Source organism: Blastococcus litoris, assembly GCF_003075095.1.
GTDB lineage: Bacteria > Actinomycetota > Actinomycetes > Mycobacteriales > Geodermatophilaceae > Blastococcus_B > Blastococcus_B litoris.
In genome coordinates this window covers 1-55,714 of the sequence record NZ_QCZF01000013.1, presented here as the reverse complement: position 1 = coordinate 55,714, position 55,714 = coordinate 1, and the positions used below count along the sequence as shown (strand labels likewise).

The window sequence follows — 55,714 nt, the reverse complement described above, 5'->3', positions numbered from 1 at the left end:
GCAGGCGAGCGCCGCGAGGGAAAGCCAGGTGGGCACCATCAGGGCGAGACCGATCTGGACGGCCACCATGGCCGTGAAGATCGGATTGCGGACGACAGCGAACCAGCCATCGGTCACCAGGTCGGTGCGCTCGGTCTCCTTCACGCCGATCCGCCACGACGCCCCCATGCCGGTCTGCGCTGCCAGCACACCGAGGGAGCCCGTCACCGCGACGACCAGTCCGGCGATGGCCCAGTCGTCGAGTTCAGCCGACGCGGGAACCAGGTCCATGACCGCCAGAACAAGTGCCGACGCCCCCAGGATGAGCGAAACGACGAAGAGGACGCCTGCCCACCAACGCAGAGAGCCGGGCGTGCCGGAGATGCCGTGGAAGCCCGAACTGCCCGTGCGGCGGATCTGCAGCCAGGTGCGCACCCCGAACGCCAGTGCGAGCCCGGCCAGATAGACGATGAGGGCGATGACGGTCATCGCGCGGCCTTCCCGTGCGTGAAGCGGTCGCACGCCGGTGAGCAGTCGGCATCGCCGCTCCGGGTGGAGCGGGGAAGCACCGAGGCGGGGGAGCAGGACGTGTCTCCCCGCCGCCGCGGGAGCTGGCGCTCATCAGCAGCCCTCCGCCGTCTCAGGGGTGTTGCAGGCGTCCGGGTCGACGGCGAGTACGACGCCCAGCAGGTCGCCGAGCGCGTGGGCGAGCCGCGGGTCCGCCAGTTCGTAGCGGGAGCGCCTGCCCTCCGGGATCGTGACGACGAGTCCGCAGCCGCGAAGGCACGCCAAGTGGTTCGAGAGGTTCTGCCGCGTGACACCCAGCAGTTCCGCGAGTTCCGAGGGATAGCCGGGCCCTTCGCGCAGGGCTAGCAGCAGCCGGGTGCGTGTCGGGTCGGAGAGAGCGTGACCGAAGCGGGCGAGCACTTCGGCATGCAGGACTGGCATCACGTTGCCGACAATACAGCCGAGGCTGAATACAGCAAGACCTGTCTCATCCCATCAGGCGGCGGCCACCGTCTCGAGGTCCTGTGCGATCTCGTCCTGGGTATCCCCGGCCGAGAACATGACGCGGGCCAGGTCGTCGGCGCCGTACAGGTAGAGGCTCGTCGCGTGCATCGTTCCGTCGCCCTCGGCGAGCGGCACGTCGGCCACGGTCTGGGCGTTCTCCACCTCGGCCTGTGTGCCGGTGAGGCCGATGAAGCGGTTGGGCAGCCCCTGGTCGAACCGGGCGAGGTATTCACCGAGGAACTCGGCCGTGTCCCGGGCCGGGTCGGTGGTCACGAAGACCACCTGCGTGCGCTGGGCGACCTCGATGGGGACCGACTGGAGGGCGAGGGCGACATCCGCCATCGTCGTCGGGCACACGTCCGGGCAGTTCGCATACCCGAAGAAGAGCAACGTGGGCCGACCCGCGGTCTGAGCGGCGAAGTCGAACGACGTGCCGTCTTGGGCCGTCAGCGTGAACTCCGGCCGGGGCTTCGGGTCGCTGATCTCGCGGCCGGCGTACGGCCCGGCGTCGCCTCCGCCGGACACCGTCGCGACGTGCCCCTCGCCGTGGTCGGCGGCGTCCGTACTGCTGCAGCCGAGCAGTACGGCGGCCATCGCCGCCGTGGCGAGGCCGGTGAGCACTGCGCGGAGAGGGCGTCGCCTAAGCACGTTAGTAGTCTAGGTGCTGACCGGTTCGGCGAGGGCGAGGGGCCGACGGCGGTGAGCGGCTGACGGAGATGATCATCATGGGCGAGTCGGAGATGCGGGACGACGGGTCGGAGACTGCGACCGGCTCGCCGCTCTACTGGCCGCGCCTGCTGCGCCCTTGGTACCTGCTCATGCACGCCGTCGTCCTGCTGTTGTTCGTGGCCACCCTGCAACTGGGGTGGTGGCAGTGGGAGCGGTCGGCGGCCCGCGGGTGGAACGCGCAGAACACGTCGTACGCCTTTCAGTGGCCGGTCTACGGCCTGATGGGGCTGTGGTTCTACACGAAGATGATGCGGATGGAGCTCGAGCGCGACCCGGACGCTGAGGAGCCAGGATCGTCGCTGGTCCTCTATCGGCCGGCTCGCATCGACACGACCGGGGATCCGGACCTCGCTGCTTACAACGCCTACCTCGCCGGGCTCAACGAGCAGGTGCTGCGCCAGCGCCGCAACTGACGGGCTGGGTGGTGGACGAGCCGTCGGCTAGATGTCCACACCGCGTTCGCCAAGCCAGGCCGCAGGATCGGCGCGACGCCCGTCCAGGCCCCCCTCGAACACCTCGAAATGCAGGTGCGGCCCTGTCGACTGGCCCCGGTTGCCCAGGAGGGCGATCGTGTCGCCGGCCCGGACGGTCTGGCCGGCCTCGACCAGGATCCGCTCCATGTGGCCGTAGACGGTGACGTCTCCGTTGTCGTGGAGAATGTAGACGGCCAGGCCGAACCCCGAAGCCGAACCGGCCCGCAGAACCACGCCGTCGGCGGCCGCGTACTCCGGCGTCAGCATCGGTGCCGCGATGTCGAGTCCGTAGTGCATCCCGCCCCATCGACGCCCGTAGGCACTGGTGAGACGCCCCTCGACGGGCATGACGGCCTTCGGTCGGGCAGCTTCCTCGCGGGCCGCCCGGGACGCCGCCAGTTCTTGACTGCGTGCCGCGACCTCCGCGGCAGCGATCTGGGGCCGGGCATCGAACTCGGCGAGAACGTCCGCGGTGCCGTCACTGCCGAGGATCGTGTTGGCGGGCGCGTCGTGCGCGTGGGCGACGGGCGTGTCGAGCCACCAGTTGCCCTCGACGAGGCTCGCGGCGATACCGCCGACGACGACCGTGCTCAGGAGCAAGCGGGGTCGCTGCCGGAGCCCCGGTGCGGGGCGTCGCCCCAGTCGTGCAGGCCGCGGCATGCGCACTCGGCTGACTCCCGTGACTCGCGTCGTCCTCGTTGTGTATCGAGCCAATGACAGCAGATGGTCACCGCTCGGTCCCCGAAGCTGCTTAGTAGTGCGCGTGTCCTGTCACAGAAGTCCCACGAGGCTCAGAAGGACGAGGTCCCGAAGCCCGTGGCAGCCAGCCAGGAGCGGAGCCACATCATGATCGAGTCCCAGGCACCGGTGACCAGTAGGACGCCGAGAACGATGAGCAGGATGCCACCGATCCGCATGACGGTTGGAGCATGGCGCCGGGCCCAGGCGGACAGCGTGAGCGCGCGCCGGGCGCCCAGGGCTACGAGCACGAATGGAACGCCGAGACCGAGGCAGTACGCGAGGCCCAGGATTGCGCCTCGACCGGCTGAAGCCTCCGCGTAGGCCAGCGAATTGACCGCCGACAACGTCGGGCCGAGGCACGGAGTCCAGCCGAGGCCGAAGACGACACCGAGGACGGGTGCGCCGACGAGGCCGGCCGGTGGTCGGCGGGTGATGCGCCGCTCGCGCTGCAGCCAGTGAAGGCCGCCGAGGAAGGCCAGCCCCATGAGGATGGTGACAACGCCCATCAGTCGCGTCAGCAGCGGCGCCCATTCGTACAGAAGTCGCCCGAGGCCGCCGAAGAGTGCGCCGAACGACACGAACACGACGGTGAACCCCAGCACGAAGAGCAAGGCGCCAAGGGTTACTCGCCGCCGTTGATCACGAGGCGTCGTGAGGGTGGTCCCGGGTTCGGCAACGCCCGACGCCTCCTGTCGGGCTCCCGAACCGGGTATGCCGGCCTGAGCGCCGGTGAGCCCTGCGACGTAAGCCAGGTAGCCGGGCACCAGCGGGAGCACGCACGGCGACGCGAAGCTGATCAGGCCCACCAGCGCGGCCACGGCCGCGGCCAGCAGCAGGGAGCCGTCGGTGACGATGCCGGCGAACGCGTCGCCCAGTTCGCTCACCGTGGCGTCTCCTCGGCTGCCAGCTGGTCAAGGGCCCCGCGCAGGTCCTCCTCAGGGACGACGGCGACGTACACCGCGGCCACTCGGCCGGCGCGGTCGATGAGGATGGTGCTGGGGACGACGTTGGCGGGGAAGCCGCGGAACGCCATGGCTACTTCCCCGCGGGGGTCGAAGAGCGAGGGGTAGGTGACCCCGACGGAGTCGACGAACGCCTGTGCCATCTGTCGGTCGTCCTTGACGTCGACACCGAGAAACCGCACGCCGGAGTCCAAGACGTCGGCGTAGACGGCCTGGAACTCCGGGGTTTCGATCCGGCAGGGCGCACACCAGGAGCCCCAAAAGTTCAGGACCGTGACATCCCCTGCCAGGTTCGAAGAAGTGAACTCGGTCCCGTCGAGCAGTTCGCCCTCGAAGGCGGGCGCCGATTCCCGGGCGTCGATCGGGATCACCTTCCCGAGCGGGGTGCTGCCCTCGAAGTCGAAGTCGCCGGAGCTCTCGGTCGCCGTGCTGGCGTTGCTCCCGGGTTCCCCGCCGCATGCCGCCAGAGACACAGCTGTGGCGGCGGCGCAGAGGACGAGGGCCAGGCGGCGTGAGGCGATGTCAGCCAAGAGAGGTGCTCCAGAACAGCCAGAACCGCTGCAGGATCGCGGCCGCGATCAGCAGGAACCAGAGGGTGAGCACGACGCCGTGCAGGCTCCGAGCGCCGTGCACCGTGCGCGCGGCTGCAGGACGCCACCGACCGCTTGCTGCCGTTGCGTTGCGTAGGGAGACGTACCAGAACACGGGGATCGTCACGGCCCACACGACCATGCAGTACGGGCAGAGCGCACCGATGCGATAGAGGCTGCTGAAGATCAGCCAGTGCACGAAGATCACGCCGGCGGTGACGCCGAGCTGAAGACCCGCCCAGTACCACCCGGCGAGTCGGGCACCTGCCAACAGAGCGGCACCCGTGGCGGCCACGACCGCAAATCCGGCTATCCCGAGGAGGGGGTTGGGGAACCCGAAGGCCTCGGCCTGCGGGCTCGCCATGATCGGGCCGCAGCTCAGCACCGGGTTCAGGCTGCACGTCGGCACGTACTCCGGATCGGCCAGGAGTGCGTACTTCTCGACGGCAAGGACGAACGACGCCACGAGTCCTAGAAGACCGGCCACGAGGAGGAGCCAGGCCAGGCCGCGAGAATCCGGTGGTCGCGCGTCCGCTTCGGCTGCCGGCAGCTTCGCTGCAGGCGCCGCTACGAACCGCTCAGCCGGCGAGCGCAGCATCGATCAGCTCGATGAACTGGTCGGTGGTCTCGACCTCCACCTTCTCCCCGTTGAGGAAGAACGTCGGCGTGCCCTCGACCCCCAGCGCGAGACCGTCCTCGCGGTCCTGCAGCACTCGCTCGAGCGTCGCGGGATCCTCGACCGCGGAGTCGTACTCGTCCATGTCGAGCCCCATCTCCTCGGCGAACGTGCGGAAGAGGGTGGCCTTGGACTCTTGCTGCTCGCCCCACTCGGCCTGGGTCTCGTACATCCGCTGGTACATGTCCTCGAACCGGCCCTGCTGCGCAGCGGCCTCGACGGCGACGGCCGCGTTCTCGGCGTTGGCGTGCCCTGGCATCGGGAAGTACCGCGCGACGAAGGTCACCCGGCCGTCGTAGTCCTCGCGCAGTTGCTCGACGAACGGGTAAGCGGCCAGGCAGCTCTCGCACTCGAAGTCGAGGAACTCGACCAACGTCACCTTCCCGTCGGCCGCGGTCGACAGGCGGTGGCTGTTCTCACGGACGACGACCGAGTCTCCGTCTGATGTGGTCCCAGGAGCGTCGCCACGGTTGGCCACTCCGAGGAACACCGCGACGGCCACGACGAACGCGGCTACCAGTGCGGCGGAAACCTTCAGGTTGGTGCTCAACCGCTCTCCTCGATCATCCGTCCGGCGGGTCGACGCGCGACCGCTTCCAAGGGGCAGCTCCCGCCCCCTAGCCTGGACGGCCTACTCTACGAAGCTGCATAGGAGAAGATACAGGAGGCTCGCCAGCGGGTGTTCGGCTCGGAAGTGTCGGCTCCCTCTGCGTCGCCTGTCCACAGAGGTGTGGCGTCGTCGTCGCGGCCGGCCAGTTGCCGAGCCGTCTGCCGCGCACCGTTGTGAGGCGTAGCGCGTAGGAGAGGGCGGAACCGTGGGAGGTCATCCCCACTCGGGCGGATTGATGCGGATGCCCACCGAGCCGCCCACCCTGCTGCGGCTACTCACTCCGCAGTTCGACGCAACGTCGATCGTGCCCGGGCTGGCGGTGCTCGCGCTCATCGCGTACCTGCTGGGTGTCCGGGCACTGCGGCGCCGGGGACTCCCTTGGCCGTGGCATCGCACCGCGGCATTCGTCGCCGGGGTCATGACCGTGCTCCTCGTCACCGCCACCCAGGTCATGGGCTACGCGATGATGTTGTTCTCGATCCACATGCTCCAGAAGATGGCGCTGACTGTCCTCGCGGCGATGCTCCTGATGCTGGGCGCCCCGTTGAGCCTGGCGATCCGGGCTCTGCCGCGCCGCGGCTGGGGCGGTTTCGTTCGGGGAATCCTGTACCGGGCGCTGCGCAGCAGGACGGCGCACGTGCTGGCCCATCCCGTCGTGACGACCGTCATCTTCGTGGGCAGCCTCTACGGCTTCTACTTCACGCCCACATTCGACTACCTGATGCGCAGCTGGTGGGGGAACGTCCTCATGCTGCTCTTCTTCCTCGGCACCGGACTGCTGGCCTTCGGCGGAGCCTTCGCGCTCGGTCCGTGGCCGCACCGCGCCTCGCCTCCCATCCGCATCGTCGAGCTGGTGCTGCCCGGTCCGCTGCACGCCTTTTTCGCGGTGGCGCTCATGATGGCCAGCAGTCCAGTCGTCCGGACCTTTGCGAATCCGCCTCAGGGCTGGGGGGTCGACGTCATGACCGACCAGCTGGCGGCCGGCAACATCATCTGGGGCTTCGGCGAGGTGCCCAGCATCATCGCCTTCGCCATCGTCTACCTGCAGTGGACCCGCTCGGAGGAGACGCGGACAAAGGTGAGTGATCGTCGAGTCGACGCCGACCTCGAGGCCTACAACGCTCATCTGCGGCGGCTGGCCGAGGGCTCTCGCCGCAGGTAGCAGGCAGCCGGCCCGACCCTCCTCAGCCTCACTCCGAGCCCGTCGAACCATCTCGCCTGGATCTGTCTCGCTGGTACGGGTGCGAACCGGTTCCTCTGGCACCGTTATCGGGCCGTGACAACTAAGCTGCTTCGTACTACGGTTTCGTCCGGTCCTACCGAGCCGCGCGACTCAACCGGAGAGCCTCGGTCGGACACCGCCGAACTGCCCGCGCCACGCGGCCGTGCAGACCGGGGACCCATGGTTCCTGGGGTGAATCTCGTGTGACCCGGAGACGGCGCACACGAGTAGGGCGCCTTCCCGCCCGAACCCGTCAGCTAACTCGGTAGGCGGCGAGGAAGAATGGAGATTCGCCGCCTTGGCGACCCTGCTCAACCCATCCGTCGGCGCGCCCGAAGCCCCGTCCGCCTACGCCTCCGACCCGCGGCGAAGGAGGCGTAGGCGCCGCCTCGAGTTCGGAACCGTCCGCACTCATCAGCGGCGTACCTGCCTGGTCGTCGCCACGACACTGCTGGTCGTCGGTCTGTCGGATGCGACGGCGATGTCTGCTCCGGCCACTCGGCAATCCGAGCAGGACGTCCTGGCTGTTGAGATCGAACGGATCTCAGGGTTGGTGGCGGCGGCGGAGAGGGACCTGGAGCGATTCACCGTCGAGGCGGAGGCCGCGGCCGACGCATCCCGCCTCGCGCAGGCCGCTCTCTCGGAGGCGGAGACGCAGGCGGCTACCGCGGCAGTCGAGCTTGATGCGGCGCGAGCGGCCGTCGACGCGGCTCAGGAGGACGTCGCCTCTCTGGGTCGGGAAGCCTTCATGGGCGCCGACCCCCTTGGGGAGGCAGCTGCGCTCTTGGCGGCCGGCGGTCCCGAAGAGTTGATGGATCGCGCCGCGACGCTGGACATCCTTGGCGAGAGTCGAGCTCAGCGGCTCGAGGAGTTCGAGGTCATCGAGGGTCGACAGCAGCGGGCCGAGCAGGTGGCGCGGACTGCGGTCACCGAACGCGATGCGGCCGCGCGGGCGACAGCTGAGGCTGAGGCTGCGGCGCAGGCGCAGCTCGTCGCATCGCAGCAGGCCTACGACGCCGTCGCCGGCCAGAAGGCGGCCCTCGACCAGCAACTCCGTGACGCGGAGATCAGTCTGCTGGCCGCGCAGGGAGTAGCGGATCCGTCGGCTGTGCGGGACGCGCAGCAGCGCGCGGAACTCGCCGCGGCCCGCGCGGGTAGCGCCGCCCTCGTCGCCGGTCGGGTCACCTCCTGCTACGGCAGCCGATCGGGCGCCATGCACAACGGTGTGGACATCGCCGCCCCCATCGGAACCCCGATCTACGCCCCTGCCTCCGGGGTGGTTCTGGACGCGGGGCCGGCCAACGGGTTCGGCCTCGCCGTGTACATCCAGCATGCCGACGGGACCATCACCCTGTACGGCCACATCAACCAGTACTTCGTGAGTGCAGGCCAACAGGTGGCCGCAGGCCAGCAGGTCGCCGAGGTCGGCAACCGAGGGCAGTCGACGGGCTCCCACCTGCACTTCGAGACCCACCAGGGCGGGCTGTACCAGAACCGCGTCAACCCTGCGCCCTGGCTGAGTGCTCGCGGAATCACGCTCGGTGGCGGCTGCTGAACGTCGGCTGAGGCGCGTGGGGAACAGGAAGCGACCCGTGCGCGACGGAGCTGAAAGGTGACGCTCCGGAGACGGGCCTGCATCAGAACGTGACCAACCCGGTGTGGCGGTTGTGCAGCGTGTTGCCTTTGCTACTACCGGTGATAGTGGGACTCTGCACGGGCTCTTCTGCCCGCCCTCTTCCCCAGGGAGCCCCATGTCCCACCGCCGTGCGTTCCGGTCTGCTGCCTCCGGCAGCCCAGGCCGGCCCCGCCGACACTTGCCGACGGTGGGTCGGCCTGCCCGTCGCCTGCGAATGCGGACCGCGCTGGTCGGTGCGCTGACCAGCGCAGTGCTGATCGGCGCTGTCCAGGTCGGGTCCGCGGCGCCCACGCTCGCCGCGCCTCCACCTCCGAACCCCACAGATGGGCAGATCAGCGCCGCACAAACGGAGCAGCAGTCCGCAGCCGCCGAAGTCGGCCGCATCGCCGGCCTGGTCGCGGTCGCGGAGGCTGAGCTCGAGAGGGTCGGTATCGAGGCCGAGGCTGCCGGAACCGCCTACCTGCTGGCCGAGGAGGCCCTTCTGCAGGCGCAGTCGGCGGCTGAGCGAACCGCGTCGGAACTGCAGGAGGCCGCGAATGCGGTCTCGGCTGCGAAGGTTCGCATCGAACAGTTCTCCCGCGACAGCTACATGAACGGGTCGATGCTCTCCACGACGGCCGCGCTGCTGGACGCCGACGGCCCGGGGGAGCTGATCCAGCGGGCCGCGCTGCTGGACTACGTCGCGGCCAACGAGGTGGACGTGCTCGGTCAGCTCCAGGTCGCCAAGGTGGCTCAGGCCAACGCCGACTCCGCCGCGCGCGCGGCTCGCGACGAGACGGTGGCAGCCGAGGAGGTGGCGCGGGTCGCCAAGGCGCAGGCCGACGCTCAGCTGGCCGCCCAGGAGACGGCCTACGCCGCAGTGGCCGAGCAGAAGGCTGCGCACGAAGCGGAGCTGCAGGCCGCGCAGATCAAGTTGCTCGAGCTGCAGGGCGCCCGCAACGCCTACGAGCAGTACATGGCGCAGAAGCAGGCCGAAGAGGCAGCTGCACTGGCGGCAGCGCAGAGGTCCGCCGCCGCGGCGGCCGAGGCGGCTGCGGCGGCGCGGAACAACAGCAACGGTGGTGCAGTCGGCCGGTCGACCGCCTACGTCGCGCCCTTCTCCGGACGCATCACGAGTTGCTTCGGTGCCCGCTGGGGCACCTCGCACAACGGCCTGGACGTGGCGTCTCCGATCGGCACGCCGCTGTACGCGCCCATCTCCGGGACCGTCCAGCGCGCAGGATCAGCGACCGGCTTCGGGCTGGCCGTCTACCTGCTGGGCGATGACGGCGCCGTGTACGTGTACGGGCACATCAACGACTACTTCGTCCGCGCCGGCGAGCGTGTCGTAGCAGGTCAGCAGATCGCGGAGGTGGGAAACCGGGGCAATTCGACGGGTCCGCACGTGCACTTCGAGGTCCATCCGAGCGGAGCGATGTACAGCGGAGCGGCGAATCCGGTGCCGTGGCTGAACGCCCGGGGTATCCAGTTGGGTGCCTGCGGGGGCTGACGTCTCCATCGACTGCGGGGCGGCACAGCCTCGTGCTGGCATGCCGATTCGGTCGGCACCCGGTCCTACTAGTCTCACTAGTAAGCCGTCGGGACGTCGGACGATCGTTGGAGTTGAGCGCACGGGATGACGACCGCCTCAGGTGCACGCGAGGTTCCATTCGCTCGGCAGGCGGTGTGGGAGGCCCTGACCGCTCGCTCCCCGTACTGCCCCGTCTGCGACGTCTCCTATGTCTTCGCGGAGGACCGGGATGCCCCGGCCGGCGCCGTTCTGTCCAAGGGGACCGTGTTCGTGTGTGTCCGGGGACAGTTGAACGGCGGGCCGCCGCCGGACGATGCGGTCCGTGGGGAGATCGTCGAGTTGGTCGAACAGCGATGCGTCGCGACTCGGCTCGAATGGCGGCCGGAGACGTGGGAGACCCGCATCGAACTCGCCGACGCGGAGACAGGTCGCACAAACGTCACGGTGACCGTGACGCACGAGCCGAAGAGCGGCAACCGGCTGCTGCACGCGATTCGACGGAAGGCGATGCAGCGCGTGGTGCAAGGAGTCGTGGACGTTGAGTTGGCCCAGCTGCCGGCCCATGTCGGGCGGACCGAAGAAGCCGCCGCCACCAGCCCCGCGGCGCAAGGCTCCATCTCCGCCGTGGAGGAAGAGGGCGGTTGGGTCCTCCATCTTCGCGGTGAGGTGGACGCGTCAGTCGTCGATCGGATGGGGCTCCAGCGACGCCTGCGGGAGCTGGCGGTCCTGGCGATCGACGTCCGGGGCCTGACCTACATCGACTCCCAGGCCTTCCCACCGTTACAGCGATGGGCGAAGCGCAGCCTCGCAGCCGGAGGCCGCCCGGTCATCCGTGGCGAGAGCGCCTATTTCGACCAGATGCTGGCGGTCATGGGGATGACGTCGGTGTTTCACCGGGAGGGCTGATCCGACACGCGTCCACCACCCGCACGCCGTGCCATCGACGTCAGCGCGCCTCAGGCGATCCCGCTGATAGCGCGCTGCGGGAGCGTCCGGTAGGAGCCACCGCCTTCGTGCTCGGCATCGCCGGCTGGGTAGGCGAGGCTCCCCATCAGCTCCCGCTCCACGTCGGCACGCAAGGAGGAACGACTGGGTCCGCCTCTCAGGCGACCTGCGGCGGACCCGGCACTCGCCGTCCGCAGTCCAAGGGGCCGGAGCTTCGTGCAGGTGCATGGTACGCGCCGGGAGTCAGAAGCCGAAGAGAAGCCCGAGGCCGCCGAAAGTGAACATCACCATCACGACCACCAATGGCAGTTGGTCGGAGGCCGGCGCTCGCGGTGCCACGCGTAGAGCCTGCTCATGTGCCAGTGTCACGCCCAGGACGTGTCCGGTGACCACGCCGCCGACCTGGACGTAGGCGATCGTGTCCGCGGACACGGCGGTGAGGTCAACTCGGTTGTCGTAGGTCCCGAACAGATCGACCCCGTCGAGGCCGAGCGGGTTGCTTGCGAGGATCCACGTCGTCTGACCGTCGAGAAGCAGGAGGCTGAAGTAGTGCGCGATCGTGTAGCCGAGAGCAATCGGGATCACCGTCGCGGCGAAGAGGCGTGGTTGCGGTCCTAGGGGCAGGTGACTGAGGCGACCGGACAGGCGGGTACCCACCAGGTAGAGCAGGGCGACGAGCGCGATCATCGCGACCAGCCCCAGGGTGCCGGACAGGGCGTCGTTCGCTTCGCCCGGGCCGGTCTGCCAGTAGACCGTTCGGGACAGGCCGTCGAAGGCGGTGGAGCCGAGCAGCACGACGACGACCGCGGCGAGGCCCGGCTCGGCGGGCGTGGTGAGGACGTTGGTCAGCGGGTTGCGGAACACCAGGCGCCCGTCTTCCCGTCGTGCGAACGGCGAGAGGCGGCCCAGCAGCGTCGAGTACACCTCGAACCCGTCACCACGGGCGAACCAGCCCTCGCCGAACCAGAGCGCGGCTGCCGTTTGGACCGCGGCATACATCACCAGGAACCAGGCGACCGTTGATGGCTCGGCCCGCTGCGGCGGGACCAGTTCGAGCCACACGAAGATTGCCAGGAACGCGGCAGCGGGCCAGAGGCCCAGCCGGGGCAGGGCCCGCGCTCCGCGGGGAGGACCTGCGATGCCCCGAAGCACCCGGTGGACGAGTCGCAGCGGGTTGACGATCCGCCACACAGGTCCGAGCAAGAGGCTGGCGGGCACGAGACCCACCCAGAAGGTGACGTAGACGGCCCACGGCGCGATGTTGCGGGAAGTCTCGTCCGGGCCGGCGAAGGCGACGACCGTGACAAAGGTGGCGACGGTCAGCGCGATGGTCTGGAGCACCGGGCGCAGGGCCGGGCTTTCCGCGGCGCGCTGCACTGCGGCCGCCAGTGGTCGGCCGGAGGACGAGTCGCCCAACGTGGGCTTGCGCCAGAAGAGCAGGAGCGCCGCGAAGCTGATCAGGACGGCGGCCCCGCCGCCGTACAGCGCGAGCCCTAGTGGGATCGGCAGGTCGGTTCTCGAGCCGACCCCGTGGGCGAGGAGTGTCATCCGACCTGGACGGTGAACAGGAGCGTGCCGAGCTGCTCCAGCTCCACCTCGAAGACCCCGGGGATCGTGGCCTGGAACGTCAACGTGCCGGGAGCCTCTGGGCCGACGGGGGCGGAGAGGTCGTAGCCGTGCAGGTGGAGCGCGTCAGCCACATCGCTGATGACGGTGATGTTCACCTGCTCGCCGGCGGTGACCGGAATCCGGCCGGTGTTCCCGGTGGCCTGGCCGCCTGTGTACGTGACCGCGATGTTCGTACCCGCGGGCGCCGCGCTGCTGGGGTTGGCCGACGTCGCCGAGGGGGGCGCACTCGTCGGTGCGCTGGTCGAGGAACGGGCGCTGCTTTCGGCGCCCGCGTCCGGCTCGTCCGTCCCGGCGCAGCCAGTGAGCACGACGGTGGTCGCAATGAGAAGGGCGGCATGCAGACGGCCGGACCGCGTGGTCAAGGCAAGCATGAACTGACTCCAAGAATCGACGACGGTGGCTCGCGGCAGATCTTCAGTCGAGGGGGTTCTCGCGCTGCTCGGCTTCCTCGTTGTCGCGGGCAACCAGGCGGCGATCGCGGATGACCGCGACGGTCACGATGGCGAGGAGGGCGGCGGCAGGTCCGAAGAAGCCGATGGTCCCGATGACGGCGAGGCCGTCTACAGCGAGCACCGAATCGGAGGCTGGGATCCAGGGGTCGACGTCCTCTACTACTCGCACTAGGACATGCGACATCGAACGGTGTCAGATGTCAAACGAGGCGAGACCTGCGCGGATGGCATCACGATGGGCGCGGCACGCATCCCAGAAGTCTCGGCGACCGCCAGACATCACTGCCTCGACACCCGTTGCTCGTGGAAATGTGACCGAAGCGTCCCTCTCTGGCGGGCGTGTCGTGATAATTTCGTGACCTGTCTGCCGGGCCCCGCTCCTCGAACATGAGGACCCCGCTGGACACCGCCGAACTGCGTGCGGCCGATGCCGCTGCAGACCGGGGACCCATGGTTCCTCTGGGGTGAATCCTGCGCGCCGGACGGCGCGCGGGTAGGGCAACTTCCGGCCCGAACCCGTCAGCTAACTCGGTAGGCGGCGAGGAAGAAACGGAGAGCCGCCCACTGTGGCGCCCCTGAACACGCACACTGCACAGCCCCTCGACGAGTCCGTCGACACTGAGGTCCTCCTCGTTTCCCCGCGCACGCGTCACGGCAGGCGCCGCAGGATCGGGCTTCGGTCCGCCCCGAGCTCTCGGGTCGCGTACGCCCTCGGCGTGGCGACCGTCTGCTCGCTGGCTCTGGTGAACCTCCTGTCAGGCGAACCCGCCGCCAACGCCACCGACTCGCCGTCGGTGGCGGTCGCAGCCGCCCTTGGTATCGACGGATCGGGCGTCGACACGCCGGCCATGGAGGAGCCCCACCTGCTCGAGCAGCTGGCCGCCAGCCGGTCCGAGCGCGATGCCGAGCAGGCCGCTGCCGTGGCCGCTCAGGCCCAGGCCGAGGAGGCCGCAGCCGCCGCCAAAGCTCAGGCGGAGGCCGAGGCGAAGGCCGCCGCCGAGGCGGCTGCGGCTGCGGAGGCCGCGGCTGCGGAGGCCGCGGCACAGGCTGCGTCGGCCGCTGCTGCGCCCGCTGCGCCGGCCGCGTCCGTGGCTGCCAGCGTCCTCGCCAAGATCAGCAATAGTGCCGGCGCCGTCAAGGCTGTGGCCCAGAACGCCGCGAACGCGGTGGTCTCGAACGTTCCGGGGACGGCCGGCATCACCATCGGCGGCACCCGAGCCAGCGCGACGGACCCGGGTGGTCACCCCTCGGGTCTCGCCCTGGACTACATAGTGGGAACCAGCAACGTCCCGCTGGGCAATGCGATCGTCGAGTACCACATCGCCAACTGGGACGCGCTGGGCGTGGAGTACATCATCTATCGCCAGCGGATCCTCAACTCGCCGGGTGGCGCGTGGAAGTCCATGGAGGACCGAGGGGACGCCACGGCCAATCACATGGACCACCCGCACGTGAACTACCGGGGCTGAGCCGCGCCATTTGGCTATGGGCAGCGCCTGTCGCCAATGACGTGCCACCGGCCTGGAACTTGCAGTGCATCCCGGCCCAGATGTCGTCGCCATCGACCCGCCCCGTTGGCAGAGTGCGAACACCATGCTCACCTCGTGTCGGCTGGCTCAGGCGATCAGGGTGCACAACGGAGTCGCAGTCGGGGCCTGGCGACCCGAGCCGCCTGTAGGGAGCCCCGGGCGCGATGTGATCGCAGGGTCCTCATCCATCTGTGCCACCGGAGAGTCGGCGACCCCACGAGTCAGCACTGCCTGTCTGCACGACCTTGGGCGAGTCAGGGCATGGAGCTCTACGCCGGCACGGCATCAATTGGGTCACGCCGATTGCGCCTCTGGTCTTGCTGCTTGCGCCAGCCGTACCGGGTCAGCCCTCTCGGCTTGTAGAGGGAGAGGATCGTGACGACGACGAGGAGCACCGAACCGCCGATGGAGTGGGGGAGGGAGCCCGGCAGTCCGCGAGGATCGGCAACCGTCCCCGCGGCTTCGGCCAACGAGCGGATGGTTCGGGTCTCGAGCAACAGGACGGTTGTCGCCACGAGGGTGAGCAGGAGCTTCACAACCACCCAGTAGTGACGGAACAAGCCCCAGGACGTGCCCAGTGCGTTGACTATTCCGATGATCACTGATGCGAGGGCCAGCGGAACGATGGCGTAGATGACGGTCAACTCCATTGCGAGATAGGCCGAGCGAACTCGTTCGATGTCACGGCTGAGGACAGCTGTGACATCGAGGGCTATGTAGGCGAAGACGGCGCCCAGCCAGCCCACCGACGACGCGACATGGGCCGTCAACACCGCCTTGCGGGGGCGAGGGGCCAGAGTCATACCGCGGTGCCGATGGCCGAGGAGCTGGCGGCCAACAGCGGGACCGCGGGTGCCGTGGACCCCGACATGTGCCGGCCGGGACCGTGCTCCCCGCCGATGCCAGTGAGCTGCAGGACGACGAACAGCAGGATCAAGAGGCCAACGACGATGGCGGCGACCCTCACCCAGCGGGGCATGCGTGTCGGCGTCCCGCGGTCGGCGTCGGAAAGAGGGGTCGGCTCGGTCATCTGCGTTTCCTTCGCTGTCATGTCCGCTCGGTAGCGGACGGAGCGACCTTATCGAGACAATCTGTCTATTTCGATACATCGTGTCACTGGCGTGCCGACCCGTATGCTTTCCCGGTGCCTAAGCTGTGGACAGACACGATCGAGGCGCACCGCCACGTGGTGCGGGAGACGATCCTCGACACCACGTGGGGATTGGTCACCGAGCGTGGGCTCCTGGCGGTGACCATGTCCCAGATCGCCGAGAGGTCCGGCATCGGCCGGGCGACGCTGTACAAGTACTTCCCTGACGTCGAGTCGATCCTGTTCGCCCGCCACGAGCGCCACGTCTCCGAGCACCTTCGTCATCTCGCCGAGTTGGGGAATCAACCAGGGGAGGCGGAGAGCCGACTGAGGGCCGTACTGGCGGCGTACGCCCTCATCTGTCACCACCGGGGACAACACGGCACCGAGGAGCTCGGCGCCCTTCTGCATCGGCATGAAATCGTCGACCGAGCGGAACAGCAGATCGGCGGCCTGTTCCAAGGCCTGCTCGTCGAGGTCGCTGAGGCCGGGCGACTCAGGAGAGACGTATCCCCTGAGGAACTCGCCAGCTTCTGCGTTCACGCCCTCACGGCCGCAGGCGGTCTCCCATCGGAGGACGCCGTCCACCGACTGGTGGAAGTTACGCTCTCGGGACTCCGCCCACAGTCCTGAGCTTTCTGTCGCCAGCTCCTGTCGGCCTGCCGCGACGTTTCAGGGCTGCGCACCCGAGAGCTATGACGACAACGGCGACGAGGAAGCCTGCGACTCCTTCGCGACCAACCCGCGAAACGAACAGTGGCATCGAGGCTCCCAATGCCACGTACATGACGGAGCCGGGCACGATGCCAAGCGCCGTGCCGAGCAAGTAGGGGAGCAGTCGGATTCGACTCAGCCCAGCGGCATAGCTCACCAGCATAAAGGCGATCATCGGCATGAGGCGAGCGAGGAGCACTGCGGTGAAGCCGCGCTCATCGAGGGCCTCATCGAATCTGCGCAGACGCTCGCTGCCCGCACGTGAAACGGCCTCACGCCCGAGCCCGCGGCTGAGAACGAAGCCGCCAAACCCACCGAGCAAGCCACCGGCGACCACCAGGGCAAGGCCGGCCCAGAATCCGGCCGCGGCGCCCACCAGAACGGACATCGCCGAGCGCGGCATCGGGGTCATCAGCGCAAGGGCCTGCCCCAGAGCCAGAAGGAGCCACGTCCCTGGTCCGGCGTCCTCCAGCCACGTCCGCATCACCGGGACGCTGGGAAGATCCGCGACTGTCGACGCGACCACCGCGCCGAGCAGCAAGACGGTCAGCCCCCCGAGGCGAATCCACGCCCAACCCGAACGCGCCTTCCGAGTGGCCGGTGCGCTCGGGTCTGCCTGCTCAATGTCAGGGGCGCGCTCAGGCCACCGGATGCGCACGGTGGGGCCGGGACGGGTCAACCGAAGGCGCACAGCACGATGCGGGCGGCCAGACCGGCAGTGGCGGCGGGCAACACGAGCGCGCCGGCCGCAATCGCCGAGCAGCCCGCTAGCCGGCTCAGCCCGCTGGCGCCCAGGCTCCCCGAAGAGAGTCGTTGGAGACGCGCCTCCGTCAGGCGTCCGGCCATCGCAAGCGCTGCGGCGGGCATCGGATGGCCTGTCAGCCGGGACAGCGCTTCCCGCACGGCAGGCTTTCCGCAGCGGCGCGCCGCCTGACTATCCGCTGCCAGTTCCACGAGGTCGCGCGCGGCTTCCGGCGCCGCTCGCAGGAGCGGGCACCAGGGCAGCGCCGTCGCCAAGGTGTCGACGACCGCCAGAATGAGGTGGTGGCGCCCCCGAAGGTGCGCCCGTTCGTGCTCGAGAGTCGCGCGTACGGCGGCCGGCGTCAGATGGGTCTGCAGCGCGCGGCTCAAGATGATCAGACCGGCCCGCCCCCCGATGGACAGCGCGATCGGGCGCTCGTCCTCGATCCACAGAGGCTCCTGCCCGCGGCAATCCGCGGCCAGTGCTCGTAGTTGTCGCAGGTGTGGGGCGTTGCGACGCCGACGACGGAACCTGCCGTGGACGACGTAGGCGATCCTGACGACGACGACAGCGGCGGTCATCACGCCGATGCCACCCATCGTCGCGGCTGCGCCCGGCGCAACGCCAGAAGAGATGGCTGTCCAGCACTCCCCGGCCAGTCGTAGAGCGCCCGAATGGTGGTCGCCGACCGGGAGAGCCACCAGGCTGAGCGTGGCGAGCAGCGATGCGACGAGGCCGACAGTCGACGCTGTCCAGCCAGTGAGGAGGATCGTCGGGTCCACGCGACGTCCCGCGAGCCACGACAGGAGCCGGTGGCCGCGCCAGGCGAGCAGAATGCCGCCGACACTGAGCGCCACGAGAGGCGTCATGGCGCGGGATCCCGCTTGCTGAGTCCGGTCCGGAGCACCTCGGATTCCTCGTCCGAAGCATTCTCGGCGAAGTGCAGCAGCACGGACCGCGGATCTTCCGACGCGTCGAGGATCTCGCGCAGGGACGCCGCAGCGGCCGCTTCTCGACTTAGCGCGGGGGAGTAGCTGTACGCGCGGCCGACCGGCTGTCGCTCCACCATGCCCTTGCGATGCAGATTGCTCAGCACCGTCATGATCGTCGTGTAGGCGAGGTTGCGCTGCGCGGGGAGCTGCTCCAGGACCTCGCGAACGGTCAGTGCGCGGCCCGCCGACCACAGAAGGCCCATGACGGCCGCTTCGAGCTTGCCCAGCGGTGGCACGGGCTCTCCTTCTATGACTGCAGTCGCGCCCAATGGCAGCGCCACCGGTGCGCCGGTTCCCAAGCTAGGGCGGGCACTTCCCAGGTGCTCGGTCGCTGCACACTAACGGGCGCCTCCGCGCCGGCTCGCCTCCTGTGGCCTGTGGGGCGGCTGGGGATGGGGCGCGAACGCGTGACAACTATCCGTCCCACATAGTTGTCACGAGAGAGTCACGGTCCTAGTTTGGCGTGGTCCGGTTCGGCAGTCGTCCCTCCCGCCAGAGGAGGGCCCGTCCGGGCGCCGCCGAACCCGCGACGGGTAACCGTCCGGGGCCGGGGACCCACCGGAGTACTGGGGTGAATCCTGCGCGCCAACGGCCGCAGGTAGGGCGTCTTCCAGCCCGAACCCGTCAGCTAACTCGGTAGGCGGCTACTGGAAGACAGGAGAGCCGCCCGCCGTGGCGACTACCGATCGCATCCGCATGTCCGTGTCGCCCCGTCACTTCAGGAAGCGGACGCTGCTGCTGGCGGTCGTTGCCGTGGTCGGAGTCGATCTCGCGTCCGCCCCCGCAGCGGCCGACCCCGTCACCGCAGAGGACGCCGCGTCGCTCGTTGCCGAGCGCGGACACCAGCTCGAGGTCCTGACGGAGGCGTTCAACGAAGCGCGCGAGAACCTGGAGATCCAGCAGGCCGCCGCTGCCGCGGCAACGGCCGACATCGCCAACGCCGAGGCCGATCTGGCCGCGCTCAGTGACCAGCTGGCAACTGTCGCTCAAACCGCTTACGCCGGCGATGGACTCAGCGCCCTCCAAGCGTTCATGACCAGTGGATCGCCGGAGGAGTTTGTCGACCGAGTCGCTCTGCTCGAATCGGTTGCCGGTCACCACAGCGACGTGGTCGACCGGGTGTCCGCCCTTCAGGCTGCGGCTGAAGAAGCGCGGGCGACGGCCGCGCGAGCTGCCGCAGACGCCCAACAGCAGGTCGACGAGGTGGCGGCCCAGCAGTCGGAGCTACAGGCCGAAATTGCCGACTACCGGGCCCAGTACGCCGCACTGAACGCTGACCAGCAGGAGGCGGCGGACGCCGCGCATGGCGGTCAGACCCTAGCGGCCCCGTCGCCCGGCGTCGTCGTAGCCAACAGTGCCGCGGCACAGACCGCCGTCGACACCGCCATGGCACAGCTCGGGGATCCCTATGTGTGGGCCGCGGCGGGACCGGACTCTTTCGACTGCTCGGGGCTGACCCAGTACGCCTTCGCGGCCGCAGGCATCTCGCTCCCGCACTCCAGCAGGTTGCAGGCCGCCATGGGGCAGGCCGTGTCGAGGGCGGATCTGCAGCCCGGTGACCTCGTCTACTTCTACAGCCCGGTGAGCCACATCGGCATCTACATCGGTGGCGGGCAGATGGTGCACGCGTCGACGTTCGGCGAACCAGTGAAGGTCGGGTCGGTCGACATGTCCGGATACGCCGGGGCCCGGCGGATCGTCTGACCGAAGGTCGCGTCGACGAACGGGAGCGGAGGGGCGCCCGCCCCGGCCCGGCGGCTTCCGACGATGCAGTACTACGGGGCGTAGTAATCTGGGTGCAGCCGTGAAGGGGGTGGCACGTTGGCGCGACGCATGTGGGCGTTGCTGCTGCTCGCAGCCGTGTTCTCCATGCACGGCGTCCAGTGCGTAGCAGCCGACGCCGACTCCGGCCACGGGATGTCGGCGGCAGCGCACGCGCGGGTTGCCGCCCCTGCCGAGACCGCCACTCTGGACGTGGGCCTCGGTGTTGCCGGCAACGTTCTTCATGGGATGGCGCTGGCAGATGTTGTCGCCACCGATGCGGACGGTGGCGCGCTGCCGGGGGCTGGCGTCGCCTTCTGGGCCGTCTGCCTCGCGGTCCTGCTGACCGGTGTGGTCCTGCTGGGGCTCGTCGCCATGATCAACACGTCCTGGGCGCGCACAGTTCAGGCCCGAGCGCCCGCATCACGGTGGAGCGCAGCGTGGTCGACACTTCCGCGACCACCGGATCTCTCTGCTCTCTGTCTCCTGCGGATCTAGGCCGAACGCCTTCACCCCGCCCGCCCAAGGGCCTGGTCGGGGTCGTAAGCGCACGCCTCAGACCGCAACCACAGGAGACTTTGATGACCCGCACAACCGCACGACTCGTCCGCCTCGTCGGTGGACTCCTGGCAGGCGCCGTTGTTCTGGCCGGCTGTTCCGACGGCGGCGAGACCTCCAGCGCAGACGCCAGCAGTTCGGCCAGTGACTCGGCCGAGCACAACGACGCTGATGTCACGTTCGTCCAAGGGATGCTCCCGCACCACGAGGGCGCTGTCGCCATGGCTCAGCTCGCGGACGGCCGGGCCTCTGACCAGAGGGTCGTGGACCTGGCCGACCGCATCGAGGCGGCGCAGGGACCGGAGATCGCAACCATGACCGGCTGGCTCGAGGAGTGGGGTGAGCCCATGCCCGAGGACGACATGGGAGGCATGGACCACGGCTCCGGCGGCATGGACATGGAGGGCATGTCCGAAGAGGACATGACCGCCCTGGACTCCGCCTCTGGTGCCGAGTTCGACCGCATGTTCCTCAAGATGATGATCGAGCACCACCGGGGCGCGGTCGAGATGGCGCAGACCGAGGTCGAGGACGGCAGCTACCCCGATGCGGTCCAGATGGCCGAGGACATCGTCGCCTCCCAGACTGCCGAGATCGAGGACATGGAGACGCTGCTGAGCGAGCTCGGCGGCTGATCTCCGTCAGCGGGTGGCGCAGTCGCCGTGGGTCGGCGGCGCCACCCGTTTCGCCGGCGGGTGGCGCTGTCGCCGTGGGTCGGCGGCGCCACCCGCCTTCCATCATCGTCGCCGGTCTCGAGGAGGCCCCTTGTCTTCGCTCCGCGCCCAACTCGCATCAATGGGGAAGGGGACAGTGGTCCATGTGAGCCGCCTCAGTCCTGTCGTGCCCCGTCGCAAGCGTCGAATCCTGCTCTGGACGAGTTGCCTTGCTGCGATCTCTTTGACATTGGCCGCCTGCACCGACGCGTCCAGTGAGGAGCACGAAGCAGCTGAGCACGCCGACGGCCCAGCCTTCGAGCACATCCACGGCGTCGCGATCGATCCCTCGGGCGATCGGGTCCTATTGGCCACGCACGACGGTCTCTTCGAAGTCGGCGACGACGGGGACACCACCCACATCGGCCCCGTCATCGATCTCATGGGATTCGCCGTCCGCGGCCCCGACCACTTCGTCGCGTCAGGGCACCCGGGACCGGACGTGGACCTTCCACAGCCGGTAGGACTCATCGAGTCCACCGACGGGGGGCGTACTTGGCGAGAGCTGTCCCGACAGGGGCAATCCGACTTCCACGCCCTGACCGTGGGTGAGGCGGGCGTCCTCGGCTACGACGGGACCTTGGTGCGGAGCGCCGACGGCCACGAGTGGGAGGAGCTGACGATCCCCGCCCAGCCGGCGTCCCTGGCGGCTTCTCCGGACGGACGGTCGGTGCTGGCCACCACACAGCAGGGCCTGCTCAGGTCTCCGGACGGAGGGGCGTCGTGGAATCCGGTCGACGGCGCACCGCTGCTGCAGATCGTCGACTGGGCCGACGCGATATCGGTAGTAGGGGTCGATCCCTCCGGCCAGGTCTGGAGGAGTGCGGATGCGGGCGCCACGTGGTACGAGGGCCCCCGGCTCGGAGCTGCCCCTCAGGCCATCGCCGCCAGTCTCGAACAGGGCTCCTGGCGGATCCTCGTTGTCACCACCACTGCGCTGCTGGAGTCGGTGGACGGCGGTCAGGTCTTCGATGTCCTCATGGAGCACTGACGGCGTAGCCGGCGGGTCAGCACAGGGAGGTGATCAGCAGGCCACGACAACATCCTCTTCGAGGATTGCGTCGCGGTCCCCCCGGGGTGTAGCCGTCGAGCAGGCGGTGTCGGCTGATCATTAGCCGGATCCGTCTGGCACAACGCGTCGGATGACTGTCGGTTGGCCGACGGGCTGCACCTTGACGACGTCGCCGGGCTGTGGCGCGGCGATCATGTCCCCGTTGCCGACGTAGATGCCGACGTGATCGATCCCCGGTCGAGTGGGGGAGTAGTCGAAGAACAGGAGGTCGCCCGGGCGCGCTTCGTTCAGCGACGCGACAGCTCGGCCCGCGGTTGCCTGCTGGGCGGACACGCGGGGGAGGTCGACGCCCTGGCTCTTGTAGACCAGCTGGGTGAAGCCCGAGCAATCGAGCCCCTTCGTCGGGTCCGTCCCACCCCAGAGATAGGGGACGCCGAGGTACTCGGCGGCCTTTGCGGCCGCTGCCCGGCCTGCCGGGGAGCCGTCGGTAGCGGCACCCAGCCCGCTGACGGGGTCCGTCGCCAGGGATGTTGCCGACGCTCCGTTCGCTTGCCCGCCGGTGGTCGTCAGGCCCGCGTCCGCGGCTGCGGACGACCAGGCGGAAACGGACCTGGTAGCTGTCGGCTGAACTGGTGTGGGGAACTGTGCGCGAATCTCCGCGATCCGAGACAGGACCTGGGTCATCCCCTCCATCGGACCGCCCTCCGCAGCACGTCGGGCCTCGGGGCCTGGTGTTCGACTCCGCTGCAGGGAGGGCGCTTCGCCTGGCGTTGCCGCACGACTAAGCACGTTAGTAACCATGGTCTGCCGGTGGTGGAAGGCTCGCCGGCCTTGCCTGTCCGGAGATTCGGCGACGGATCGCGACCGCCTCGTGGCGGCCTGGCGCCCCCGCTGGGAACGCAAACGAAGCGAGCCGGGCCGCCCGCAATACACGCGCGGCCCGGCTGTATCGCTCACTGCAGCTGCTGGCTGAGTTCGTTCATCGTCTCCGTCTGCTCCAGCTGGCCGTCGTGGATCTTCTGCTGGAGCGTCTTGGCCTCGCCTCCTGCGGTACCCGACATGGCGATGTCCGTCATCATGATCGCGGACATGTGGTGGCTACGGAATGTCTCGAGCCACTTGCGGTCGAATTCCTCACCGGAGAGCGCCTCCAGTTGAGCCATCTGCTCCTGGTTGAAAGCCTCCAAGGGGGCTTCGGGCGGCATCGCCTCCTGGCCACCCGAGTCGGCGATTTCCTGCAGCGTCGGAATCTGCGCCCGCTGTTCCTCGGCCGCCTGTTGCGCGACCTCGCGCACTCCCGGCGTGACCGCCTTCTCGACCGCCATCTGAGCCATCTCGACGCCCATCCGGTGGTGAGGAACCATCATGGCCGCCCACATGGCGTCGGTCATGGCCGGTTCCTCGTCCGAGGACTCAGACCCTGATGTGTCGGACGCCGTCGTCGAGGCACTAGCCGAGTCGCCGTCGTCGCCTCCGCATCCGACCAGCACTCCTGTGGAGAGCAATAGCCCGAATGCAATCAGGTACAGGTTCCTGGACTTGCGTGCTCCGCGACGTCGGCCAAGCGCACTCCGTGAATGCGACATGAACGTCCTTCCATACCGGTCCGTTCGTCGGTGAAGTCGTCTACCTCCCGATCGATGTCGCGCGGATACCCGCACGGATGTGCGGACAACCGTGTGGCGTCCCGCCTCAGGAACACGCCTCTCGCGGTCCGAAGGCCTAGCCTCGCCGTGTGACGGAGGGAAGCGCCCATGCGCATCCGGTCGATCCGGAGCGGGTGGCGCGTGCGCGTCGTCGCCTTCCGGGCCGCGAGGACGCCGCACGGCTCACGAGCGTCCTCAGCTTGCTGGCCGACCCGACCCGGGCGCGGGTCCTGTACGCGCTGGACGAGGTGGACGAACTGTGCGTGGGCGACATGGCCCTGGCGCTCGACGCCAGCGAGGATGCGGTCAGCTACGCGCTGCGACTCCTGCGGACGGCGGGATTCGTGTCCAGTCGTAAGGAGGGCCGGGTCGTCTATTACCGCCTTGCCGAGGGCTTTCCCGAGCCTTTGAGACACCACTGCCTCAGGCAACTGATCGAGCTCTCGCGGCAGCCTCCGTTAGACGCCTGATCCAGCCGGTTGGCGCCGGGCCCGGCCGGCAGCACCGACTGCGCCGGCCCTGCGTCGCATACCCCTCGGCGCCCCGTCGAGGATGGATGGCCACGACCGGTGTGAAGCGGGAGGTCCTCCATGGTGATGCTGGCGCCCGTTCTAGGTGCCGTGCTCCTGGTGCTGGTCCTCCGGGACGTGTTCCACACGCTCTTCCATCCTGCGGGTCAAGGGAGCCTCAGCCGGCTCATCCTCTCCGGGACGTGGCGGGTGGCTCGGTGGGTTGGCGGACCCACGCGCCTCGCAGAGCTGGCCGGGCCCCTGGGCGTGGTGGCCGTCATAGGCACATGGGGCGGCGCAGTGGTCCTGGGTGGCGCGCTGGTCTACTGGCCGTACATCGACCAGTTCTCCTACTCCGCCGGGCTGAACCCGGATGCGCGTGCGGACTTTCTGGACGCCCTCTATCTGTCGTTGACGACTACGAGCACGCTGGGATTCGGTGACCTCGTCCCGACGGAGGGATGGCTCCGCGTCGCGACACCGATCCAAGCCCTACTTGGGTTCTCGCTGCTGACGGCCGCCGTGACATGGGTGCTTCAGGTCTACCCCGCACTCAACCGCCGGCGAACGTTGGCCACCCGGCTTACGACTCTGGACCAGTCCGGGTTTCGCGAGGCCCTGCCGCACGCGGACTCCGCGATGGCGGCGATCCTGCTGTCCGACCTCGCCGGGCAGGTGGCTCAGATGCGCGTCGACCTCACCCAGTACGCGGAGACCTACTACTTCCGATCCCAGGATGCCCGGTCGTCTATGCCGGCGACCCTGCCGTACGCCCTGGACCTGGTCTCCGCCGGTCGCCGCAGCGGCCGCGCCGACGTGCGCCTGGCGGCGACACACCTAGCGTGTGCGCTGGAGGACCTCGCTGAACATCTGCGCCGGGAGTTCGTGCAGGCGGACGGCGACGTCGAAGAGGTGCTGGCGGCCTACGCTCGAGAACACGGCGAGACGACGATCCTCGGCCGTGCCGACGCCACAGGCCTGGAAGATCAAGCCTGACTACAGTGCGTCCCCCGCCACCGCCACGACGGTGCGGAGCCGGGGGACGCCCTCGCGATACGTCTCAGCCGAGCGAACTGATGAGCTCGCGGCAGGCCGCCTCACAGCGGCGGCATGACTCGGCGCAGACGCGGCAGTGCTCGTGCATCCCGGCATGCCGGTCGCACTCGTCGCCGCAGACCTTGCATGCCGCGGCACAGGCCTCCAGGACGGCGCGGGTGAGGTTGGCGTCGTAGCCGGTGTGCCGGGAGAGGACCCGTCCCGTTGTCTCGCAGACGTCCGCACAGTCGAGGTTGCTACGGATGCACTTGGTGAGCTCGGCGACCATGTCCTCGCTGAGACAGGCGTCTGCGCAGGCCGTGCAGGCCTGGGCGCACTCGAAGCAGGCCTCGATGCACTCCTGCAGTTTCTGACGGTCGATCCCTCCCAGGTCCTTCGGGTAGGTCTCCAGCATCTGTGCAACAACGCTCACGACGTTCACTCCTCTCGACGGCGGCGCGGGCGGCCATCTCCACCGCCGAAAAGCGCCGATCTCGGTCGCATACCCGTACGAGTACGCGGATAGTGCACAGCTTCTTTGCGGTCTGGTGAATCCCCGATGGAGAAGGTGCGTCCCTACCGGCTCGAACCACGTGCCGACGCCGCGCTCTCAGCGTCTGCATCTGGTGCGTTTCCATGCGCTCAATCTGGCTCTCCAGGCGCATGGGCCGACGCGCTGTGGCGCTGATGATCTGTTCGAGCCGGGAAGGTCCTTCTCCTGATCGGTCTGGGCCCAGCTGTCAGGTGCCGCAGCGCCGCGGTCGCGGCACTGCTCTCAGCCATCTCGAGCATCTCGATGCCGCTGCGATGGTGGGAATCAGGATCGCCGCCGACATGGCAATTGTCGTGGACGGGTCACCCACTTCCGTGGCGGCTGCGTCCGAGGACGGTGTGACCTCGGCTATCGCGCGCTTGACGGATTCCATGCGGCTGCCCTCGGTAGTGGCGCATCCCTGCGGTGGTGGACGCGCTGGCTTGCCTAGCGCGCCTACCCGGGTCACTGTGCGACTAACGTTCTTAGTAGGAGACATCTGACCGGCACCCAGCGGCGAGCAGGCGCCGACATCCTCCCGGCCTCAGCCCGGGTTGCGTCCACGCAGAAGCCGGCCTATGTTGGTCGCGGCATACCCCTACCGGGTACACCTAAGCAGACACCGAGGCGGTAAGTCATGGCAGACATCGAGAGCGTCGGCTCCCACGGCTACATCCACCGCAAGGACGACTACCTCAAGCGACTGCGGCGCATCGAGGGCCAGGCTCGGGGGCTGCAGCGCATGGTGGAGGACGAGAAGTACTGCATCGACATCCTCACGCAGGTCTCGGCCATGACTAAGGCATTGCAGTCGGTCGCCCTCGGGTTGCTCGAGGAGCACATGAGTCACTGCGTGGTCGAGGCGGCCGCGGCGGGAGGGCCGGAGGCGGAGACGAAGCTTCGCGAGGCCACCGAGGCCATCGCTCGCCTCGTCCGGTCTTGAGTCACCCGCCGCGTTCGTGAGGACTCCCGGGACCGAACCGGCCCCGGCGTACGAGAAGAAGAGCAAGAACGACACGAGATCCGAGAGGACACCCCTATGAGCACCTCCACCTACACCGTCGTCGGCATGACCTGTGGGCACTGCGTCAGCTCCGTGACTGAGGAGGTCACGCAGGTGCCCGGTGTCACGGGCGTAGACGTCGACCTCGCCACCGGCGGCCTCACCGTCACGAGTGACGCCGCGGTCGACGACGCCGCCGTGCGGGCCGCCGTCGAGGAGGCCGGCTACGAGGTCGAGACCCCCGTCGAGCAGCCCGCGGCGGCGACGTCCTCCGGTTGTGGTTGCGGCTGCAAGTGACGAAACGGCGGGTCGGGACACCGAACGGCCGTCCTGGCACCGCGATCGCGGAGGAGTAGGCATGAACAGCACTGCCGCCAAGGTCGGCGCCTACCTAGTCGGCCTGGCCGTCGTGTTCGTTGCCGCACTCGGCGTTGGGAGTGCCGTAGGCCCAGTCGGGCCAAGAGCCGACGGGAACGAGTCGCCGGCACCGGCGGACGTAGGCCACGACGGCATGGACATGGACCGCGACACCGGCAGCTGACCGGATCCCCCGGAGTGTGCGCCCTGGTCCGGGCGGGCCTCCGGGGGCCCGCGCCGGAGGAAGCGCCACAGCGATTTTGAGGAGAACCAGTGAGCTCCGCGACGAACAGCACGACAGCGCCGACTCCGAACGGCGGTGACCAGGTCGAGCTCGCGATCGGCGGCATGACCTGTGCGTCGTGCGCCATGCGGATCGAAAAGCGGCTCAACAAGCTCGACGGGGTCACCGCCACGGTGAACTACGCCACCGAGAAGGCGAAGGTGACCTTCGCCGACGGCGTCACGCCCGACGACCTGGTGGCGGCTGTGGAGAAGGCCGGCTACAGCGCCCGGCTGCCGGAGCCGCCGCGCCCGGAAACGGCCGGCACGGACGGCGGGGAGTCCGACGGGAACGATCCGGTCGCGCCGCTGCGCCAGCGCCTCCTGGTGTCCACCGCGCTGACCGTTCCCGTCATCGCGATGGCGATGATCCCGGCGCTGCAGTTCGACTACTGGCAGTGGCTGTCGCTGACCCTCGCGGCCCCGGTGGTGGTCTGGGGTGCCCTTCCCTTCCACCGGGCCGCGTGGACGAACCTTCGCCACGGCGCCTCCACCATGGACACGCTCATCTCGATGGGCACGCTGGCCGCCTTCGGCTGGTCGCTGTACGCGCTCTTCTTCGGTACGGCCGGCATGCCGGGCATGAAGCACCCGTTCGAACTGACCATCGCGCAGACCGACGGCACGGCCAACATCTACCTGGAGGTCGCTGCCGGGGTCACCATGGCGATCCTCGCCGGCCGGTATTTCGAGGCGCGGTCCAAGCGCCGCGCCGGAGCGGCGTTGCGTGCACTGCTGGAACTGGGGGCCAAGGAGGTCTCCGTCCTGCGCGGTGGGCGCGAGGAGCGGATCGCCGTCGACCGGCTCGCCGTCGGTGACCTGTTCGTCGTCCGCCCGGGGGAGAAGATCGCGACCGACGGCGTGATCACCGAGGGTTCCTCGGCCGTCGACGCCTCGATGCTCACGGGCGAGTCCGTCCCGGTCGAGGTCGGTCCCGGGGACAGCGTGGTCGGTGCCACCGTGAACGCCGGTGGCCGCATCGTCGTCCGGGCGACCCGCATCGGCTCCGACACCCAGCTCGCCCAGATGGCGCGGCTGGTGGAGGAGGCCCAGAACGGCAAGGCCGAGGTCCAGCGGCTGGCCGACCGGGTGTCGGGCATCTTCGTGCCGATCGTTATCGCCCTCGCCGTCGCCACCCTGGGCTTCTGGCTGGGCACGGGAGCCGGTATCGCGGCGGCGTTCACCGCCACGGTCGCCGTCCTGATCATCGCCTGCCCGTGCGCCCTCGGGCTGGCAACGCCAACCGCGCTGATGGTCGGCACCGGTCGCGGCGCGCAGCTCGGCATCATCATCAAGGGCCCGGAGGTCCTGGAGTCCACCCGCAAGGTCGACACCGTCGTCCTGGACAAGACGGGCACCGTGACCACCGGGCGGATGACCCTGCTCGACGTCATCCCCGCCGCCGGGGAGGACGTGGATCGGCTGCTGCGGCTGGCCGGTGCGTTGGAGGACGCCTCCGAACACCCCATCGCCCAGGCGATCGCCAAGGGGGCCACCGAGCGCACGGGCGCCCTCCCTGCCGTGGACGGGTTCACGAACGTCGAGGGGCTGGGCGTCCAGGGCGTCGTCGAGGGGCACGCGGTGATCGTTGGCCGGTCCCGGCTGTTCGCCGAGTGGTCGCAGCACCTGCCCGCCGAACTCGAGAGCGCCAAGGCCGCCGCTGAGGCGGAGGGCCGGACGGCGGTCGTGGCCGGCTGGGACGGCGCGGCCCGCGGGATCCTCGTCGTGGCCGACGCGATCAAGGAGACGTCGTCCGAGGCCATCGGTCAGCTCCGCGACCTCGGTCTGACGCCGGTGCTGCTGACCGGCGACAACAAGGCCGTGGCCCGCTCGGTGGCCGCCCAGGTGGGCATCACCGAGGTCATCGCCGAGGTTTTGCCGCAGGACAAGGTCGACGTCGTCAAGCGGCTTCAGTCCGAGGGCAAGGTCGTCGCGATGGTCGGGGACGGCGTCAACGACGCCGCCGCGCTCGCGCAGGCGGATCTGGGGCTGGCCATGGGGACCGGAACCGATGCCGCGATCGAGGCGAGCGACCTGACGCTGGTCCGCGGTGATCTGCGGGCCGCAGCGGATGCGATCCGGCTGTCCCGGAAGACCCTGAGCACCATCAAGGGCAACCTCTTCTGGGCCTTCGCCTACAACGTCGCGGCGCTGCCGCTCGCCGCAGCCGGCCTGCTCAACCCCCTGCTGGCGGGTGCGGCGATGGCCTTCTCGTCGGTGTTCGTGGTCTCGAACAGCCTGCGGCTGCGGCGGTTCAAGGCGCTGGCGTCCAACCGGACCGACGGGGGAGCGGCGGTGGACCGCGGCCCGGCCTCCGTGGAGGAGCAGGCGCTGGCCGGAGGTCCCGTCCGCTCGTGACCCCGACGGGCGACGGGGAGTCCGGCGGGGTAACGCTGCTGGTCTACGGGAGCGGCTGGTGCCTGGACGTGCCCCGCAGCCGGGTCCTGCTCGAGCGGCCCGGGCGGCCGTACCGGTACGTCGACGTCGAACAGGACGCCGCCGCCACGGCCTACGTCCGGGAGCTGCAGCACGGCCGGCGATGGATCCCTACTCTGGTCCGAGCCGACGGCAGCCACACCGTGGAGCCCGGCGACACCGAGCTCCCTGACTTCCTGGGCATCGCGCGCGGATAGCCGACCGGCGGGCGTGTCTGGTGCCGCCCCTCGTGGGTACCCGGGCTTCCCGTCACCGTCTGTCCACTGCGACACCCGTATATCCGTGTGATAGTGCGGATGTTTCCCGTCCGCCGCCTCACGGCCCGAGCGTCCGAGTGGTGACCGACAGCCGAGAGGAGGAGCGGCGTGACTGCTGTACTCGCGCTCCTCGCACTGCTGGTCGCACTCGTCGGCACCCTCTACGGCCTGTCGTCCCTGTTGGGCAGGGCGCGCTTGGTCACGGGTCTCATGCCGTTCGAGTCAGGGATTGCGCCGCAGCAGCACGCGGTGTCCCGGTACCACGCTCGCTGGTACGCGATCACGATCCTGTTCCTGGCCTTCGACATGGAGATGATCTTCATGTACCCCTGGGCAGTGGTGGTGGCCGACATGGGGCCCGGAGCCGTGGTCGAGATGTTCGGCTTCCTCGCCGTGCTACTCGTCGGTGTGGTCTACGTCTGGCGGGAAGGCGCCCTCCGGTGGGCGTGATCGGCCGGCTCCGCGCTTGGTCTCTCGCCTCTCCGCGGGTTCTGCTGATCGACGCCCCTGGTAATCGCGCGTTGCGTTGGAGGGTGGAGGCGGAGCTCGATCGCCGGGGATGGACGCAGGCTCTCTCGCCGTCCGGCGCCGATGTGCTCGTGGTGATCGGCGCGCCCGGTCCCGAGCTCTCCGACGCCGTCGACACCGTGTGGAAGCAGATCCCCCGCCCTCGGCACCGCGTCAGCCTGCTGCCCGGAGAAGACATCGGGGAACGCCTGACCGCGGCGGTCCGCGACCTCGCCACTTCATCGCAGCACGAGGCCGAGTCGGGCAGCGTCACCGCCGAGGAAGCTCCGCGGCCGGACGGACCTGTGCCGATGGATCGCTCGGGTCACGGTGCGATGACGGGGATGGACGGCTCGCCTCCCGGGGGCAGGGACCACGCCGGCCACGGTGCGATGGCCGGGATGGACCACCCCGGCCACGGTGCGATGACGGGGATGAACCACTCGGGTCATGGGGACATGGACCACTCGGGTCACGGGGAGATGGACCACTCGGGTCACGGGGACATGGACCACTCGAGCCACGGGGAGATGGACCACTCCGGTCACGGGGGCGTGGACCACTCGGGTCACGGGAACGTGGACCCCTCGAGTCACGAGGGGATGGACGACTCGGGCCACGGTGCGATGACGGGGACGAACCATTCGGGTCACGGGGGCATGGACCACTCGGGTCACGAGGGGATGGACGACTCGGGCCACGGTGCGATGACGGGGACGAACCATTCGGGTCACGGGGACATGGACCACTCCGGTCACGGGGAGATGGACCACTCCGGTCACGGGGGCGTGGACCACTCGGGTCACGGGGAGATGGACCACTCGGGTCACGGGGAGATGGACGACTCGGGTCACGGGGGCATGAACCACTCCGGTCACGGGGGCATGGACCACTCGGGCATGGGTGGCGGTAACGGTGGTCACCACATGCAGCACGGAGGTGAAGTCGCCGGCCTCCCCATGGCTGACACCGCGCCGGACCGGGACGGCCTGCAGTTGGACCTCCTGCGCGTCTCCTTGGGACCCATCCTCCCGGACTGGCCCGCAGGCTTGCAGATGCGGGCGCAGTTGCAGGGGGACGTCGTCACCCGCGCCGAGCTCAGCTGGCTCGATGCGGGCGAGGACGTCGGCTCCGACGAGCGCGTGGCCCTGCGCCCGGCGGCCCTCGACCACCTCGGCTCCCTGCTGTCGGTGGCGGGATGGCCGACGGCTGCGCGGGAGCTCCGCCAGGCCCGGGACGGCCTCGCCTCGTCCGATCCCCGCGAGCGGGCTGCGGGTGAGCGGCGGGCTCGGCGTGTGCTCCGGCGACTGCGACGGTCACGGACCTTGGCGTGGTCCCTTCGAGGAATCGGCCAGCTGACCGACCCGGACGGCACGACGAGCGACGTGGTCGACAGGCTGCTCCGCTGGTGCGACATCGCCGACGGCGTCACCGAAACGAGGTTCCGCGTGCTGTCCCTCGACGAGGCCGCACCCCTGCTCCAGGGCGCGGAAGTGGCCGCCGCACGCCTCGTCGTCGCCAGTCTCGAGCTACAGCGGTCGGTGGCGCACGCTGAGCCGGAGGCCGTCCGTGCCTGAGACCGCTGTCGCGGCGTGGGGACTCCTTCCCGCCGTACTCGTCGTCGCGCTGGCGGGTCCGGCGTTGGGCCTCGTCGTAGCCGTGGTGGACCAGATGGTGCTCTCTGGCAGGGGGGCGCGCGCGGTCATCGAGCCGGCGCGCTCGAGCGTCCGCCTGCTCCTGGAACAGCGGCGCGCAACACTCGCCCCGGACGCGTTGTTGTGGCGGCTGGGCGTCACAGCCGTCCCGGTCCTGGCGGTCCTGTCGTTGGCGGTGGTTCCGGTCGGCGGCCGCACGCTGTGGTCCACCGACGCGGACCTCGTCTGGTTCAACGCCATGGAAGCGCTGCTGTGGGCCGCCGTCTGGTTGGTCGGATGGGGACCGAACGCGGTGCACGCGCTGAACGGCGGATACCGGTTCCTGGCTCAGGGACTGGCGTACGAGCTCCCGTTGATGTTCTCGCTGATCGCAGTCGGGGTGGCGGCCGGGTCCCTGCGGACGGCGGACATCGTCTCCGCGCAGGAAGGGCTGTGGTTCGTGGCGTCGATGCCGGTGGCGTTCGTGGTGTTCCTCGCCAGTGCCGCCGCGTTCGCGTTCTGGGGGCCGTTCGGCGCGCCGACGGGATCCGACATCGCCGGCGGGGTGACCTCGGAGCTTTCGGGCGTCGACCGACTCCTCGTCGAGGCCGGCCGCGCGATCTTCCTCGGTGCTACCGCTGCCATGGCGGCCGCGCTCTTCCTCGGCGGCGGGTCCGGGCCCGTGCTTCCTGGCCTGATGTGGCACCTCCTGAAGACCGTCGCGGTCGTTATCGCTCTCGTCTGGGTCGGCCGGCGACTCCCGGTGCTGCGCCCCGATCGAGTGGTCGAGGTCGCGTGGACCGTTCTGGTGCCACTGACGCTGCTCCAGGCGCTCGTCGTCGCCGTGCTCCTGCTCTCCGGTTTCTACGCGGCCTGATGGGGAAGGAGGAAGCGTGCTGATGGAACTCTCGAGCTGGGCTCTGGCGGCCATCGTGCTGCTCGGCGTGCTGTCGGTGGCAGCGGGGATCGCCGTCTTCGTCGTGGACTCCATGGCCCGGGCGACGTTCGCGCTTCTGGGCTCGTTCCTGGCGGTGGCCGGCGTGCTGCTGGCCTTCGACTTGGTGTATCTCGCCGTGGTCACCGCGCTGATGATGACCATCGAGATGGCGATCATGGCGGTCTTCATGATCATGTTCATGATGAACCCTGCCGGGCTCATGCCGATGACGATGGTGCACAACGCCCGCGGTTCGGCCATCACAGGCGCCGTCGCGTTCGTCGTCCTGGTGGTGGGGATCTGGACGGTGGACTGGCCGGTCGGGCGGGCCGAGCGGCCGGAGGACAGCACCCGTCAGCTGGGCGAAGCCATCATGGGCAGTCACATGCTGGTCATGCTGGTCATCGGCATCGGACTGTTCGCCACGATCCTGGCCGGCACCGTCCTTGCCACTGCGCGCGGTCGCTACGACCGCTTCGGCGCGGACCTCACTGCGAAGCGGCCGGACGACCCGGTGCCGGGAGGGTTGCCGCGATGACGGCCGAGGTCGTCCTCCAGATCGTGCTCACCGTTGCCGCCGGCCTCATGGGGGTCGGACTCTTCGGAGCCCTGTCACAGCAGTCGATCGTGATGGTCATGATGGGCCTCGAACTCCTCCTCAACGGCGTCCTTCTCGCCGGGGGAGCGGCCTGGTACTTCCTGGCCCCGGAGTTGCCGGACGCGCAGATGCTGGTCGTCGTCGCCCTCGTCGTCATGGCGGTGGAGATGGCCATGGGATTCGCTGTGACCGTGGCCATCTACCGGGCACGTCAGGTGGACATGGTCGACATGGCCGCGGACCTGCGCGGATGAGCGGAACTCTGGCGACGAGCGCGCTGGGGGTTCTCGTTCTCCTGCCGGCCACGCTCGGGGTGCTGTTGCTCCTCATGGGCCGGCGTGCCGATCGCGCTGCCGGTCCGGCCGCCGTGCTGGTCACCGCCGGTGCCCTCGCCTCAGCGGTGGTCGTCGCCGCTGCCCGTCCCCGGCTCGCGGCCCCGTTCCTGGGGATCGTGAGGGGCGGGGAGCTGGGGCTCGCCGTCGACGGGCTGTCCGCCGTCCTCGTGGTCCTCGTCGCCACCGTGGGGCTGTTGACCACCGTTTTCGCCGTCGTCGACCTTCCGCCGAAGGCGGCCCGCGCCCGCTTCTTCGGATACTTCCTGCTCTTCATCGCGGCGATGCTGGCCACGGTCACCGCCACCACTTTCCCGGCGCTGCTTCTGTCGTGGGAGGTGATGGGGGCGACCTCGTACGCGCTGATCGGGTACCAGTGGCGGGACCCGGGCAAGCTCAACGACGGCACCCGCGCATTCCTCACCACCCGCGCCGGCGACCTCGGGCTCTACGTCGCAGCCGGTGCGGCACTCGCCGGGACGGGAGGACTGGTCCTCGAGGACCTGGGGGCCGCCGGCGGCGGCTGGCTCGACCTGGCCGCCGCCGGTGTGCTGCTCGCAGCGCTGGGCAAGTCCGCACAGCTGCCCTTCTCGGCGTGGATCTCCGGCGCGATGTCGGGGCCCAGCCCGGTGAGTGCCCTGCTCCACTCGGCCACCATGGTCGCGGCCGGCGGCTACCTTCTGCTCCGGACACAGCCTCTCCTGGCGGACGCCGGGTGGGCGGCCACTGCCGCTGCCTGGGCCGGCGCCCTCACCGCGCTGGTTCTCGGCGCGGTCGCCGTGGCCCAGCGGGACCTCAAGCAACTGCTCGCGGCCAGCACCGCGGCGCAGATCGGCTTCGTCGTCCTCGCCGCCGGAGTCGGCGCTACCGCGGGGGGCACAGGGCAGCTGGTCGCGCACGCTGCGGTCAAGGCCGGCCTGTTCGTCGCCGCGGGATCGTGGCTGACCGCGCTCGGCACCAAGCAGCTCCCCGGACTGCGCGGTGCCGCACGACGCTATCCGGGGGTCGGCGCCGCGGCCACCGTGGCAGCGCTGGCGCTGGCCGGGGTCCCCCCGCTGTCCCTGTGGGCGACCAAGGAGGGCGTGCTCGCGGGGGTCGACAGCGCACCGCTGTACCTGGTTGCCCTCGCGGCCGCAGTCCTCTCGGCGGTGTACGCCGCGAAGATCGTCACGATCGTCCTCGCCCCGTCCACCGGTGAGGAGCAGCTCGACGACGAGGAGCCCGGCACCCGGCGGGTCAGGATGCCGGCCACCGCCACAGCTGCCGTGTTCGCGATCGCGGCAGCCGGCCTCGGGGCGCTGGCGTTGCCCGCGGTGGCCGGTGCGCTCGAGGACGTGCTCGGTGTCGAGGCGCAACCGGTGGACCCCGCCGGCCTCCTGTTGGGCGGTGTCCTGGCGGTCGCCGCGTTCGCGGTGTCGGTTGTCGTGGTCCGGGCGCGGCCCGGCGTGGCCAGGGCCCTTGAGCGCGGCCCGCTCGGCTTCTGGGCCGGCCTGCGGCGACTGTTGTCGCCGGCGCCGGCAATGGCGGTGGCCCGAGCGGCCGCCGCCGTGGACGACCGCGTCATCGACGGCGCCGTGCGCGGCGTCGCACGAGGGGTCACCCGGGCCGCCGCCGTATTCGCGCGGGCCGACACCGGCGTGATCGACGGCGCCGTCCGCGGCACGGCGCGCGCCTTCCGACGGGCAGGTGCAGCCGCCCGCCGTCCGCAGACCGGGCTGCTGCACCAGTACTACGTCCAGGCGGTCGCCGGCGTTGGCGTCCTGCTCGCCTTCCTCCTGATCGTGAGGTGACCGTGCTGCTGACCGTAGGAATCCTGTTGCCCCTGGCTGTCGCCGTCGTGCTCTTGGCGATTCCCGCGCTGACCGGTCGCGCGGCCGTCCGGCTGTGGATAGCGGCCTCGGTCGCCGACCTGGCTCTCGTGGCCTGGATGTGGTGGCGGTACGACCCCGGTCAGGGCGCCACCGGCGTCGTCGGCGATATCGCTTACGAGGTGGACGTTCGGTGGATCCCGACGGTCGACGCCGGGTTTCACATCGGCGTCGACGGCTTGTCGCTGCCGCTGTTGGCCCTGACGGGCGTGCTCTTCCTGGCCTGTGCCATCTGGTCGCTGCGCGAGCCGGACCGCCCGCGCACGCAGGCCGCGCTCTTCCTCTTCCTGCAGACGGCCTGCATGGGCACGTTCGCGGCGCTGGATCTGATCCTGTTCTTCGTCTTCTTCGACCTGACGATCGTCGGGATGTACTTCATCATCGCCGGGTGGGGGCACGGTGACGCCCGGCGCAGCGCGTTGAAGTTCTTCCTCTACACCTTCGTGGGGTCACTCGCCCTGCTCGTCGGCTTCATCGGGCTGTTCCTCGGCAGCGAGGAGCGGACGTTCGACATGGTCGCGCTCGCCCAGAACCCCCCGCTGACCGACTCCCCGCTGGCCGGCGGTCTCGTCCTTCTGGCCATCGGGCTGGGCCTGGCGGTCAAGACACCGCTGGTCCCGTTTCACACCTGGCTGCCCGACGCGCACACCGACGCGCCTGCCGCCGGATCGGCCATCCTCGCCGGGATCCTGCTGAAGCTGGGCACCTACGGTTTCGTCCGCATCGCGATGCCGATCCTGCCTGACGCCTGGCAGCGCTGGGCCATGGTCGTGGTCGTCGTCGGAGTCTTCAGCGTGCTGTGGGGCGCCTTCGTCGCCCTGGCACAGACCAACGTCAAGCGGATGATCGCCTACACCTCGGTCAACCACATGGGGTACGTCCTCCTCGGGCTCGGGGCCGCCGGCCTGGTCGGATCGGCCGACGAGCAGTCCCGCACCGTCGCCATGGTGGGCGCCGTCTACCAGATGGTCGGCCACGGCCTGCTCACCGGCGCGCTCTTCCTGCTCAGCGGGGTGCTGTGGTCGCGCGGGCGGACCTACGCCTTCGACCGCTGGGGCGGGCTCGGCCGGCCGGCGCCGGTGTTCGCGGCGCTGCTGGCGGTGGCCGCGTTCGGCTCTCTGGGACTGCCGGGCTTCGTCAGCTTCATCGCCGAGTTCCAGATTTTCACCGGAGCTCTGCAGGCTGCACCGGTCGGGGCCGTGCTCGCCGTGACGGGCATCCTGGTAACGGCCGGTCTGTTCCTGGTGGCACTGCAGCGCCTGCTCACCGGACCGACCGTCGTCCCGGCGGCCCTCGACGACAGCAGCCCGGACGACGAGGGAGCAGACGCGGCGCGGTCGTCCTCCCCGACCGCGGACAGCGCGACGGCGACCGCCGTGCGATCGCGCACGGACACGGGAATGCGTGACGTGGACGGCTCCGAACTGGCGGCCATCGTCCCGCTTCTCGTACTGGCCGTGCTGCTGGGACTATTCCCGCGCGCATTGTTGGACGTCATCGAGCCGGCCGCGGAGGCGGTGGCGCAGTTGGTGGCCCGGTGAACGACCCGATGGGCGGGATGACCGGCGCGGGGGAGGAGGCGCTGGCACTGCTGCCGGAGCTCCTGCTGCTCCTCGGTGCGGTCGGCGGGCTGCTGCTGGGGCTGTGGACCCCACAGCACCGGCAGTGGCGGGTGCGCGCGGTTGTCATCCTCTCCTGCGTGGCGAGCGCGGCCGTAGCGGTCCTGGCGCTCGATGACACCGCGACACGGGTGTTCGAGGAGACCTGGGTCATCGACGGCACCACCGAGACCGTCCGGATCGTGGTCGCGCTGTCCGCGGCGGTGGCCGTCGTCCTCTCCTCCTCGTCGCTCGCAGGACATCCTCGGGAGACGGAGGCTTACGTCCTCATGGTCTTGGGCGCCCTGGGCACCATCGCGCTCGCGGCCAGTGGCGACCTGCTGCTCCTGGTCGCCGCCTACCTATTGGCCAGCATTCCGCTGTACGCCCTTGCCGGGTTCGCCAAGGACTCGTCGGGCACCGAGGCGACGCTGAAGTACTACCTCATGGGGGCCTTCGTCGGTGTGCTCATGATGATCGGGGTCACGTCTCTGGTCCTGGCCACCGGCACCACGGGCTACCCCGATCTGGCCACGCTTCTCCCGGAGGCCCCAGTCGCCTTGCTCGCGATGGGCGTCATCGGCGTCCTTGCCGGCGTCGGCTTCAAGGCAGGCGCCGTCCCGGTGCACTTCTGGGTTCCCGACGTCACCGCCGGAACCACGCCGGCGATGGCCGCGTACATCACCACGATCCCCAAGGTCGGCGCCGTGGCCGCCGCCTTCCGGCTATTGGCCGAGCCGTTCGCCGGCGTCTCGCTCGACCTGTCTCTGCTGGTGGCGGTCATCGCCGCGCTGAGCATGACGCTGGGTAACCTCGCCGCCTTCAACCAGACCGACGTCCTTCGCCTGCTCGCGTACTCGACGGTCAGCCAGGTCGGGTACCTGTTCATGGTGGTGGCGGTCGCCGGACGTACCGACCTGGCCGTTCCGGCGTTGGCCATCTACCTCGCCGGCTACGCCCTCACGAACCTCGGCGCCTTCGCGGCAGTCGCCGCCTTTCCCGAAGCCCGCTCGATCCGCGAGTGGGCGGCAGCGGCCCGCCGGAACCGGTGGGCAGTCGTCAGCCTGGTCGTGTGCCTCCTCGGCCTCGTCGGCACGCCCCCCACAGCGGTCTTCGTCGGCAAGCTGGCGGTGTTCAGTGCTGCCTGGGACGGCGCACTAATCTGGCTCGTGGTCCTCGCCGCGGTGAACACCGTGGCCAGCCTCTTCTACTACCTCCGCTGGATCGCGCCTGCTGCAAGCTCAGGCCAGTTGGAGTCGCCTGGCACCGCAGAACCGGGGGAGCCTGGGGGAGCGACGAAGCTGCGCCGCCGGACTGCCACCGCCCCTCTTGTCGTCCTCCATGCAGCGGCACTCGTCTCAGTGCTCCTCGGCGTCGGTGCGGGCGTTTGGTTGGCCCTCGTCGTACCGGGGTGAGCGCTGGGGACCCACGGCCAGCCCGCGGTGCGAGTGATGGCCCTGATGCTTGGCCCGATGGCCCCCCCGGGCGGGGGGCCGTCTCGGCGGGTGGTGACATGCCGGGAACCCGAGCTGAGGGAGGCACCGAACATCGGCGAGCCGGGAAACGGCTGGCGTCCCTGAAGCCGCCTTTTAGGCGACGCACCCACCGCTTCTTCGAGTCGCCTCTGGGGTCCGTTGTCGTGTTCGCGGCCGCGCGCGGCCGGATCATCCACCCGTGGGAGCGACCTCACCGGCAATGTTCCTGCAGGCTGACCCCGTCCGGTCGAAGCGCCCTAGGTTCGGAGAACCCTCTGTCTCCGGCCGGACGGGGCACGCTGATGTGTACCAGGCTTCAAGGACTTCGAGCCCGGCTGCGACGGTCGCCGGTTCCGAATGACTTCAGGCGAAAGATCCGCGGCTCGGCAGCTCGCCCTCAGGTCGCCTTCTGGAACGTCCACCGTCTATGCGTCCAATGCCTCGAGAACCGCCGCCGCGCCTGTTGCTGCGATCTTCCGACCGAAGTAGACGTCGCTGGTCATGGACGTGTTGGCGTGGCCCAGTTGGTCGGCCGCTGCGCGCGAAGAAAGGCCGGCGTGGTCCATCAGGGTGGCAACCGTCTTCCGGAAGACATGCGACGTGACCCAGTCGAATCCGGCGGTGGTGAAGGCATCCCTCAGGTCGGCCTGAGTGTTTGAGGGATCGCGCCAGCCGCCCAAGGGAGCGGGAAAGACCGGTTGCGCGCCAAGGTCCTTGACCGGCAGGTCAAGCGACGAGGCGCGTTCGCGCAGGTTCGCCACACACCAGCGCGGTAGTTGGAGGCTCCGCGTGCCGGCGTCGGTCTTCGTCGACTTCACGACGAGTCCTTGTCCCCGAACGCGGATCGCCGCCGCCCGGACCTCTATCACGCTGACCTCCAGGTCCACGGCGTTCCACGCCAGACCGCATGCCTCGCCGATGCGCAGCCCGGTGGCCATGAGGAAGCCGACCAGGTCGGGCAGGTCGCGAGCGATCGCCCTGTCGTCGTACGTGAGTGCGGCGCGAAGCTGTCGCAGTTCAGGGAGTGACAGCGCACGCGGAGCCCTTCTCGGGCCGCCACGGACGGGGCCGACGGCCCGCACGGGATTGTGGGCAAGGGCGTCGTGGCGTGCGGCCAATGCGCACATGCCGGACAGCACGGAGCGACAGGTTCGGGCGGTGGCGGTGCCGTGCTTATCGGCGATGAGCCGCAGGTGTCGGTCGAGGACGCCGACACTGAGCTCACGGACCCGAAGCTGACCCAGCCCGGGCAGAATCTGCCGATCGAGCCGGTCGCGATAGGCCTGCATGGTTACCGGTGACAGGTCGGCCAGCCCGGCGTACCAGGTTTCGGCGAGTGCCGACACGCGGCTGTCGGCAGCAATGTCGCCGCCAGCGCCACCGGGCACTCGATCACGCAGGGCCGACTTCAGTGCCCGCTCCGCGGCGGCCTTGGTGGGTCCGCGCCGTTCGACGGCGCGCACCGCGCCGTCGAGGTCACGGACGAGGACGCGGGCGCGGTAGCCGGTGCCAGTCTTGTAGCAGCGGATGGCGCCGGCGGTGCCCAGAGCCAGCGGGGGACGTCCCATGCCACCGCACCATAGCCCCATTTAACCCCCAGGAAATCGGGGTCACCAAGGGTGTGGAAGGGTCTCCAAAGGTGCCTTACTCCGACGGCTAATGGCAGGTCAGAGGGCAGACTCGGCGATTCAGAGTGACCAGCGGAGGCACGCGACCAGACAATCGCAGGGTTACTGGTTCAAGTCCAGTCGGGGGAGCCATCCAGGCCCTCGACCAGTAGCAACTCGGTCGGGGGCCTTCGTCGGTGATGGGCGCCGTGCCGCGGTCGGTCAGCGGATGGGGACGGGGGAGCACCCACCTCCGTTCCCACTTCAACGTATAGCGCAGCCGGGGGCTTGCGGCAAGACCCCGGTCCGGCCGCACACTCGCTCGTCGTGAACGGTCTGACCAGCGTCTTCGCCCTTCCCGACCACCTCTCCGCCAAGGACGACCCGGCCCTGATCGCGGCCGACGAGCAGCACTTCGCCGTCATCGCGGAGAGCCTGCAGGAGACGATCGCCGAGCTGTCCCAGCGCCTCGACGTGGAGCGTCGTGCGCCCGGCGGCACCGGGCAGGAGGCGCTGGACCGCGACCTCGAGGTCCACCGGCTGACCGGGCGCCTGCGCACTCTCCGCCGGTTCGGCCTCGACCTGTGCCTGGGCCGCATGGACCCCGCGGACGGCTCCGCGCCGGTGTTCGTCGGGCGGCTCGGCCTCACCGACAGCGCCGGACGGCGGCTGCTGCTGGACTGGCGCTCCCCGGCTGCCGAGCCGTTCTTCGGCGCCACGCACGCCGACCCGATGGGTCTGGCCGCCCGCCGCCGGTACCGCTGGACCCGCGGACGCGTCACCGACTACTGGGACGAGGTGTTCACGGCCGAGGGGTTCGCCGGACACGCCGCCGCGCTCGACGACCAGTCGGCCTTCATCGCCAGCCTGGGCAGCACCAGGTCGGCCCGGATGCGCGACGTCCTGGGCACCATCCAGTCCGACCAGGACGCGATCATCCGGGCGGGGTCCGGCGGCGCCCTGGTCGTCGACGGGGGCCCGGGGACCGGGAAGACCGTCGTCGCCCTGCACCGCACCGCCTACCTGCTCTACGCGGACTCCCGCCTGGGGCACCACCGCGGCGGGGTGTTGTTCGTCGGCCCGCACGAGCCCTACCTGGCCTACGTCGCCGACGTCCTGCCCAGCCTCGGGGAGGAGGGGGTGCCGACGTGCACCCTGCGGGACCTGGTCCCCGAGGGCGCCGTCGCCGTGCCGGAGACCGACCCCGACGTCGCCCGGCTGAAGTCGTCCGCGCTCTGGCCGGAGGCGGTCGAGGCGGCGGTGCGCTTCTACGAGGAGCCGCCGACCGGACGCCTGGAGGTCGTCACGCCGTGGGCCACCGTGCCGCTCGACGCCGGCGACTGGGCCGAGGCGTTCGGCGCCCGCGATCCGGGCGCGCAGCACAACGAGGCCCGCGACCAGGTGTGGGAGGCGCTGCTGCGCATCCTCGTGGACAAGCTCCGGCACGAGCTGGACGACGAGGACGACGGCCCCGGGGCCGACGACGACTTCGACGCCTACGGCCTCGCGCGGGACGACCCGGACGCGGGCTACCGGCGGTCGCTGGCCGCCAACCGCGACCTCGTGCGGGCCTTCGGCCGGGCCTGGCCGCTGCTCGAGCCCGCCGATCTCGTCGCGGACCTCTGGTCGGTGCCCGCGTACCTGCGGCGGTGCGCACCGTGGCTCTCCGCCGGCGAGGTCGCGCTGCTCCAGCGCGCCGAACCGGCCGCCTGGACGGTCGCCGACCTGCCCCTCCTGGACGCGGCGCGGCTGCGGCTGGGTGACCCGGAGGTGTCCCGCCGCCGCCGACGCCAGGAAGCCGTCGTGGCCGCCGACCGGCTGAGGATGGCCGACGTCGTCTCCGACCTGATCGCGACCGACGACTCCGACATGATGATCATGTCGATGCTGCGCGGGCAGGACCTGCGGGGCGCCCTGGTGGACGACGCCGCGCTGCCCACCGCCGCCCCCGACGTGCTCGCCGGCCCGTTCGCGCACGTCGTGGTGGACGAGGCGCAGGAGCTCACCGACGCCGAGTGGCAGATGCTGCTGCAGCGCTGCCCGTCCCGGAGCTTCACGATCGTCGGCGACCGCGCGCAGGCACGGCACGGGTTCACCGAGTCGTGGCAGGAGCGGCTGGCGCGGGTCGGGCTCGACCGGGTCCACGTGGCGTCCCTGACGATCAACTACCGCACGCCGGAGGAGGTCATGGCGGAGGCGGAACCGGTCATCCGGGCCGCGCTGCCCGACGCCAACGTGCCGACCTCCATCCGCAGCAGCGGCATCCCCGTCGCGCACGGCGCGGCCGGCGACCTGGAGGTGGTCGTCGGCAGCTGGCTGGCCGAGCACCCCGAGGGCACCGCCTGCGTCATCGGCGCCCCGGCGTTCCGGCCGACGTCCCGCGTCCGGTCGCTGACCCCCGTGCTGGCGAAGGGCCTCGAGTTCGACCTCGTCGTGCTGGTCGACCCGGAGTCGTTCGGCACCGGCATCGAGGGTGCGGTGGACCGCTACGTCGCGATGACGCGGGCGACGCAGCGGCTGGTCGTCCTGACGAGCTGACCGGTCAGCCGGCGCGGCGGACCCGCGCCGCGCCCGCGAGCTCCTCGAAGAGGGCGGCGGTGGTGTCGAGGTCGACGCAGGCGTCGGTGACGCTCGTGCCGTACACCAGCGCCTCGGGGTGCTCCTGGTCGAGGTCCTGCCGGCCGGCGACGAGGTTGCTCTCGATCATCACGCCGCGGATCGCCGTCTCGCCGCCCGCGATCTGGCCGGCGAGGTCCTTCACGACGTCGATCTGCCGCAGGTGGTTCTTCTGGCTGTTGCCGTGCGAGGCGTCGACGACCAGGACCTCGGGCAGGCCCCGCGCCCGCAGCTTGGCCCGGGTGTCGGCGACGTGCGCGGCGGAGTAGTTCGGGCCGTCCTTGTCGCCGCGCAGGATGACGTGACCGGTGTCGTTGCCCGTCGTCGACAGCTGGGCGGAGATGCCGTGCCGGTCGACGCCGAGGAACTCGTGCGCCGCGCGCGCCGCGATGACCGCCGAGATCGCGGCGTCGATGCTGCCCTCCGGCGAGTTCTTGAAGCCGACGACGGCGGAGAAGCCGGAGACCCGCTCGCGCGCGGTCTGGTCGGTGACGTTCCGCGCGCCGACGCCGTTGTAGGTCACCAGCCCGTCGACGTACTGCGGCGTCAGCGCGTTGAGCGGCTCGGCCGCCACGGGGACGCCGAGCCCGGTGATCCGGCACATCAGCATGCGGGTGGCGACCAGCCCGACGCTGATCCGGTTGGACCCGTCGAGGTAGGGGTCGTAGGCGAAGCCCTTCCAGTCCACCTCGGTGCGCGGCTTCTCGGTGTAGGTCCGCATGACGATCTCGAGGTCGTCGGCGTAGCGGCCCCGCATCTCCCGCAGGAAGCCGGCGTACTCGATCGTGGCCGCCGGGTCGTGGATGGAGCAGGGCCCGGCGATGACGGCGAGCCGGTCGTCCTCCTCGCCGATGATCGCGGTCATGTCCCGCCGGCCGGCCCGGGTGGTGGCGGCCGACTCCTCCGACAGCGGGACCACCGACGCCACCGCCTCCGGGGTGACGACGAGGCTCTGGCCGGCGATCCGGGCGTTCATCAGCCCGGCCACGTCCACCGTCTGGGTGTCGGCCAGGCCGAGCTGCTCACGGACGCCCGGCAGCAGCTCCGCGTGCATCTCGTCGATCCGCCGGTTCACCTGGCGCTGCACGTCGAGCAGGTGGTCGGCGATGCGTGCCGAGACCTCGAGGATCCGGTCGGCCGGCGGGTCGACGTGCTGGGCCATCGCGGGTGTGCTCCTCGGGCGGCGGTCGGACGACGTGCAGTCTCCCATCCGGCGCGGGAGCGCCCCGGGGCGCGGGCGGCTCAGGCGGCCGTGAGGTCCACGACGTCGCCCACCACCCACACCGCCGGCGGCCGCACCGCCTCGCGGGCCATGGTGGCGGCCAGCCCGTCGAGCGTCGTCCGGAGCACCCGCTGCCGGTCGCTCGCGCCCTCCACGACGACGGCCACCGGGGTGTCCGGCGCGCGGCCGTGCGCGACCAGCGCGGCGGCGATGGCCGGCGCGGTCTCGACGCCCATCAGGACGACGAGGGTCCCGCGCAGCCGGCCCAGCGCTGCCCAGTCGACCAGCGACGAGGGGTGGTCCGGCGGCACGTGGCCGGACACGACGACGAACTCGTGGGTGAGCCCCCGGTGCGTCACCGGCACGCCGGCCAGCGCCGGGACGGCGACGGCGCTGGTCACCCCCGGCACCACCTCGACCGGCACGCCGGCGGCCGTGCACGCCTCGACCTCCTCCATGCCACGCCCGAAGACGAACGGGTCGCCGCCCTTGAGGCGGACGACCCGCCGCCCGGCGCGGGCGTGCTCGACCAGGAGCCCGTTGATCCGTTCCTGCGCCATCGCCCGGCCCCGCGGCAGCTTCGAGGCGTCGACGACCTCGACGTGCGGGGCCAGCCACGAGAGCACCTCCTGCGGCGCGAGGTGGTCGGCGACGACCACGTCGGCCTCGGCCAGCGCCTGCCGCCCCCGCACGGTGAGGAGTCCCGGATCGCCCGGCCCGCCACCGACGAGCACCACCCGCCCGGGTCGTCCTGGCGCGGAGGACCCGGGTCGCCCACCGAGCACGTCGGTCAGCGCCGCCGCGAAGGCGCGCGAGGTCCCCGGGTCGCGGACGGCGACGCGGAGGTGGTCGGACGTCAGCCCGGGGAAGGTGTCCCCGCGGCGCACCGCCCACCCGAGGTCGCGCAGCCGCTCCCGGACCCGCGCGCCGCCGGGCACGCGGAGCAGCACGAACGACGACTCCGGCCGCCCCTCGACCACGACCCCGGTGGGCAGCGCGGCCAGCAGGGCGGCCCGGTCCGCAGCCAGGTCCCGGGCGCCGGCCTCGGCCTCCGCCCGCGCGGCCGGCGTGGAGCAGGCGGTCAGGGCGGCCAGCGCCGGGGTGGACACCGGCCAGTGCGGTTGCTGGGCCGCGAGCGCGGCGACCAGGTCGGGCGCCCCGAGGGCGTAGCCGACCCGCAGGCCGGCCAGCCCCCAGGTCTTGGTCAGGCTGCGCACCACGAGGAGGCCGGAGAGGTCGGCCAGCCCGGCCAGCGACTCGGGTTCGCCCGGGACCGTGTCGGCGAACGCCTCGTCGACCACCACCAGGCGGCCGGGCCGAACCAGCTTCGCGACCAGCGCCGCAGGGTGCAGGACCGAGGTGGGGTTGGTCGGGTTGCCGAGGACGACGAGGTCGGCGTCGTCCGGGACGGCGTCGGGGTCGAGCCGGTACCCGTCCTCGGCCCGCAGGAGCAGCCGCTGGACCGGGTGCCCGGCCGCGCGCAGCGCAGCCTCCGGCTCCGTGAAGGACGGGTGGACGACGACGGCGCGCCTCGGCGCGAGCGCCCGGGCCACGAGGGTGAACGTCTCCGCCGCCCCGGCGGTCAGCAGCACCTCGGCGGGGTCACGGCCGTGTGCTGCGGCGACGGCGGCCCGGGCGGGACCGGCGTCCGGATAGGCCGCGCTCCGGTCGAGCGCGTCGTGCAGGACCGCGCGCAGCCAGGCGGGCGGCGCGTCGGCGCGGACGTTCACGGCGAGGTCGACGAGCCCGGGCCCGACCTCGGCGTCGCCGTGGTGACGCAGATCGGTCACCGCGTTCCCTCCACGACCACCGCCACCGTCACCCGGCCGTGCACCGTCTTCGGCACCACGAGCGTCCCGCCGCCGAGGAGAGCCGCGGCCTCGGCCACCGACGGCGTCCCGACCCGGGCGGCGACCCGTCCGGACGGCGAAGGCACCGGGACGCGGGCGAGCTCCGCCGCGGGGTGCCCGGTCAGTGGCCAGCCTCGGGTGGCTGCGGCCGCCACCACCCCGATCTCGGCCGCCCGGACGTCCAGCGTCGCCAGCCGCACGTCGGTGCTGCCGGGCGGGAGGACGGCGTCGACCGCGGCGAGCACCTCGTCGGCTCCGACGCCCGAGGTGGTGCCGATGCCCACGACGGTCACGTCGGCACCCCCGGGCGGTCGGGCAGGGCGGACAGCAGCCCGGGGACGTCGCGCGGCAGGGCGGCGTCGTCGGGGAGCAGGCCGAGCGCCCGCAGCCGGGCACCGAGGGTCAGCGCCCACGGTCGCTCCAGCCGGGCCCGGGCGAGCAGCGCGTCGTCGCCGAGCAGGTCGCCGGGCGCGCCCTGCACCACCCTGCGGTCCACGACGACGGCGACGTCGTCGGCCCAGCGCAGCGCCAGGTCGACGTCGTGGGTGCTCATGACGACGGTCGAACCGTGCTCCCGCAGGCGGGCGAGCGCGGCGAGGGTCTCGGCGACCGCCGAGGGGTCCAGGCCGGCGGTCGGCTCGTCGAGCAGCAGGACGCAGGGGCGCATCGCCACGGCGCCGGCGATCGCGACCCGCTTGCGCTCGCCGTACGAGAGCTGGTGGGTGGGCCGGCCGGCGAGGGCGTCGACGGCGAGCAGCTCCAGCGCCTCGGCCACCCGCGTCCGGACGTCGTCCTCGGGGAGCCCCAGGTTGAGCGGCCCGAACGACACGTCCTGCGCGACGGAGGCGCTGAACAGCTGGTCGTCGGGGTCCTGGAGCACGAGCTGCACCTCCTGCCGGTGTGCGCGTAGCCCGGAGCGGGAGTGCACCAGCGGCACGCCGTCGACGGCGACCCGGCCCCCCGTGGGCCGCAGCGCCCCGGAGAGGCAGCGCAGCAGGGTCGTCTTGCCCGAGCCGTTGGCGCCGAGCACGGCGAGCCGGCGCCCGGCGGGGACGGTCAGCGAGGCGCCGTCCAGCACGGGGTGGCCCCGCTCGTAGCCGGCGACGAGGTCGGCGGCGGTCAGCGTCCGGTGGCTCACGCGACCACCACGCTCGTGGCGGTGAGCGCGGCCAGCCCGGCGAGCGAGCAGGCCAGGAAGGCCCGGGACGACGGCAGGACCTCGGGCAGCACCCGCAGGCCCGCCTCCATGCCCCGGCCGGCGAGGCCCTCCTGCATCCGCCGGGCGCGGTCCCAGGAGCGGGTGAGCACCGCGGCGGCCAGCAGCCCGGACGAGCGGTAGGAGCGGCGCAGCGACGAGTGGCCCATCCGGGCGGTCTGCGCCTCGCGGATGGTGCGCAGGCTCTCCAGCAGCACGAACAGCAGGCGGTAGACGACCGCGGCCACCTCGACCACGGCCGCGGGCACGCGGAGCCGGCGCAGTGCGGGCAGCAGGTCCGACATCGGCGTCGTCGTGGCCAGGAGCAGGACGGCGGCCCCGCCGGCGAGGGAGTGGCCGGCCAGCGACCCGGCGCGGGCCGCGGCGTCGGGCGCCCAGCCCAGGCCGCCGCCGGACACCGAGACCACGGCGGTCACGGCGCCGACGGCGACGAAGGCGGCCGGCAGCCGCACCGCCCGCAGGAACGTCCGCGCCGGCACCCGGGCGGGCCCGAGCGCCAGCCCGACCGCGGCCAGGCCGACGAGCAGGCTGCCCGGCCAGGTCGGGAGCAGCAGTGCGCACACCACGAGTCCGCCGCAGAGCAGCAGCTTGTCGCCGGGGGAGCGGTGCCGCCAGGCGCTGGCCCAGGCGGCGTCGTCGACCGCCAGGCCGGTCACGGCGACGCCTCCGGTTCCTGCGCCAGGCGCCGTCCCCGCAGCCGCCCGAGGACGTAACCGAGCACCCCGCCGCCGACGGCGGCCTGGAGCGCGAAGAGCCCCGACTCCACCTCGCCGGACGGGCTGAACAGCGAGTCGAACCACGGCGTGTAGCCGTCGGCCTCGAGCTCCTCGGTGACGGCGGCGTCGGTGCCGCCGTACTCGGAGGCGCCGCCGTCGACGAGCAGGGGGACCGCGAACAGCGCGACGACGGCGACGACCAGCAGCACGTTGACCACCACCCGCCGGTTCACGCGGCGTCTCCGGCGGGTGCGGGCCGCAGCAGGCCGAGGCGTTCCAGCTCGGGCCGCGCGTTGACGGTGAGCACCCGGAACAGCAGGACCCCGAGCAGGCCCTCACCGATCGCGAGGGGGATCTGGGTGACGGCGAAGACGCCGAGGAACTTCGCCGCGGCACCGGCGAGCCCGCTGCTCGCATCGGGGAAGGCGAGCGCCAGCTGCAGCGACGTCGTGACGTAGGTGGCGAGGTCGGCGAGCACCATGCCGGCGAACACCCCGGGCAGGAGCCCGCCGCCCAGCGCTCGGGTGAGCCGGTAGGCGCCGTACCCGGCCCAGGGGCCGACGACGGCGAACGCGAAGGCGTTGGCACCGAGCGTGGTCAGCCCGCCGTGGGCGAGCAGCAGCGCCTGGAACAGCAGCACGACGGTGCCCAGCAGCGCCATGACCGGTGGCCGGAAGAGGATCGCTCCGGCCCCGGTGCCGGTCGGGTGGCTGGAGCTGCCGGTGACCGAGGGCAGCTTGATCGCGCTCAGCACGAAGGTGAACGCGCCGGCCGCCCCGAGCAGCAGGGTCGACTCCGGGTTCTCCCGCACCTCTGTCACCACCGCGCGGGCGCCGTGGACGACGAACGGCGCTGCGACCAGCGTCCAGCCGACGGCGTGCGGTGCCGGCAGGAACCCCTCAGCGATGTGCATGCTGCACCCCTTGCGGAAGCCGCGCGGCCGCGGCGGCGAACCGGGCGGCCAGCCCCGGGGATCCGGCCCAGTGCAGGTGCAGGTAGGAGGCGTGGACCCCACCGGTGACGAAGCCCTCCGGTCCGGCGCTCGACCACTGCCAGGCCGGCGTCGTGCCGGCACCGGGCTCGGCGTGCGTGCGGTGGAACTCGTGCCCGCGCACCCGGGTGCCAGCGGCGGCGAGCACGGAATCGGCCGGCGCGACCGCCGCCCGGTAGCCGAGGGTGAGCCGGGGCGACATCGCGGCCGCGACGTCGAGGACGCCGCACATCGGGACGCCGTCGAGCTCGCGGGCGAGGTAGAGCAGCCCCGCGCACTCGGCCGCGACCGGCGCTCCCCGGGCGGCGAGCGCGGCGACGTCGGCCCGCAGGGGTTCGTTGGCCGACAGCTCCGCGGCGTAGACCTCGGGGAAGCCGCCGCCGACGACGAGCCCCGCCGTCCCCTCCGGGAGGGCCTCGTCGCGGAGCGGGTCGACCGTCACCACCTCGGCACCGGCCGCCTCCAGCAGCTCGGCGTTCTCCGCGTAGCCGAAGGTGAACGCCGGCCCGCCCGCGACGGCGATCCGCGGCCGGCCGGCCACCACCGGCACCTCGGCCGCCGGTTCCCACGGCGCCGCGGTCAGCGGGGGAGCGGAGCGGGCCAGGGCGAGGACGGCGTCCAGGTCGACCCCGTCGGCCACCACGTGGGCCAGCCGGTCGACGGTGGCGACCGCCTCGGCGGAGCGCTCGGCCGCCGGGACCAGCCCCAGGTGCCGGGACGGCGTGTGCAGCTGGTCGAGCCGGCGGATCGCGCCGAGGACCGGGACCCCGGCGGCGTCCAGCGCCCCGCGCAGGATCGCCTCGTGCCGGTCGGTGCCGACCCGGTTGAGGACCACCCCGCCCAGCCGCACCCCGGGGTCGAAGGTGGCGAACCCGTGCACGAGCGCGGCGACGCTGCGGGCCTGCGACGAGGCGTCGACGACCAGAACCACGGGTGCCCGGAGAAGGGCTGCGACGTGCGCGGTCGAGGCGAAGCCCGGCTCGACCGAGGGGTGCGTGGCGCCGTCGAACAGGCCCATGACCCCCTCGACGACGGCCAGGTCGGAGCCGCGCGCCCCGTGCAGGAACAGCGGCGCGACGCGCTCCTCGCCGACCAGCCAGGGGTCGAGGTTGCGGCCGGGACGCCCGGCGGCGAGCCCGTGGTAGCCGGGGTCGATGTAGTCGGGGCCGACCTTGTGCGGGGAGACGGTGAGCCCGCGGTGGGTGAGCGCGGCGATCAGGCCGGTGGCGACCGAGGTCTTGCCCGCGTTGCTCGACGGCGCGGCGACGACCAGCCGTGCCATCCCCCGCCCGCCCCTGCTCACCACTCGATCCCCCGCTGACCCTTCTGGCCCGCGTCCATCGGGTGCTTGACCTTGGTCATCTCGACGACCAGGTCGGCGATCTCGACGAGGCGGGGGTGGGCGTCGCGGCCGGTGATCACGACGTGCTGGCTGCCCGGCCGGTTCGTCAGCGTCTCCACGACGTCCTCGATGTCGACCCAGCCCCACGTCAGGGGGTAGGTGAACTCGTCGAGCACGTAGAAGCGGTGCGCCTGCGCGGCCAGGTCGCGCTTGATCTGCGCCCAGCCCTCGGCGGCGTCGGCGGCGTGGTCGACCTCGGTGCCCTGCCGGCGCGACCAGCTCCAGCCGCTGCCCATCTTGTGCCAGACCACCGGGCCGCCCTCGCCGCTCTGCTCGTGCAGGCGGCCCAGCGCGGTCAGCGCGTTCTCCTCGCCGACCTTCCACTTGGCGCTCTTGACGAACTGGTAGACCGCGATCGACCAGCCCTGGTTCCAGGCGCGCATGGCCATGCCGAAGGCGGCGGTGGACTTGCCCTTCATCTCGCCGGTGTGCACGGCGAGCAGCGGGCGGTTGCGGCGCTGGCGGGTGGTGAGCCCGTCGTCCGGGACGGCGGTGACCTGTCCCTGCGGCATCAGGCTGCCCTTGCGCTGCGCACCGTCGCGGCGAGCGAGTCGGCGGCCAGCTCCTCGAGGCGGAGCGTCTCCGCACCGAGGTGCGCGCCCAGCGTGGCCGCCAGGCCGAGCCGCACCGGCCCCGACTCGCAGTCCACGACGACGGCCGCCGTGCCGCTCGCGGCGAGCAGCCCGGCCGCGGCGTGCGCGTCGGCGAGCGAGCCGCCGCCTCGCGCGCCGGTGGCGCGGCCGTCGGTGACGACGACCAGCAACGGGCGGCGCTGCGGGTCGCGGACCCGCTCGACGCGCAGCACCTCGTGCGCCCGCAGCAGCCCGGCGGCCAGCGGTGTGCGGCCTCCGGTGGGCAGGTCCGCGAGGCGGGCGGCGGCGGCCTCCACCGACCAGGTCGGCGGCAGCGCCAGCTCGGCGTCGGTGCCGCGGAAGGTGACCAGGCCGACCTTGTCCCGCCGCTGGTAGGCGTCCAGCAGCAGCGAGAGGACGGCGCCCTTCACCGCGCCCATCCGCGAGCGCGAGCCCATCGACCCGCTGGCGTCGACGACGAACAGGACGAGGTTGCCCTCGCGGCCCTCGAGGGTGGCCTGACGCAGGTCCTCGCGGGCGATCCGCAGGCCGGGACCGGTGCGGCCGCGGGCCACCTGGTGCGGCGCGGCGGCCAGCACGGTGCCGGTCAGGTGCAGCTTCGTGACGGTGCCCGACGGGCGGACCGAGCCGACGACCCGGCCGCGCTCGCTGCGGGCGCGGGACCGGCGGCCGGACGCGCCCGCGCCGATGCCGGGCACCTCGAGCCGGCGGGTGCGGAACGGGTCGGTGGGCGCGGCCGCCGCACGGTCCGGCGCGGGGGAGGCATCGGCGTGCCCGCCCCCCTCACCCCGCGGTGCCGTCGTCGGCTCGCCGTCGGGGCCATCGTGGTCACTCCGGCCGTCGGGGCCCTCGGGGGTGCCGCCGGTGCCCGGGCCGTCGTCGTCGGGGTCGGTCGGGTCGTCCGGGCGCGCGTCGGAGAGCGCCTGGTCCAGCGTGGAGTCGTCCAACCCGGGGGCGTCGAACGGGTTGCGCCGGCGCCGGTGGGGGAGCGCGAGCCGGGCGGCGGCCCGGACGTCCTCCTCGGTCACCTCGTCGCGTCCGCACCAGGCGGCGTAGGCCAGCGCGGCGCGGGCGGTGACCAGGTCGGCGCGCAGGCCGTCGACGTCGAACGCGGCGCAGACGGCGGTGACCTGGCGGAGGGCGTCGTCGGGGAGCACGACGTGCGGCAGGCGCGCCCGGGCTGCGGCGATGCGCTCGGACAGCCCCGACTCCTCGGCGGCCCACCGAGCGGAGAACCCCACGGGGTCGGCGTCGAAGGCGAAGCGCCGGCGGACGACCTCGGCGCGCAGGTCGGGATCCCGTGGGGCGGCGACCTGGACGGTGAGCCCGAACCGGTCCAGCAGCTGGGGCCGGAGCTCGCCCTCCTCGGGGTTCATCGTCCCGACCAGCAGGAACCGCGCGGCGTGCCGCACCGACACACCCTCCCGCTCCACGTATGCGGTGCCCATCGCGGCGGCGTCCAGGAGCAGGTCGACCAGGTGGTCGTGCAGAAGGTTGACCTCGTCGACGTAGAGCACGCCCCGGTGAGCGGCCGCGAGCAGGCCCGGCTCGAACGCCTTGACGCCCTCGGTGAGCGCCCGCTCGAGGTCGAGCGCGCCGACGACGCGGTCCTCCGAGGCGCCGACCGGCAGCTCCACCAGCCGCGCGGGGCGGGTGAGGCCCGGGGCGCCGGTGTCGTGCGGGCCGTCCGGGCACGCCGGGTCGGGGGCGGCCGGGTCGCAGGCGAAGCGGCAGCCGGCGACGACGTCGACCGGCGGCAGGACGGCGGCGAGCGCCCGCACCGCCGTCGACTTGGCGGTGCCCTTCTCGCCGCGCACCAGCACGCCGCCGACCGCCGGGGAGACGGCGTTGAGCACGAGGGCCAGCCGCATGTCGTCCATGCCGACGACGGCGCCGAAGGGGAAGTTCACGAGTCGCTGACCGGGCAGCCGCGCATGGCGCAGTCCTCTCCCCGGGTGTCCACGCCCGGAGGTGGCAGGAGCGCGACGGCGGGAGTTCCTGACTCACCGGCCCGGGGGCCGGCTCACAGTGGCGGGACCGCGCCGGATTCTCACCGGGCTTCCTCCACTGCCGTCGCGTGTGGCGCGGTCATCAGACCACAGCCGGTCCCGGCGCCGACAGCCCCCTCGGGTCAGCGGGCGGCCGACCCCGGCGGGAGGAGCGGGAGCCCGGCGGGCGCGCCGCCCTCGATCAGCCGCCACAGCGCGTCGGTGTCGGCGTGCTCGGCGATCAGGTCGCCCAGCCGGTCCAGCCGCTGCTCGCGGACGGCGGCGAAGTCGGTGTCCGGGGCCGCGACGAACCGGCGGTCGGCGACGGCCGCGACCTCGGTGAGGAAGGCCCGCCGGAAGCCGTCGTTCTCCAGGGCGCCGTGCCAGGTGGTGCCGAAGACCGAGCCGGACCGGGCGCCGTCCAGGAACGGCTCCGCCTCGTCGTCGACCGCGACGACGCCGTGGTGGATCTCGTAGCCGTGGACCACCTCGCCCAGCGCTGTCCCGGTCGGACGGCCGAGGGTCTTCTCCCGCGCGAAACGCACGTCGCCGGGCAGCAGGCCGAGCCCTGCGACCGTGCCGGCCCGTGACTCGACCTCGTCGGTGATGGTGCGGGCGAGCATCTGGTGGCCGCCGCAGATGCCCAGCACCGGGCGGCCCCCGGCTGCGTGCCGGGCGACGGCCTCGGCCAGGCCGCTCTCGCGGAGCCAGCCGAGGTCGGCGACGGTCGCGCGCGTGCCCGGCAGCACCACCAGGTCGGCGTCGCCGAGCTCCTCGGGGCGGGTGGCGTAGCGGACCAGCACGCCGGGCTCGGCGGCGAGCGCGTCGAGGTCGGTGAAGTTGGACAGCCGGGGGAGCCGGGCGACCGACACCCGGAGCACGTCCTCGCCGTGCGGGCTGCCGCCGGACGACGCCACCGGTACGTCGAGGGAGTCCTCGACGTCGACCGCGGCCCCGGGCAGCCAGGGCAGGACGCCGAACGTCGGCCGCCCGGTGAGCCGCTCCAGCTCGACCAGGCCCGGACGGAGCAGCCGGACGTCGCCGCGGAACTTGTTGACCAGGAAGCCGGCGACCAGCCGCTGGTCGGCCGGCGGCATGAGGGCGACCGTGCCGTAGAGCGCCGGGAAGACGCCGCCCCGGTCGATGTCGCCGACGACGAGCACCGGCAGGTCCGCGGCGGTGGCCAGCCCCATGTTGGCGATGTCGTCGGCGCGCAGGTTGATCTCGGTGGGGGAGCCCGCGCCCTCGCAGACGACGACGTCGAACCGCGAGCGCAGGTCGGCCAGCGAGGCGAGCACCTGCTCGAGGAGGGCGGCCTTCATCGGGCGGTAGGACAGCGCGGTCACGTCGGCGACCGGCCGGCCCATGACCACGACCTGGCTGGCGTCGTCCCCGCCGGGCTTGAGCAGCACCGGGTTCATCGCGGCCTCGGGCTCGACGCGGGCGGCCGCCGCCTGCATGACCTGCGCCCGGCCGATCTCGGCGCCGTCGGCGGTGACCATCGAGTTGTTGCTCATGTTCTGCGCCTTGAACGGCGCCACGGACACGCCCTGGCGCACCAGCCAGCGGCAGATGCCGGCGGTCACGACCGACTTGCCGGCGTCGGACGTCGTGCCCGCGACGAGCAACGCGCCACGGGTTCCGCTGGTGCTCACGGCGGACATGATGCCGACCGCCGTCGGAGCGCCTCCCTAGGATCGGCGCCCGTGCCTGCCGACCGCTCGTCGCGACTCGTCGTCGTCGGCATCGGCGCCGACGGCTGGGACGGGCTCGCGGCCGCCTCCCGCGCGGAGGTCGAGCGCGCCGGGGTGCTGCTGGGCAGCGCCCGCCAGCTGCGCCTCGTGCCCGGCTCCGTCGGCGCCGAGCGGGTGCCCTGGCCGTCCGCGCTGAGCGAGGCGCTGCCCGGGCTGGTGGAGGGATTCGCCGGACGCGCGGTCGTGGTGCTGGCCAGCGGGGACCCGATGCTGTCGGGCATCGGCACGACGCTCACCCGGCTGCTGGGCGCCGACCGCGTGCGGGTGCTGCCGGCGCCGTCGTCGGTGTCGCTGGCCTGCGCGCGCCTGGGCTGGCCGGTCGAGGACACCACCGTGGTCACCCTGGTCGGCCGCCCCGTCGAGCTGCTGCACCCGCACGTGCAGCCCGGTCGCCGGCTGCTCGTCCTCGGGTCGGACGGCGGGACCCCGGCGCAGGTCGCCGCCCTGCTGACCGCCCGCGGCTTCGGCGCCAGCGGG

General features: G+C 71.3%; 59 protein-coding genes and 4 riboswitches (1 of these 63 cut by a window edge). Of the genes, 28 read left to right on the top strand and 31 right to left on the bottom strand.

Annotated elements, in window-relative coordinates; translation table 11 throughout:
- The 3 genes from DCS98_RS21120 to DCS98_RS21110 form a co-directional block, all read right to left on the bottom strand.
- A protein-coding gene (locus DCS98_RS21120; RefSeq protein ID WP_116453451.1) for a methyltransferase family protein crosses the window boundary here: on the bottom strand, positions 1 to 468 show its 5' portion. It extends 153 nt beyond the left edge of the window; the window shows 468 of its 621 coding nt (coding positions 1-468); its start codon is at positions 466 to 468; its stop codon lies off the left edge, out of view.
- A 132-nt stretch (positions 469 to 600) separates the two neighbouring features.
- Positions 601 to 927, bottom strand: coding sequence for an ArsR/SmtB family transcription factor (locus DCS98_RS21115; RefSeq protein ID WP_116453450.1), 327 nt, complete (start codon positions 925 to 927; stop codon positions 601 to 603).
- A gap of 54 nt (positions 928 to 981) precedes the next feature.
- On the bottom strand, positions 982 to 1,638 hold the full coding sequence (locus tag DCS98_RS21110; RefSeq protein ID WP_241038541.1) for an SCO family protein: 657 nt from the start codon (positions 1,636 to 1,638) through the stop codon (positions 982 to 984).
- 77 nt (positions 1,639 to 1,715) lie between these two features.
- Here DCS98_RS21110 and DCS98_RS21105 point away from each other — a divergent pair, with 77 nt between their 5' ends.
- Complete coding sequence (locus tag DCS98_RS21105) at positions 1,716 to 2,132, top strand: metalloprotease (protein WP_241038540.1); 417 nt, start codon at positions 1,716 to 1,718, stop codon at positions 2,130 to 2,132.
- Between the two features lie 27 nt (positions 2,133 to 2,159).
- Here DCS98_RS21105 and DCS98_RS21100 read toward each other — a convergent pair whose 3' ends face one another.
- From DCS98_RS21100 to DCS98_RS21080, 5 genes are all read right to left on the bottom strand, one after another.
- Positions 2,160 to 2,792: a M23 family metallopeptidase gene (locus DCS98_RS21100; RefSeq protein ID WP_241038539.1), complete on the bottom strand. Its 633-nt coding sequence runs from the start codon at positions 2,790 to 2,792 to the stop codon at positions 2,160 to 2,162.
- A gap of 191 nt (positions 2,793 to 2,983) precedes the next feature.
- Complete coding sequence (locus DCS98_RS21095) at positions 2,984 to 3,817, bottom strand: cytochrome c biogenesis CcdA family protein (protein ID WP_116453449.1); 834 nt, start codon at positions 3,815 to 3,817, stop codon at positions 2,984 to 2,986.
- Positions 3,814 to 4,425: a TlpA family protein disulfide reductase gene (locus DCS98_RS21090; protein ID WP_241038538.1), complete on the bottom strand. Its 612-nt coding sequence runs from the start codon at positions 4,423 to 4,425 to the stop codon at positions 3,814 to 3,816. The genes DCS98_RS21095 and DCS98_RS21090 overlap by 4 nt, the downstream gene beginning before the upstream one ends.
- Positions 4,418 to 5,083, bottom strand: a complete 666-nt coding sequence (locus DCS98_RS21085; protein ID WP_116453448.1) for a vitamin K epoxide reductase family protein — start codon at positions 5,081 to 5,083, stop codon at positions 4,418 to 4,420. The genes DCS98_RS21090 and DCS98_RS21085 overlap by 8 nt, the downstream gene beginning before the upstream one ends.
- Entirely contained in the window at positions 5,064 to 5,711 is a 648-nt protein-coding gene (locus DCS98_RS21080; protein ID WP_116453447.1) for a DsbA family protein, read from the bottom strand. Before DCS98_RS21080 ends, DCS98_RS21085 begins: the two co-directional genes overlap by 20 nt.
- Before the next feature lie 301 nt (positions 5,712 to 6,012).
- Here DCS98_RS21080 and DCS98_RS21075 point away from each other — a divergent pair, with 301 nt between their 5' ends.
- The 4 genes from DCS98_RS21075 (at position 6,013) to DCS98_RS21060 (ending at position 11,045) form a co-directional block, all read left to right on the top strand.
- Complete coding sequence (locus DCS98_RS21075; protein ID WP_164704699.1) at positions 6,013 to 6,933, top strand: cytochrome c oxidase assembly protein; 921 nt, start codon at positions 6,013 to 6,015, stop codon at positions 6,931 to 6,933.
- 187 nt (positions 6,934 to 7,120) lie between these two features.
- A riboswitch (cyclic di-AMP (ydaO/yuaA leader) is annotated at positions 7,121 to 7,280 on the top strand.
- Between the two features lie 11 nt (positions 7,281 to 7,291).
- On the top strand, positions 7,292 to 8,548 hold the full coding sequence (locus tag DCS98_RS21070) for a M23 family metallopeptidase (RefSeq protein ID WP_241038536.1): 1,257 nt from the start codon (positions 7,292 to 7,294) through the stop codon (positions 8,546 to 8,548).
- 295 nt (positions 8,549 to 8,843) lie between these two features.
- The gene (locus DCS98_RS21065; RefSeq protein ID WP_116453445.1) at positions 8,844 to 10,118 is read left to right on the top strand and encodes a peptidoglycan DD-metalloendopeptidase family protein; all 1,275 of its coding nucleotides are present in this window, start codon (positions 8,844 to 8,846) and stop codon (positions 10,116 to 10,118) included.
- Positions 10,119 to 10,244: 126 nt separating this feature from the next.
- Positions 10,245 to 11,045 carry an STAS domain-containing protein gene (locus DCS98_RS21060; RefSeq protein WP_116453444.1) on the top strand — a complete coding sequence of 267 codons (801 nt, stop codon included), beginning with the start codon at positions 10,245 to 10,247 and terminating at the stop codon, positions 11,043 to 11,045.
- Between the two features lie 282 nt (positions 11,046 to 11,327).
- Here the strand turns inward: DCS98_RS21060 and DCS98_RS21055 are convergent, their stop codons facing one another.
- From DCS98_RS21055 to DCS98_RS23175, 3 genes are read right to left on the bottom strand one after another with little or no spacing between them, the layout of a single operon-like run.
- A complete protein-coding gene (locus tag DCS98_RS21055) occupies positions 11,328 to 12,632 on the bottom strand; it encodes a hypothetical protein (RefSeq protein ID WP_116453443.1) in 1,305 nt (434 codons plus the stop codon).
- Entirely contained in the window at positions 12,629 to 13,084 is a 456-nt protein-coding gene (locus DCS98_RS23180; protein ID WP_164704698.1) for a cupredoxin domain-containing protein, read from the bottom strand. The genes DCS98_RS21055 and DCS98_RS23180 overlap by 4 nt, the downstream gene beginning before the upstream one ends.
- 43 nt (positions 13,085 to 13,127) lie before the next feature.
- Positions 13,128 to 13,286, bottom strand: coding sequence for a hypothetical protein (locus DCS98_RS23175; protein ID WP_164704697.1), 159 nt, complete (start codon positions 13,284 to 13,286; stop codon positions 13,128 to 13,130).
- A 276-nt stretch (positions 13,287 to 13,562) separates the two neighbouring features.
- A riboswitch (cyclic di-AMP (ydaO/yuaA leader) is annotated at positions 13,563 to 13,717 on the top strand.
- Positions 13,718 to 13,881: 164 nt separating this feature from the next.
- Between DCS98_RS23175 and DCS98_RS23170 the strand changes: the two genes are divergently transcribed.
- A complete protein-coding gene (locus DCS98_RS23170; protein ID WP_241038535.1) occupies positions 13,882 to 14,634 on the top strand; it encodes a VldE C-terminal domain-containing protein in 753 nt (250 codons plus the stop codon).
- 329 nt (positions 14,635 to 14,963) lie between these two features.
- On the opposite strand, the gene DCS98_RS21040 is transcribed toward DCS98_RS23170, so the two are convergent.
- A complete protein-coding gene (locus DCS98_RS21040) occupies positions 14,964 to 15,497 on the bottom strand; it encodes a DUF2269 domain-containing protein (RefSeq protein ID WP_116453442.1) in 534 nt (177 codons plus the stop codon).
- Positions 15,494 to 15,724, bottom strand: coding sequence for a hypothetical protein (locus tag DCS98_RS21035; RefSeq protein WP_164704690.1), 231 nt, complete (start codon positions 15,722 to 15,724; stop codon positions 15,494 to 15,496). The genes DCS98_RS21040 and DCS98_RS21035 overlap by 4 nt, the downstream gene beginning before the upstream one ends.
- Positions 15,725 to 15,838: 114 nt before the next feature.
- Here DCS98_RS21035 and DCS98_RS21030 point away from each other — a divergent pair, with 114 nt between their 5' ends.
- Positions 15,839 to 16,417 (top strand): TetR/AcrR family transcriptional regulator, encoded by a 579-nt coding sequence (locus DCS98_RS21030; RefSeq protein ID WP_116453440.1) that lies wholly within the window; start codon positions 15,839 to 15,841, stop codon positions 16,415 to 16,417.
- Here the strand turns inward: DCS98_RS21030 and DCS98_RS21025 are convergent.
- From DCS98_RS21025 to DCS98_RS21015, 3 genes are all read right to left on the bottom strand, one after another.
- Positions 16,386 to 16,982 (bottom strand): TVP38/TMEM64 family protein, encoded by a 597-nt coding sequence (locus DCS98_RS21025; protein WP_164704696.1) that lies wholly within the window; start codon positions 16,980 to 16,982, stop codon positions 16,386 to 16,388. The two genes, DCS98_RS21030 and DCS98_RS21025, sit on opposite strands and share 32 nt — an antisense overlap.
- Positions 16,983 to 17,173: 191 nt before the next feature.
- Complete coding sequence (locus DCS98_RS21020; RefSeq protein ID WP_164704695.1) at positions 17,174 to 18,109, bottom strand: M56 family metallopeptidase; 936 nt, start codon at positions 18,107 to 18,109, stop codon at positions 17,174 to 17,176.
- Entirely contained in the window at positions 18,106 to 18,468 is a 363-nt protein-coding gene (locus DCS98_RS21015; RefSeq protein WP_116453437.1) for a BlaI/MecI/CopY family transcriptional regulator, read from the bottom strand. The genes DCS98_RS21020 and DCS98_RS21015 overlap by 4 nt, the downstream gene beginning before the upstream one ends.
- A gap of 270 nt (positions 18,469 to 18,738) precedes the next feature.
- Positions 18,739 to 18,890, top strand: a riboswitch (cyclic di-AMP (ydaO/yuaA leader).
- Between the two features lie 14 nt (positions 18,891 to 18,904).
- On the opposite strand from DCS98_RS21015, the gene DCS98_RS21010 reads away from it, so the two are divergent.
- From DCS98_RS21010 to DCS98_RS20995, 4 genes are all read left to right on the top strand, one after another.
- Positions 18,905 to 19,936 carry a C40 family peptidase gene (locus DCS98_RS21010; RefSeq protein ID WP_241038534.1) on the top strand — a complete coding sequence of 344 codons (1,032 nt, stop codon included), beginning with the start codon at positions 18,905 to 18,907 and terminating at the stop codon, positions 19,934 to 19,936.
- 129 nt (positions 19,937 to 20,065) lie between these two features.
- Positions 20,066 to 20,491, top strand: a complete 426-nt coding sequence (locus DCS98_RS21005) for a DUF6153 family protein (protein WP_116453436.1) — start codon at positions 20,066 to 20,068, stop codon at positions 20,489 to 20,491.
- A gap of 83 nt (positions 20,492 to 20,574) precedes the next feature.
- Positions 20,575 to 21,186, top strand: a complete 612-nt coding sequence (locus DCS98_RS21000) for a DUF305 domain-containing protein (RefSeq protein ID WP_116453435.1) — start codon at positions 20,575 to 20,577, stop codon at positions 21,184 to 21,186.
- Positions 21,187 to 21,391: 205 nt separating this feature from the next.
- Positions 21,392 to 22,255 (top strand): F510_1955 family glycosylhydrolase, encoded by an 864-nt coding sequence (locus DCS98_RS20995; protein WP_241038533.1) that lies wholly within the window; start codon positions 21,392 to 21,394, stop codon positions 22,253 to 22,255.
- A gap of 120 nt (positions 22,256 to 22,375) precedes the next feature.
- Here the strand turns inward: DCS98_RS20995 and DCS98_RS20990 are convergent, their stop codons facing one another.
- Entirely contained in the window at positions 22,376 to 22,960 is a 585-nt protein-coding gene (locus tag DCS98_RS20990) for a C40 family peptidase (RefSeq protein ID WP_241038532.1), read from the bottom strand.
- Positions 22,961 to 23,229: 269 nt separating this feature from the next.
- On the bottom strand, positions 23,230 to 23,667 hold the full coding sequence (locus DCS98_RS20985) for a DUF305 domain-containing protein (RefSeq protein WP_164704694.1): 438 nt from the start codon (positions 23,665 to 23,667) through the stop codon (positions 23,230 to 23,232).
- Positions 23,668 to 24,011: 344 nt separating this feature from the next.
- On the opposite strand from DCS98_RS20985, the gene DCS98_RS20980 reads away from it, so the two are divergent.
- Positions 24,012 to 24,392, top strand: coding sequence for an ArsR/SmtB family transcription factor (locus tag DCS98_RS20980; RefSeq protein ID WP_116453432.1), 381 nt, complete (start codon positions 24,012 to 24,014; stop codon positions 24,390 to 24,392).
- A gap of 150 nt (positions 24,393 to 24,542) precedes the next feature.
- Positions 24,543 to 25,427: a potassium channel family protein gene (locus DCS98_RS20975; protein ID WP_164704693.1), complete on the top strand. Its 885-nt coding sequence runs from the start codon at positions 24,543 to 24,545 to the stop codon at positions 25,425 to 25,427.
- Between the two features lie 64 nt (positions 25,428 to 25,491).
- Here the strand turns inward: DCS98_RS20975 and DCS98_RS20970 are convergent, their stop codons facing one another.
- Positions 25,492 to 25,899, bottom strand: a complete 408-nt coding sequence (locus DCS98_RS20970; RefSeq protein ID WP_116453430.1) for a four-helix bundle copper-binding protein — start codon at positions 25,897 to 25,899, stop codon at positions 25,492 to 25,494.
- A gap of 736 nt (positions 25,900 to 26,635) precedes the next feature.
- On the opposite strand from DCS98_RS20970, the gene DCS98_RS20965 reads away from it, so the two are divergent.
- From DCS98_RS20965 to DCS98_RS20905, 13 genes are all read left to right on the top strand, one after another.
- Entirely contained in the window at positions 26,636 to 26,941 is a 306-nt protein-coding gene (locus DCS98_RS20965; RefSeq protein ID WP_116453429.1) for a metal-sensitive transcriptional regulator, read from the top strand.
- A 96-nt stretch (positions 26,942 to 27,037) separates the two neighbouring features.
- Entirely contained in the window at positions 27,038 to 27,298 is a 261-nt protein-coding gene (locus tag DCS98_RS20960; RefSeq protein ID WP_116453428.1) for a cation transporter, read from the top strand.
- A gap of 61 nt (positions 27,299 to 27,359) precedes the next feature.
- Complete coding sequence (locus DCS98_RS20955) at positions 27,360 to 27,542, top strand: hypothetical protein (protein ID WP_116453427.1); 183 nt, start codon at positions 27,360 to 27,362, stop codon at positions 27,540 to 27,542.
- Positions 27,543 to 27,631: 89 nt separating this feature from the next.
- Positions 27,632 to 29,998, top strand: coding sequence for a heavy metal translocating P-type ATPase (locus tag DCS98_RS20950; protein ID WP_116453426.1), 2,367 nt, complete (start codon positions 27,632 to 27,634; stop codon positions 29,996 to 29,998).
- Entirely contained in the window at positions 29,995 to 30,273 is a 279-nt protein-coding gene (locus tag DCS98_RS20945; RefSeq protein WP_241038527.1) for a thioredoxin domain-containing protein, read from the top strand. Before DCS98_RS20950 ends, DCS98_RS20945 begins: the two co-directional genes overlap by 4 nt.
- 168 nt (positions 30,274 to 30,441) lie before the next feature.
- On the top strand, positions 30,442 to 30,783 hold the full coding sequence (locus DCS98_RS20940) for an NADH-quinone oxidoreductase subunit A (protein WP_116453425.1): 342 nt from the start codon (positions 30,442 to 30,444) through the stop codon (positions 30,781 to 30,783).
- A gap of 1,016 nt (positions 30,784 to 31,799) precedes the next feature.
- Positions 31,800 to 32,417, top strand: coding sequence for a hypothetical protein (locus DCS98_RS23165; RefSeq protein ID WP_164704692.1), 618 nt, complete (start codon positions 31,800 to 31,802; stop codon positions 32,415 to 32,417).
- Positions 32,418 to 32,511: 94 nt separating this feature from the next.
- Positions 32,512 to 33,351, top strand: a complete 840-nt coding sequence (locus tag DCS98_RS20930; protein WP_241038552.1) for a complex I subunit 1 family protein — start codon at positions 32,512 to 32,514, stop codon at positions 33,349 to 33,351.
- A 22-nt stretch (positions 33,352 to 33,373) separates the two neighbouring features.
- Positions 33,374 to 33,949, top strand: coding sequence for an NADH-quinone oxidoreductase subunit J (locus tag DCS98_RS20925; protein ID WP_116453468.1), 576 nt, complete (start codon positions 33,374 to 33,376; stop codon positions 33,947 to 33,949).
- The gene (locus DCS98_RS20920; RefSeq protein ID WP_116453422.1) at positions 33,946 to 34,263 is read left to right on the top strand and encodes an NADH-quinone oxidoreductase subunit NuoK; all 318 of its coding nucleotides are present in this window, start codon (positions 33,946 to 33,948) and stop codon (positions 34,261 to 34,263) included. Before DCS98_RS20925 ends, DCS98_RS20920 begins: the two co-directional genes overlap by 4 nt.
- A complete protein-coding gene (locus DCS98_RS20915) occupies positions 34,260 to 36,131 on the top strand; it encodes a proton-conducting transporter transmembrane domain-containing protein (protein WP_116453421.1) in 1,872 nt (623 codons plus the stop codon). The genes DCS98_RS20920 and DCS98_RS20915 overlap by 4 nt, the downstream gene beginning before the upstream one ends.
- The gene (locus DCS98_RS20910; protein ID WP_241038526.1) at positions 36,128 to 37,750 is read left to right on the top strand and encodes a complex I subunit 4 family protein; all 1,623 of its coding nucleotides are present in this window, start codon (positions 36,128 to 36,130) and stop codon (positions 37,748 to 37,750) included. Before DCS98_RS20915 ends, DCS98_RS20910 begins: the two co-directional genes overlap by 4 nt.
- Before the next feature lie 8 nt (positions 37,751 to 37,758).
- Entirely contained in the window at positions 37,759 to 39,222 is a 1,464-nt protein-coding gene (locus tag DCS98_RS20905) for an NADH-quinone oxidoreductase subunit N (RefSeq protein ID WP_206340378.1), read from the top strand.
- A 485-nt stretch (positions 39,223 to 39,707) separates the two neighbouring features.
- Here the strand turns inward: DCS98_RS20905 and DCS98_RS20900 are convergent, their stop codons facing one another.
- Complete coding sequence (locus tag DCS98_RS20900) at positions 39,708 to 40,850, bottom strand: site-specific integrase (protein WP_116453419.1); 1,143 nt, start codon at positions 40,848 to 40,850, stop codon at positions 39,708 to 39,710.
- 366 nt (positions 40,851 to 41,216) lie between these two features.
- Here DCS98_RS20900 and helR point away from each other — a divergent pair, with 366 nt between their 5' ends.
- Positions 41,217 to 43,427: an RNA polymerase recycling motor ATPase HelR gene (gene helR / locus DCS98_RS20895; RefSeq protein WP_116453418.1), complete on the top strand. Its 2,211-nt coding sequence runs from the start codon at positions 41,217 to 41,219 to the stop codon at positions 43,425 to 43,427.
- A gap of 4 nt (positions 43,428 to 43,431) precedes the next feature.
- On the opposite strand, the gene DCS98_RS20890 is transcribed toward helR, so the two are convergent.
- The 11 genes from DCS98_RS20890 to DCS98_RS20840 form a co-directional block, all read right to left on the bottom strand.
- The gene (locus tag DCS98_RS20890) at positions 43,432 to 44,667 is read right to left on the bottom strand and encodes a 3-deoxy-7-phosphoheptulonate synthase (RefSeq protein ID WP_116453417.1); all 1,236 of its coding nucleotides are present in this window, start codon (positions 44,665 to 44,667) and stop codon (positions 43,432 to 43,434) included.
- A gap of 80 nt (positions 44,668 to 44,747) precedes the next feature.
- Positions 44,748 to 46,517: an Rv2231c family histidinol phosphate aminotransferase CobC gene (gene cobC / locus DCS98_RS23760; RefSeq protein ID WP_164704691.1), complete on the bottom strand. Its 1,770-nt coding sequence runs from the start codon at positions 46,515 to 46,517 to the stop codon at positions 44,748 to 44,750.
- On the bottom strand, positions 46,514 to 46,870 hold the full coding sequence (locus tag DCS98_RS20880; protein ID WP_116453416.1) for a cobalamin biosynthesis protein: 357 nt from the start codon (positions 46,868 to 46,870) through the stop codon (positions 46,514 to 46,516). The genes cobC and DCS98_RS20880 overlap by 4 nt, the downstream gene beginning before the upstream one ends.
- Positions 46,867 to 47,715 (bottom strand): energy-coupling factor ABC transporter ATP-binding protein, encoded by an 849-nt coding sequence (locus DCS98_RS20875; RefSeq protein WP_116453415.1) that lies wholly within the window; start codon positions 47,713 to 47,715, stop codon positions 46,867 to 46,869. The genes DCS98_RS20880 and DCS98_RS20875 overlap by 4 nt, the downstream gene beginning before the upstream one ends.
- Positions 47,712 to 48,449 carry a cobalt ECF transporter T component CbiQ gene (gene cbiQ, locus DCS98_RS20870; protein ID WP_116453414.1) on the bottom strand — a complete coding sequence of 246 codons (738 nt, stop codon included), beginning with the start codon at positions 48,447 to 48,449 and terminating at the stop codon, positions 47,712 to 47,714. Before cbiQ ends, DCS98_RS20875 begins: the two co-directional genes overlap by 4 nt.
- Positions 48,446 to 48,742 (bottom strand): energy-coupling factor ABC transporter substrate-binding protein, encoded by a 297-nt coding sequence (locus tag DCS98_RS20865; RefSeq protein ID WP_116453413.1) that lies wholly within the window; start codon positions 48,740 to 48,742, stop codon positions 48,446 to 48,448. The genes cbiQ and DCS98_RS20865 overlap by 4 nt, the downstream gene beginning before the upstream one ends.
- Positions 48,739 to 49,422, bottom strand: coding sequence for an energy-coupling factor ABC transporter permease (locus tag DCS98_RS20860; RefSeq protein WP_116453412.1), 684 nt, complete (start codon positions 49,420 to 49,422; stop codon positions 48,739 to 48,741). Before DCS98_RS20860 ends, DCS98_RS20865 begins: the two co-directional genes overlap by 4 nt.
- The gene (locus DCS98_RS20855; protein ID WP_241038523.1) at positions 49,409 to 50,803 is read right to left on the bottom strand and encodes a cobyrinic acid a,c-diamide synthase CobB; all 1,395 of its coding nucleotides are present in this window, start codon (positions 50,801 to 50,803) and stop codon (positions 49,409 to 49,411) included. The genes DCS98_RS20860 and DCS98_RS20855 overlap by 14 nt, the downstream gene beginning before the upstream one ends.
- Entirely contained in the window at positions 50,800 to 51,414 is a 615-nt protein-coding gene (cobO, locus tag DCS98_RS20850) for a cob(I)yrinic acid a,c-diamide adenosyltransferase (RefSeq protein ID WP_116453410.1), read from the bottom strand. Before cobO ends, DCS98_RS20855 begins: the two co-directional genes overlap by 4 nt.
- A complete protein-coding gene (locus DCS98_RS20845) occupies positions 51,414 to 53,405 on the bottom strand; it encodes a putative cobaltochelatase (RefSeq protein ID WP_116453409.1) in 1,992 nt (663 codons plus the stop codon). Before DCS98_RS20845 ends, cobO begins: the two co-directional genes overlap by 1 nt.
- A gap of 82 nt (positions 53,406 to 53,487) precedes the next feature.
- Positions 53,488 to 53,560, bottom strand: a riboswitch (cobalamin riboswitch).
- A gap of 66 nt (positions 53,561 to 53,626) precedes the next feature.
- Positions 53,627 to 55,138 (bottom strand): cobyric acid synthase, encoded by a 1,512-nt coding sequence (locus tag DCS98_RS20840; protein WP_241038522.1) that lies wholly within the window; start codon positions 55,136 to 55,138, stop codon positions 53,627 to 53,629.
- 51 nt (positions 55,139 to 55,189) lie between these two features.
- On the opposite strand from DCS98_RS20840, the gene cbiE reads away from it, so the two are divergent.
- On the top strand, positions 55,190 to 55,714 hold a 525-nt coding region (gene cbiE, locus DCS98_RS20835; RefSeq protein WP_116453407.1), incomplete at its 3' end, for a precorrin-6y C5,15-methyltransferase (decarboxylating) subunit CbiE.

Coding starts and splice junctions, on each gene's coding strand:
- DCS98_RS21115 (WP_116453450.1), bottom strand. CDS start 927: ATGCCAGTCCTGCATGCCGAAGTGCTCGCCCGCTTCGGTCACGCTCTC.
- DCS98_RS21105 (WP_241038540.1), top strand. CDS start 1,716: ATGGGCGAGTCGGAGATGCGGGACGACGGGTCGGAGACTGCGACCGGC.
- DCS98_RS21085 (WP_116453448.1), bottom strand. CDS start 5,083: ATGCTGCGCTCGCCGGCTGAGCGGTTCGTAGCGGCGCCTGCAGCGAAG.
- DCS98_RS21075 (WP_164704699.1), top strand. CDS start 6,013: ATGCCCACCGAGCCGCCCACCCTGCTGCGGCTACTCACTCCGCAGTTC.
- DCS98_RS21065 (WP_116453445.1), top strand. CDS start 8,844: ATGCGGACCGCGCTGGTCGGTGCGCTGACCAGCGCAGTGCTGATCGGC.
- DCS98_RS21060 (WP_116453444.1), top strand. CDS start 10,245: ATGACGACCGCCTCAGGTGCACGCGAGGTTCCATTCGCTCGGCAGGCG.
- DCS98_RS21055 (WP_116453443.1), bottom strand. CDS start 12,632: ATGACACTCCTCGCCCACGGGGTCGGCTCGAGAACCGACCTGCCGATC.
- DCS98_RS23180 (WP_164704698.1), bottom strand. CDS start 13,084: ATGCTTGCCTTGACCACGCGGTCCGGCCGTCTGCATGCCGCCCTTCTC.
- DCS98_RS21040 (WP_116453442.1), bottom strand. CDS start 15,497: ATGACTCTGGCCCCTCGCCCCCGCAAGGCGGTGTTGACGGCCCATGTC.
- DCS98_RS21035 (WP_164704690.1), bottom strand. CDS start 15,724: ATGACCGAGCCGACCCCTCTTTCCGACGCCGACCGCGGGACGCCGACA.
- DCS98_RS21025 (WP_164704696.1), bottom strand. CDS start 16,982: ATGCGGACGTGGCTGGAGGACGCCGGACCAGGGACGTGGCTCCTTCTG.
- DCS98_RS21020 (WP_164704695.1), bottom strand. CDS start 18,109: ATGACGCCTCTCGTGGCGCTCAGTGTCGGCGGCATTCTGCTCGCCTGG.
- DCS98_RS21005 (WP_116453436.1), top strand. CDS start 20,066: ATGTGGGCGTTGCTGCTGCTCGCAGCCGTGTTCTCCATGCACGGCGTC.
- DCS98_RS21000 (WP_116453435.1), top strand. CDS start 20,575: ATGACCCGCACAACCGCACGACTCGTCCGCCTCGTCGGTGGACTCCTG.
- DCS98_RS20990 (WP_241038532.1), bottom strand. CDS start 22,960: ATGACCCAGGTCCTGTCTCGGATCGCGGAGATTCGCGCACAGTTCCCC.
- DCS98_RS20985 (WP_164704694.1), bottom strand. CDS start 23,667: ATGACCGACGCCATGTGGGCGGCCATGATGGTTCCTCACCACCGGATG.
- DCS98_RS20965 (WP_116453429.1), top strand. CDS start 26,636: ATGGCAGACATCGAGAGCGTCGGCTCCCACGGCTACATCCACCGCAAG.
- DCS98_RS20960 (WP_116453428.1), top strand. CDS start 27,038: ATGAGCACCTCCACCTACACCGTCGTCGGCATGACCTGTGGGCACTGC.
- DCS98_RS20955 (WP_116453427.1), top strand. CDS start 27,360: ATGAACAGCACTGCCGCCAAGGTCGGCGCCTACCTAGTCGGCCTGGCC.
- DCS98_RS23165 (WP_164704692.1), top strand. CDS start 31,800: ATGGCTGACACCGCGCCGGACCGGGACGGCCTGCAGTTGGACCTCCTG.
- DCS98_RS20930 (WP_241038552.1), top strand. CDS start 32,512: ATGGTGCTCTCTGGCAGGGGGGCGCGCGCGGTCATCGAGCCGGCGCGC.
- DCS98_RS20925 (WP_116453468.1), top strand. CDS start 33,374: ATGGAACTCTCGAGCTGGGCTCTGGCGGCCATCGTGCTGCTCGGCGTG.
- DCS98_RS20920 (WP_116453422.1), top strand. CDS start 33,946: ATGACGGCCGAGGTCGTCCTCCAGATCGTGCTCACCGTTGCCGCCGGC.
- DCS98_RS20915 (WP_116453421.1), top strand. CDS start 34,260: ATGAGCGGAACTCTGGCGACGAGCGCGCTGGGGGTTCTCGTTCTCCTG.
- DCS98_RS20905 (WP_206340378.1), top strand. CDS start 37,759: ATGGGCGGGATGACCGGCGCGGGGGAGGAGGCGCTGGCACTGCTGCCG.
- DCS98_RS20900 (WP_116453419.1), bottom strand. CDS start 40,850: ATGGGACGTCCCCCGCTGGCTCTGGGCACCGCCGGCGCCATCCGCTGC.
- DCS98_RS20890 (WP_116453417.1), bottom strand. CDS start 44,667: ATGGCCCAGCACGTCGACCCGCCGGCCGACCGGATCCTCGAGGTCTCG.
- DCS98_RS20860 (WP_116453412.1), bottom strand. CDS start 49,422: ATGCACATCGCTGAGGGGTTCCTGCCGGCACCGCACGCCGTCGGCTGG.
- cobO (WP_116453410.1), bottom strand. CDS start 51,414: ATGCCGCAGGGACAGGTCACCGCCGTCCCGGACGACGGGCTCACCACC.